The sequence below is a fragment of the Rhodoferax saidenbachensis genome, from assembly GCF_031457975.1.
In the GTDB taxonomy this organism is placed as follows: domain Bacteria; phylum Pseudomonadota; class Gammaproteobacteria; order Burkholderiales; family Burkholderiaceae_C; genus Allorhodoferax; species Allorhodoferax saidenbachensis_A.
The window spans coordinates 1-57,671 of record NZ_JAVDXO010000015.1 but is presented as its reverse complement, the minus strand read 5'-3'; the positions used below and the strand labels follow the sequence as shown (position 1 = coordinate 57,671).

49 protein-coding genes and 1 pseudogene (1 of these 50 running past the window's edge) are annotated in these 57,671 nt (G+C 61.9%); 30 read left to right on the top strand and 20 right to left on the bottom strand.

The window, feature by feature from the left end; translation table 11 throughout:
- Positions 1–1,043, bottom strand: partial view of a urocanate hydratase gene (hutU, locus tag J2X15_RS20800; RefSeq protein ID WP_310346835.1) — the 5' portion only. 661 nt of this gene lie to the left of the window's left edge; the window shows 1,043 of its 1,704 coding nt (coding positions 1–1,043); its start codon is at positions 1,041–1,043; the stop codon falls past the left edge of the window.
- Between the two features lie 58 nt (positions 1,044–1,101).
- On the opposite strand from hutU, the gene hutC reads away from it, so the two are divergent.
- Genes hutC through J2X15_RS20775 form a run of 5 tightly spaced genes read left to right on the top strand, consistent with a single transcriptional unit; the run spans position 1,102 to position 5,813 of the window.
- On the top strand, positions 1,102–1,824 hold the full coding sequence (gene hutC, locus J2X15_RS20795) for a histidine utilization repressor (protein WP_310346831.1): 723 nt from the start codon (positions 1,102–1,104) through the stop codon (positions 1,822–1,824).
- Positions 1,821–2,411: a HutD/Ves family protein gene (locus J2X15_RS20790; protein WP_310346829.1), complete on the top strand. Its 591-nt coding sequence runs from the start codon at positions 1,821–1,823 to the stop codon at positions 2,409–2,411. Before hutC ends, J2X15_RS20790 begins: the two co-directional genes overlap by 4 nt.
- Positions 2,408–3,625: an imidazolonepropionase gene (gene hutI, locus J2X15_RS20785; protein ID WP_310346828.1), complete on the top strand. Its 1,218-nt coding sequence runs from the start codon at positions 2,408–2,410 to the stop codon at positions 3,623–3,625. The genes J2X15_RS20790 and hutI overlap by 4 nt, the downstream gene beginning before the upstream one ends.
- A complete protein-coding gene (hutG, locus tag J2X15_RS20780; protein WP_310346825.1) occupies positions 3,622–4,419 on the top strand; it encodes an N-formylglutamate deformylase in 798 nt (265 codons plus the stop codon). Before hutI ends, hutG begins: the two co-directional genes overlap by 4 nt.
- Positions 4,416–5,813, top strand: coding sequence for a formimidoylglutamate deiminase (locus J2X15_RS20775; RefSeq protein WP_310346824.1), 1,398 nt, complete (start codon positions 4,416–4,418; stop codon positions 5,811–5,813). Before hutG ends, J2X15_RS20775 begins: the two co-directional genes overlap by 4 nt.
- A 55-nt stretch (positions 5,814–5,868) precedes the next feature.
- On the opposite strand, the gene J2X15_RS20770 is transcribed toward J2X15_RS20775, so the two are convergent.
- Both J2X15_RS20770 and J2X15_RS20765 read right to left on the bottom strand, forming a co-directional pair.
- The gene (locus tag J2X15_RS20770; RefSeq protein WP_310346821.1) at positions 5,869–7,278 is read right to left on the bottom strand and encodes a heavy metal sensor histidine kinase; all 1,410 of its coding nucleotides are present in this window, start codon (positions 7,276–7,278) and stop codon (positions 5,869–5,871) included.
- Positions 7,275–7,961 (bottom strand): heavy metal response regulator transcription factor, encoded by a 687-nt coding sequence (locus J2X15_RS20765; RefSeq protein ID WP_310346866.1) that lies wholly within the window; start codon positions 7,959–7,961, stop codon positions 7,275–7,277. Before J2X15_RS20765 ends, J2X15_RS20770 begins: the two co-directional genes overlap by 4 nt.
- A gap of 142 nt (positions 7,962–8,103) precedes the next feature.
- Between J2X15_RS20765 and J2X15_RS20760 the strand changes: the two genes are divergently transcribed.
- The 6 genes from J2X15_RS20760 to J2X15_RS20735 all read left to right on the top strand — a co-directional run bounded on the left by J2X15_RS20760 (position 8,104) and on the right by J2X15_RS20735 (position 15,144).
- Complete coding sequence (locus tag J2X15_RS20760) at positions 8,104–9,216, top strand: TolC family protein (RefSeq protein WP_310346819.1); 1,113 nt, start codon at positions 8,104–8,106, stop codon at positions 9,214–9,216.
- Between the two features lie 21 nt (positions 9,217–9,237).
- Complete coding sequence (locus J2X15_RS20755; RefSeq protein ID WP_310346863.1) at positions 9,238–10,641, top strand: multicopper oxidase family protein; 1,404 nt, start codon at positions 9,238–9,240, stop codon at positions 10,639–10,641.
- Positions 10,642–10,670: 29 nt separating this feature from the next.
- Positions 10,671–11,153: a cupredoxin domain-containing protein gene (locus J2X15_RS20750; protein ID WP_310346815.1), complete on the top strand. Its 483-nt coding sequence runs from the start codon at positions 10,671–10,673 to the stop codon at positions 11,151–11,153.
- Between the two features lie 55 nt (positions 11,154–11,208).
- A complete protein-coding gene (locus tag J2X15_RS20745; protein ID WP_310346813.1) occupies positions 11,209–11,544 on the top strand; it encodes a copper-binding protein in 336 nt (111 codons plus the stop codon).
- Positions 11,545–11,789: 245 nt separating this feature from the next.
- Positions 11,790–14,138 carry a heavy metal translocating P-type ATPase gene (locus J2X15_RS20740; protein WP_310346812.1) on the top strand — a complete coding sequence of 783 codons (2,349 nt, stop codon included), beginning with the start codon at positions 11,790–11,792 and terminating at the stop codon, positions 14,136–14,138.
- Positions 14,139–14,499: 361 nt separating this feature from the next.
- Positions 14,500–15,144 (top strand): hypothetical protein, encoded by a 645-nt coding sequence (locus tag J2X15_RS20735; RefSeq protein ID WP_310346809.1) that lies wholly within the window; start codon positions 14,500–14,502, stop codon positions 15,142–15,144.
- Positions 15,145–15,185: 41 nt separating this feature from the next.
- On the opposite strand, the gene J2X15_RS20730 is transcribed toward J2X15_RS20735, so the two are convergent.
- Positions 15,186–16,130 carry a LysR family transcriptional regulator gene (locus J2X15_RS20730; RefSeq protein ID WP_310346805.1) on the bottom strand — a complete coding sequence of 315 codons (945 nt, stop codon included), beginning with the start codon at positions 16,128–16,130 and terminating at the stop codon, positions 15,186–15,188.
- Positions 16,131–16,246: 116 nt separating this feature from the next.
- On the opposite strand from J2X15_RS20730, the gene J2X15_RS20725 reads away from it, so the two are divergent.
- The 3 genes from J2X15_RS20725 to J2X15_RS20715 all read left to right on the top strand — a co-directional run bounded on the left by J2X15_RS20725 (position 16,247) and on the right by J2X15_RS20715 (position 18,338).
- On the top strand, positions 16,247–16,921 hold the full coding sequence (locus tag J2X15_RS20725; RefSeq protein WP_310346802.1) for a glutathione S-transferase family protein: 675 nt from the start codon (positions 16,247–16,249) through the stop codon (positions 16,919–16,921).
- A gap of 56 nt (positions 16,922–16,977) precedes the next feature.
- A complete protein-coding gene (locus tag J2X15_RS20720) occupies positions 16,978–17,925 on the top strand; it encodes a hypothetical protein (RefSeq protein WP_310346799.1) in 948 nt (315 codons plus the stop codon).
- A gap of 191 nt (positions 17,926–18,116) precedes the next feature.
- Positions 18,117–18,338, top strand: a complete 222-nt coding sequence (locus tag J2X15_RS20715) for a hypothetical protein (RefSeq protein ID WP_310346796.1) — start codon at positions 18,117–18,119, stop codon at positions 18,336–18,338.
- Positions 18,339–18,401: 63 nt separating this feature from the next.
- Here the strand turns inward: J2X15_RS20715 and J2X15_RS20710 are convergent, their stop codons facing one another.
- The 4 genes from J2X15_RS20710 to J2X15_RS20695 are packed head-to-tail and all read right to left on the bottom strand — an operon-like array spanning position 18,402 to position 20,645.
- Entirely contained in the window at positions 18,402–18,638 is a 237-nt protein-coding gene (locus J2X15_RS20710) for a hypothetical protein (RefSeq protein ID WP_310346793.1), read from the bottom strand.
- Positions 18,639–18,670: 32 nt separating this feature from the next.
- Positions 18,671–19,306 (bottom strand): DsbA family protein, encoded by a 636-nt coding sequence (locus tag J2X15_RS20705; RefSeq protein WP_310346791.1) that lies wholly within the window; start codon positions 19,304–19,306, stop codon positions 18,671–18,673.
- A 24-nt stretch (positions 19,307–19,330) separates the two neighbouring features.
- Positions 19,331–19,771, bottom strand: coding sequence for a nuclear transport factor 2 family protein (locus tag J2X15_RS20700; protein WP_310346788.1), 441 nt, complete (start codon positions 19,769–19,771; stop codon positions 19,331–19,333).
- A gap of 7 nt (positions 19,772–19,778) precedes the next feature.
- On the bottom strand, positions 19,779–20,645 hold the full coding sequence (locus tag J2X15_RS20695) for an MBL fold metallo-hydrolase (protein ID WP_310346786.1): 867 nt from the start codon (positions 20,643–20,645) through the stop codon (positions 19,779–19,781).
- 128 nt (positions 20,646–20,773) lie between these two features.
- Here J2X15_RS20695 and J2X15_RS20690 point away from each other — a divergent pair, with 128 nt between their 5' ends.
- Together J2X15_RS20690 and J2X15_RS20685 are read left to right on the top strand one after the other, a co-directional pair.
- A complete protein-coding gene (locus tag J2X15_RS20690; RefSeq protein WP_310346785.1) occupies positions 20,774–21,664 on the top strand; it encodes a LysR family transcriptional regulator in 891 nt (296 codons plus the stop codon).
- 221 nt (positions 21,665–21,885) lie between these two features.
- Positions 21,886–22,137: a histone protein gene (locus J2X15_RS20685; RefSeq protein ID WP_310346784.1), complete on the top strand. Its 252-nt coding sequence runs from the start codon at positions 21,886–21,888 to the stop codon at positions 22,135–22,137.
- A gap of 123 nt (positions 22,138–22,260) precedes the next feature.
- Here J2X15_RS20685 and J2X15_RS20680 read toward each other — a convergent pair whose 3' ends face one another.
- Complete coding sequence (locus J2X15_RS20680) at positions 22,261–23,436, bottom strand: FAD-dependent monooxygenase (RefSeq protein ID WP_310346780.1); 1,176 nt, start codon at positions 23,434–23,436, stop codon at positions 22,261–22,263.
- An 88-nt stretch (positions 23,437–23,524) separates the two neighbouring features.
- Here J2X15_RS20680 and J2X15_RS20675 point away from each other — a divergent pair, with 88 nt between their 5' ends.
- Complete coding sequence (locus tag J2X15_RS20675; RefSeq protein WP_310346779.1) at positions 23,525–24,982, top strand: sensor domain-containing diguanylate cyclase; 1,458 nt, start codon at positions 23,525–23,527, stop codon at positions 24,980–24,982.
- On the opposite strand, the gene cadR is transcribed toward J2X15_RS20675, so the two are convergent.
- Positions 24,979–25,443 (bottom strand): Cd(II)/Pb(II)-responsive transcriptional regulator, encoded by a 465-nt coding sequence (gene cadR / locus J2X15_RS20670; protein WP_310346777.1) that lies wholly within the window; start codon positions 25,441–25,443, stop codon positions 24,979–24,981. The genes J2X15_RS20675 and cadR overlap by 4 nt on opposite strands.
- A gap of 90 nt (positions 25,444–25,533) precedes the next feature.
- On the opposite strand from cadR, the gene J2X15_RS20665 reads away from it, so the two are divergent.
- On the top strand, positions 25,534–26,196 hold the full coding sequence (locus tag J2X15_RS20665) for a cation efflux transmembrane domain-containing protein (protein WP_310346774.1): 663 nt from the start codon (positions 25,534–25,536) through the stop codon (positions 26,194–26,196).
- An 8-nt stretch (positions 26,197–26,204) separates the two neighbouring features.
- Here J2X15_RS20665 and J2X15_RS20660 read toward each other — a convergent pair whose 3' ends face one another.
- Positions 26,205–26,849, bottom strand: a complete 645-nt coding sequence (locus J2X15_RS20660) for an NAD(P)-dependent oxidoreductase (protein WP_310346773.1) — start codon at positions 26,847–26,849, stop codon at positions 26,205–26,207.
- A gap of 124 nt (positions 26,850–26,973) precedes the next feature.
- Between J2X15_RS20660 and J2X15_RS20655 the strand changes: the two genes are divergently transcribed.
- Positions 26,974–27,876 (top strand): LysR family transcriptional regulator, encoded by a 903-nt coding sequence (locus J2X15_RS20655; protein WP_310346770.1) that lies wholly within the window; start codon positions 26,974–26,976, stop codon positions 27,874–27,876.
- Here the strand turns inward: J2X15_RS20655 and J2X15_RS20650 are convergent.
- Together J2X15_RS20650 and J2X15_RS20645 are read right to left on the bottom strand one after the other, a co-directional pair.
- Positions 27,873–30,785 (bottom strand): aconitate hydratase, encoded by a 2,913-nt coding sequence (locus tag J2X15_RS20650; protein WP_310346768.1) that lies wholly within the window; start codon positions 30,783–30,785, stop codon positions 27,873–27,875. The two genes, J2X15_RS20655 and J2X15_RS20650, sit on opposite strands and share 4 nt — an antisense overlap.
- 95 nt (positions 30,786–30,880) lie before the next feature.
- Entirely contained in the window at positions 30,881–32,212 is a 1,332-nt protein-coding gene (locus J2X15_RS20645; protein WP_310346766.1) for an NAD(P)/FAD-dependent oxidoreductase, read from the bottom strand.
- Positions 32,213–32,319: 107 nt separating this feature from the next.
- Here J2X15_RS20645 and J2X15_RS20640 point away from each other — a divergent pair, with 107 nt between their 5' ends.
- The 4 genes from J2X15_RS20640 to J2X15_RS20625 all read left to right on the top strand — a co-directional run bounded on the left by J2X15_RS20640 (position 32,320) and on the right by J2X15_RS20625 (position 36,288).
- Positions 32,320–34,548, top strand: a complete 2,229-nt coding sequence (locus J2X15_RS20640; RefSeq protein ID WP_310346764.1) for a molybdopterin-dependent oxidoreductase — start codon at positions 32,320–32,322, stop codon at positions 34,546–34,548.
- 95 nt (positions 34,549–34,643) lie between these two features.
- On the top strand, positions 34,644–34,982 hold the full coding sequence (locus J2X15_RS20635) for an energy transducer TonB (protein WP_310346761.1): 339 nt from the start codon (positions 34,644–34,646) through the stop codon (positions 34,980–34,982).
- 106 nt (positions 34,983–35,088) lie between these two features.
- Complete coding sequence (locus J2X15_RS20630; RefSeq protein ID WP_310346758.1) at positions 35,089–35,535, top strand: DUF6196 family protein; 447 nt, start codon at positions 35,089–35,091, stop codon at positions 35,533–35,535.
- 48 nt (positions 35,536–35,583) lie between these two features.
- A complete protein-coding gene (locus J2X15_RS20625; RefSeq protein WP_310346755.1) occupies positions 35,584–36,288 on the top strand; it encodes an AsmA family protein in 705 nt (234 codons plus the stop codon).
- On the opposite strand, the gene J2X15_RS20620 is transcribed toward J2X15_RS20625, so the two are convergent.
- Positions 36,281–36,670, bottom strand: coding sequence for a hypothetical protein (locus tag J2X15_RS20620; RefSeq protein ID WP_310346753.1), 390 nt, complete (start codon positions 36,668–36,670; stop codon positions 36,281–36,283). The genes J2X15_RS20625 and J2X15_RS20620 overlap by 8 nt on opposite strands.
- A gap of 121 nt (positions 36,671–36,791) precedes the next feature.
- On the opposite strand from J2X15_RS20620, the gene J2X15_RS20615 reads away from it, so the two are divergent.
- Complete coding sequence (locus J2X15_RS20615; protein ID WP_310346751.1) at positions 36,792–37,598, top strand: helix-turn-helix domain-containing protein; 807 nt, start codon at positions 36,792–36,794, stop codon at positions 37,596–37,598.
- Here the strand turns inward: J2X15_RS20615 and J2X15_RS20610 are convergent.
- The 6 genes and pseudogenes from J2X15_RS20610 to J2X15_RS20585 form a co-directional block, all read right to left on the bottom strand.
- Positions 37,583–40,777, bottom strand: coding sequence for a tectonin domain-containing protein (locus J2X15_RS20610; RefSeq protein WP_310346747.1), 3,195 nt, complete (start codon positions 40,775–40,777; stop codon positions 37,583–37,585). The genes J2X15_RS20615 and J2X15_RS20610 overlap by 16 nt on opposite strands.
- Positions 40,778–40,789: 12 nt before the next feature.
- Positions 40,790–42,790: a hypothetical protein gene (locus J2X15_RS20605; RefSeq protein WP_310346744.1), complete on the bottom strand. Its 2,001-nt coding sequence runs from the start codon at positions 42,788–42,790 to the stop codon at positions 40,790–40,792.
- Positions 42,791–42,963: 173 nt separating this feature from the next.
- A pseudogene (locus J2X15_RS20600) lies at positions 42,964–43,632 on the bottom strand (sensor histidine kinase); the annotation flags it as partial.
- A 649-nt stretch (positions 43,633–44,281) separates the two neighbouring features.
- On the bottom strand, positions 44,282–44,977 hold the full coding sequence (locus J2X15_RS20595) for a response regulator transcription factor (protein WP_310346860.1): 696 nt from the start codon (positions 44,975–44,977) through the stop codon (positions 44,282–44,284).
- An 89-nt stretch (positions 44,978–45,066) separates the two neighbouring features.
- Positions 45,067–47,268, bottom strand: coding sequence for a hypothetical protein (locus J2X15_RS20590; RefSeq protein ID WP_310346741.1), 2,202 nt, complete (start codon positions 47,266–47,268; stop codon positions 45,067–45,069).
- A 380-nt stretch (positions 47,269–47,648) separates the two neighbouring features.
- A complete protein-coding gene (locus tag J2X15_RS20585) occupies positions 47,649–48,290 on the bottom strand; it encodes a TetR family transcriptional regulator (protein ID WP_310346738.1) in 642 nt (213 codons plus the stop codon).
- A gap of 188 nt (positions 48,291–48,478) precedes the next feature.
- On the opposite strand from J2X15_RS20585, the gene J2X15_RS20580 reads away from it, so the two are divergent.
- The 6 genes from J2X15_RS20580 to J2X15_RS20555 all read left to right on the top strand — a co-directional run.
- Positions 48,479–49,741: an efflux RND transporter periplasmic adaptor subunit gene (locus tag J2X15_RS20580; RefSeq protein WP_310346736.1), complete on the top strand. Its 1,263-nt coding sequence runs from the start codon at positions 48,479–48,481 to the stop codon at positions 49,739–49,741.
- A gap of 18 nt (positions 49,742–49,759) precedes the next feature.
- On the top strand, positions 49,760–52,915 hold the full coding sequence (locus tag J2X15_RS20575; RefSeq protein WP_310346734.1) for an efflux RND transporter permease subunit: 3,156 nt from the start codon (positions 49,760–49,762) through the stop codon (positions 52,913–52,915).
- Complete coding sequence (locus J2X15_RS20570; RefSeq protein WP_310346732.1) at positions 52,908–54,329, top strand: efflux transporter outer membrane subunit; 1,422 nt, start codon at positions 52,908–52,910, stop codon at positions 54,327–54,329. Before J2X15_RS20575 ends, J2X15_RS20570 begins: the two co-directional genes overlap by 8 nt.
- Before the next feature lie 160 nt (positions 54,330–54,489).
- Positions 54,490–55,527, top strand: a complete 1,038-nt coding sequence (locus J2X15_RS20565; protein WP_310346728.1) for a choice-of-anchor A family protein — start codon at positions 54,490–54,492, stop codon at positions 55,525–55,527.
- A 461-nt stretch (positions 55,528–55,988) separates the two neighbouring features.
- The gene (locus tag J2X15_RS20560) at positions 55,989–56,630 is read left to right on the top strand and encodes a hypothetical protein (protein ID WP_310346726.1); all 642 of its coding nucleotides are present in this window, start codon (positions 55,989–55,991) and stop codon (positions 56,628–56,630) included.
- Between the two features lie 70 nt (positions 56,631–56,700).
- Positions 56,701–57,671: PTS transporter subunit EIIC (locus J2X15_RS20555; protein ID WP_310346725.1), on the top strand; the 971-nt coding region annotated here is incomplete at its 3' end.

The window sequence follows — 57,671 nt, the reverse complement described above, 5'->3', positions numbered from 1 at the left end:
TTCTTCACGCCCTGGTCCAGCGCCACCTGGCGGATGTTGTTGCCATAGTCCACGGTGGGGATGCCCATGGCCTGGAAGTCCAGCATGGCCTGCACATGCACCGCGCAGCCCTCGGCGGCGGCGGCCCGCAATGTAGCGTGCTGCGTGTCGTCCGCCTGCGCGGCGCGCCATTGCTCCACGGTCCAGCCGCTGGGCAGGTAGCCGTTCACCAGGTCGTGGGCGGAGGTCTGGTCGGTCACGATGTCGGGGCGCACACCGCCGGTAGCGCCAGCCTTCACCCGCTTCACCAGCTCGGGCAGGATGTCAGCCGCGTTGCCCAAAAGCGCAATCGACACGGCTTTCTTCTCGGCCGTGTACTTGGCCAGGCGCGCCAGTGCGTCATCCAGGTCCTTGGCCTGCTCATCCACGTAGCGGGTTTTCAGTCGGAAGTCGATGCGGCTTTGCTGGCATTCAATGTTGAGGGACGATGCGCCTGCAAAGCTGGCGGCCAGCGGCTGCGCGCCGCCCATGCCACCCAGGCCTGCGGTCAAGATCCAGCGGCCCGCCAGGCTGCCGCCGTAGTGCTGCTTGCCAGCCTCCACAAAGGTCTCGTAGGTGCCTTGCACAATGCCTTGGCTGCCAATGTAGATCCAGCTGCCGGCCGTCATCTGGCCGTACATCATCAGACCCTTTTTATCCAGTTCGTGAAAGTGCTCCCAGGTGGCCCACTTGGGCACCAGGTTGGAGTTTGCAATCAGCACACGCGGTGCATCCGCATGGCTGCGGAACACGCCCACGGGCTTGCCGCTTTGCACCAGCAGGGTTTCGTCCTCGTTCAAGTTGCGCAGGCTTTCCAGAATCGCCTCGTAGCAGTCCCAGTTGCGCGCGGCCTTGCCAATGCCGCCGTACACCACCAGGGCATCGGGGTTTTCGGCCACTTCGGGGTCCAGGTTGTTTTGCAGCATGCGGTAGGCGGCTTCGATCAGCCAATTCTTGCAATGCAGCGCGGTGCCGCGGGGTGCGCGCACGGGGTGGGCTTGGGAGGGTGTGGTAGTGGATGCCATGGGGTTTCTCTCGCAAACAACAAAGAATGTGGCGAAGTCTACTTGTCTAGACATGTCTATGCAACTAGAATTTATCCTCATGGCACAAGCACCCTATACCCGCGTAAAAGAGTTCCTCAAACAAGGTCTGGCCGATGGACGCTGGACGCCGGGGGCGCAGATGCCCTCTGAATCCGAACTGGTGGCCCAGTTCCAGGTCAGCCGCATGACGGTGGGCCGCGCCATCCGCGAGCTGCAGGCCGAAGGCTTTGTCACCCGCGTGCAGGGTGTGGGCACCTTTGCAGCCCACCTGCAGCGCGTGTCGTCCACTCTCACCATCCAAGATTTGCACGAAGAGATCTTGGCGCGCGGCCACCAGCACCATGCGCGCGTAGTGCTGTCGCGCGAGGAAGCCACGGCCGATGGCCTGACGCAGCAACTGGGCCTGCCACTGGGGGCGCCGGTATTCCACACGCTCATCGTGCATTACGAAAACGGCGTCCCCCTGCAGTGCGAAGACCGCTATGTCAACCCGGCCTGCGCACCCGACTACCTGAATGTGGACTTCACCCAGACCACACCCACCCATTACCTGCTGGAAGTGGCACCGCTGTGGGAGGCGCAATACTCCATAGAAGCCGGTCGCCCCAACGCGCAGGAGGCCGAGCTGCTGGGCATCACCCCGGCCGACCCCTGCCTCATCGTGGTACGCCGCACCATGAACCGCGACGTGCCCATCACCCTGGCGCGGCTGGTGCACCCCGGCGCACGCTACCAGCTGCAAGGGCAGTTCAAGCCATGACACCGCAAGTCATCCACGCGCAAGACCGCACGCCACAACCCTGGCGCAACGGTGGCGGGCAAACGCGCGAACTACTGACCTGGCCCCCCGGGGAGCACTGGCAGCTGCGCATCAGCCGTGCAGACATTGATGCCGACGGCCCCTTCTCGGCCTTCCCCGATGTGCAGCGCTGGTTTGCCGTGCTGCAGGGTGCTGGTGTGGCACTGCAGCTGGGCAGCGAGCACCGGCTGCATGTAGGCGATGCCCCCCTGTGCTTTGACGGAGCCGCAGCGCCCGAGTGCCGCCTGCTGGACGGCCCCACGCAAGACCTGAACCTCATGGTGCGCAAGGGCAAGGGCTTGATGCAGGCCGTGCGGTCGGGTCAAACGTGGTTTGCCACGTTGAGCGCCTGTGGCCTCTACACCTGTCAGGCCGGAGAGTGGAGCGATGGCACGCAGACCGTACACCTGGCCGCCCACACGCTGCTGTGGCACAGCACGCCGCGCAACGCCACGTGGCAGTTTGTGGCAGGCGACAGCACCCCAGCCCTGTGCGCCTACTGGCTGGGCTTTTCCCCCTTCAGCGCCACCATTGGAGGCCACGCATGACCGCCCTCACCCTCTGGCGCAACGCCAAGCTCGCCACCCTGCAGGGCAGCACCCCGTGGGGGTGGATAGAAGATGGCACGCTGCTTACGCAGGGCGATCGCATCGTCTGGGTGGGTGAAGCATCGGCCCTGCCCGCCGCGCAGGCCAAGCAGGTGGAAGATGAATACGACCTGGGCGGCGCCCTGCTCACACCCGGGCTGGTGGACTGCCACACGCACCTGGTGTATGGCGGCCAGCGCGCCGCAGAGTTTGAGCAACGCCTGCAAGGCGCCAGCTACGAAGCCATCGCACGGGCGGGCGGCGGCATACGCTCTACCGTGGCGGCCACACGGGCCGCCAGCGACGAAGAGTTGCTGGCCAGCGCCACGCGCCGCGCACACAGCCTGATGGCCGATGGCGTGACCACGGTGGAAATCAAATCGGGCTATGGCCTGAGCGAGTGGGACGAGGCGCGCTGCTTGCGCGTGGCCCGTACGCTAGGCCAAACCTTGCCACTGAGCGTGCGCACCACCTACCTGGGTGCGCACGCCCTGCCCCCCGAATTTGCAGGCCGCACCGATGACTATGTAGATGCCGTCTGCACCTGGATGCCTGCGCTGCACGCGCAAGGACTGGTGGACGCGGTGGATGCGTTTTGCGAGAACATTGGCTTCACGCCCGCGCAGACGCGGCGCGTCTTCGAGGCCGCGCGCGCGTTAGGCCTCCCGGTCAAGCTGCATGCCGAACAACTGAGCGACCAAGGTGGTGCGGCACTGGCGGCAGAGTTTGGCGCGCTGTCGTGTGACCACCTGGAGCACCTGAGCGAATCCGGCATCCGCGCCATGCACACCGCTGGCACCGTGGCCGTGCTGCTGCCCGGTGCCTATTACTTTCTACGCGACACGACGTTGCCGCCGATAGACGCCCTGCGCGCCCACGGCGTACCCATGGCCATTGCCACGGACCACAACCCCGGCACCTCGCCCGGCCTCTCCTTGCTGCTCATGCTCAACATGGCCTGCACCCTGTTCCGCCTGACGCCCGAAGAAGCGCTGCGCGGCGCGACCGTGCACGGCGCGCGCGCGCTGGGCCTGCACGACCGCGGCACGCTAGCGGCCGGCCAACGCGCGGACTTCTGCGTGTGGGACCTGGAACACCCCAACGAACTGGCCTACTGGTTTGGCCACAACCCTTGCCGCCGCACCATTGCGGGCGGACTGGAGCGCACGTTATGACGAATGCTGTATTCACCTTGACGCCCGGCAGCACGCCGCTGCTGGTGAGCTTTCCCCACGTGGGCACCGAGATACCACCGGACCTGCAGGCCCGCATGGTGCCGCGCGCACTGGCCACCGAAGACACCGACTGGCACCTGGAGCCGCTCTACGCTTTTGTGCGTGACATGGGCGCAGGCACTATCGTGCCGCACTATGCCCGCTATGTGGTGGACCTGAACCGACCGCCCGAGAACGCGCCCATGTACCCCGGCGTGAACAACACCGAGCTGTGCCCCACGCGCTTTTTCAGTGGCGAGCCGCTGTACCGTGATGGCATGGCACCTAGCGAAACCGAAATTTCCGCCCGGGTTGAAACCTACTGGCGCCCCTACCACGACGCATTGCAAGCGGAGCTGCTGCGCCTGCGCAACCTGCATGGCCACGCCGTGCTGTTTGACGCGCACAGCATCCGCTCCGTGTTGCCCTGGCTGTTTGACGGCCAGTTGCCGGACCTGAATCTGGGCACCGTGAATGGCAGCAGCGCCGCACCAGCATTGCGCGAGGCGCTATCAAAAGTATTGCAAAGCCAAAGCCACTTCAGCCAGGTGGTGGACGGCCGCTTCAAGGGCGGTCACATCACGCGCCACTACGGCCAGCCGGCCGAGAACGTGCACGCCATCCAGTTGGAGATGTGCTGGCGCTGCTACATGGCCGAGGAACCGCCCTACGCCATTGACCCGGCACGCGCCGCCGCCGTGCTGCCTGTGCTACGGGCGCTGGTACAGACCCTGGTGAACTGGAGGCCCGCATGAGCGAACAACTCTTGTGGGCAACGCAGGCCTGGATCAACGGCCGCTGGGAAACCAATGTGTGCCTAGCCGTGGACGCGCAAGGCCACTGGGCCGACATCACCCCCAACATCCCCACCCCGCCCACCCACGCCACCGTGCTACCCGGACCGGTGCTGCCGGGCCTGGTCAATGCACACAGCCATGCGTTTCAGCGCGCGTTTGCAGGCCTGGCCGAGCGGCGCGAATCGGCAGCGGACGATTTCTGGTCCTGGCGCGACCGCATGTATGGCGTGGCGCTGCGCATCACGCCCGCGCAGCTGCGCGCTGTGGCGGCGCAGTTGTATGTGGAATTGCTGCAGGGCGGCTACACGCAGATCTGCGAATTTCACTACCTGCACCACCAGCCCGACGGCCAACCCTATGCGGACGCAGCCACCATGGCCTGGGCCGTAGCCGATGCGGCGGCCGACGCGGGCCTGGGCCTCACTGTGCTGCCTGTGCTGTACGAACGCGCGGGCTTTGCCCAGCCAGCGCTGCGGCCCGACCAGCGCCGCTTTGCGGGCACACCAGATTTCATCGCCCGGCTGCAGGCCGCGGTGCAAACCAATGGTCGCCCGCTGGTGAATGCAGGCGTGGCCATCCATTCGTTGCGCGCAGCATCGGCTGAATCCATAGACGCGCTGCTCGCGCAGGTGGGCGAAGCCGACATGCCCATCCACATCCACGTGGCCGAGCAGATGCAGGAGGTGCGCGACTGTCTGGCCGCCACCGGCCAGCGCCCCATTGCCTGGCTGGGCCAGCGCTGGCACATGGACGCACGCTGGCAGTTGGTGCACGCCACGCACACCGAACAAACCGAGATTGACTCCGTGGCGCGCAGCGGCGCAGGCATCGTCATCTGCCCCAGCACCGAGGGCAACCTGGGTGATGGCTTTGCCGACCTGCCCGCGTGGCTGGCCGCAGGTGTGCCCATGGCCGTGGGGTCCGACAGCCATGTGAGTCGCCAGTGGGCGGAAGAACTGCGCTGGCTGGAATACGGCCAGCGCCTGCGCCTGCAGCAGCGCAACGTGGCCGCCGCACCCACACAACAGCCGGCCACTGCCGCACGCCTGTTCGACGCAGCATTGCAAGCGGGTGGTCCCGCTGCAGGCCAGAGGTTGTGGGGGCTGACACGTGGCGCGCGTGCCGACGCGCTAGTGCTGGATGTGCAAACGCCGGGCTTGCTGGGCGTGCCCGCGAGCCACCAACTGGACGCGCTGGTATTTGCGACCAACACCTCGGCGCTGAGCCAAGTCTGGGTGGCAGGCCGCAAGCTGGTGCATGCGGGCCGCCATGTGGAGCAAGACCGCATTGCCCGGGCGTTCGAGGCCACGATGCAGGCCCTCTGGGGTCATCATCAAGATTGCTGTCACTGAATGCCCTGGGGCTTTCAAGTGAATCATCACTATATTGGCGTCAACATTTGATCCGTTAGGCGACTTGATTGCTAGGATTCCCGCCTAACCCGAACGGAAACTCCAATGAAAAGCGCGTTACCCCAGCCTCAGAAGTGACCGATAGATGGCCACCATGGGCTTCCATGATGGCCCGTGTGATGGCCAGACCCAAGCCGGCACCGTCGCTCTCAGGGTGAGCCCTGGATTTGTCGACGCGGAAGAAGCGGTCGAACAACCGTGGCAGCATTTCCGGTCTGATGTCGGCACCATGGTTCGTCACGTGAACGCTGGTGCTGCTGGCGTGGGTCTGGATGTGAATGGAAACGGCTGAACTCGGGGTTGCATAGCGCAGCGCATTGGACAGCAGGTTGCTTAGTGCGCGACGCAGCATCAATCGATCGCCATCGATGCTGCCGCCGCCCACTAATTCCAGTCGCAGTCCTTTTTCCGAAGCGAGGGCCTCGTAAAAGTCAAACAGCGCTTGCACCTCCTTCTCCACCGAGATGCGCTCCCGACTGGGCAGCGCCAAACCGTGTTCTGTTTTGGCCAAAAACAGCATGTCAGACACCATCCGGGCCAGGCGCTGCAACTCTTCCGAATTCGAGGCCAGCACATCCTGGTAATCCGTATTGGTTCTGGCCATGGACAGCGTGACTTGGGTCTCTGTCAGCAGGTTGCTGATGGGGGTGCGAAGTTCATGCGCCAAGTCGGACGAAAACTCCGACAGGCGACGAAAGTCTTCCTGCAGTCGGTCCAGCATGTCGTTCAAGGTGATGGCGAGGTCTGCCATCTCAACCGGCACGGCTTCCACGGGCATGCGTTCCCCCATTTTGTTGGAGGTCACTGACTGGGCGCGGCTCTTCATGATGCGCAGCGGGGCCAGCCCGCGATGGGCAGCAATCCACCCCAACATGCCACTGAACAGGGTCGCAAGAATTACGTACACCACCAAGGTGGAATGAAATTGCCGCTGAAAATGGGCATGGTGCTGCGTATCCAGCGCGACCCACACAGTCGTGGGAACGGACTCTGCCGAAGTGCTGGGCAGCAGCGCACCCAATGCCCGATATTCGTGCCCATCGTTTTGCCAACGAAGTACAGACTGGGTCTGCGGGCCTGCACCCATGGTCGTTGCCGTTTCGGTGGGAATTTTCAGATCAGAGGTGGCATAAATGCGCTTGCCACCGCGATAGATACTGACAAACAGCCCTTCGTGGCTGTGCAGGATGTCGTCAAGATTCTCCTGCAGATCGGGTCTGGAAATGGCTTTGCCGCCCACTTCCTGAATCAAATGGATCTTGTCCTCCAGCGTCGCACGATCCAGATCCTCAAAATGCTGGTTCATGGCCACCGAGGTCACCCACCCCAGGCCCAGCAGCACCGTGGCAGATGCCAGGGTATAAAAAAGCGTCAGCCGTGTTGTCAGTGAGAAGCGCTGTGTCATGGGGTCGCAGGCGGTATTTCCAAAACGTAGCCCATCCCTCGCACCGTCTGGAGCAACTTGGGTTCAAACGGATCGTCGATCTTGCTGCGCAGCCGGCGTACGGCGACCTCAATCACGTTGGTATCGCTGTCGAAATTCATATCCCAGACTTGGGAAGCAATCAGCGACCGGGGCAACACTTCTCCCTGTCGGCGCATCAGGAGTTCCAGCAAACCGAATTCCTTGGAAGTGAGGTCAATCCGTTTGCCACTGCGGCTCACGCGCCTGCGCAGTAAGTCAAGCTCCAGATCCGCCACTTTGAGGGAGGTCACCTCCACACCGGACTTGCCACGCCGCAGAATGGTTCTGACCCGCGCCAGCAACTCCGCAAAAGAGAACGGTTTCACCAGGTAGTCATCTGCGCCCAGCTCCAGTCCCTTGATCCGGTCTTCCACTTGGTCCTTGGCCGTGAGAAACAGCACGGGCACCATGTTCCCTTGGTGGCGCAAGTTACGCATGACCTCCCAGCCATTCATGCCCGGCAGCATCACATCCAGGATGACGAGGTCGTGTGTGCCCTCCAATGCTGCGTGAAGCCCGTCATTGCCATTGGGAACCAAGTCCACGACAAAACTGGCCTCCTTGAGGCCTTGCCGCAGGTATTCGCCCGTTTTGGGCTCGTCTTCAACGATCAATATCTTCACAGTCAGCATCCTTTGCGCAAGTGTGCCTCGATTGCGCAGGCAGGCATCAAAGATGACAAATTTGTAATCCAAAAGACAGCTTGATGTTGGGGGCCGCTCGATAGAGTGCAGGCAGATTTCAACAACCCCAAAGGGAAGCCCCATGCTCCGTGTTCCGATTGTGCGCAAAAGCCCACTGTGGTTGGCCGCGCTCGCACTTTGTGCCCTGGCAGGTCCAGTGTCGGCCCAACAGGTAAACCCAGCACCCGTAGAGCAAGGCTCCATTGATTGGCGCAAGGCCAATGACGAAGTCTCCCAATTCAAACGCGGACACGCGGACGTGTTGAAGTGGGAGTCCGCCAACGACACCGAACCAAGCAACCAACCGTATACGCCTCCCGATACCTGGATCAAGTCCGCCGATGCGGCGGTCCGCCAAGCTTGGCGCGCACGTCCCGAACTTGCCGGCTCGCTATCTCAGTTGGGAGTGGAGAACCAAGAACGCATCGCCCAGGGACGTTGGCTGGACGTTGCACCAGCTGCACGCCGCCGGGTTGAAGATTTCGACACGGCTCTGGATGTGGCTGCGGACGCGCGCAAAGCCTGGTTCACCGCGGTCGCTGCCAGCCTGTCGTTGAAACTGCAGCGTGACATGCAGGAAGCCACGGCCGCCGCCGCTGAACTCGCCCGCCGCATGACCCGGGTCGGCAACTGGAGTCGGATGGAGCAGGCCCAATGGGAGGTCAAGCTGGGCAAAATGAAACTTCAAACGCTCAGGGCGGAAATCGAAGCCAGGCAAACCCAATCCGCGCTACTCAAAACCACCAAACTGTGGGGGATATCCTCCACAGTGGGCCTGGCAGACGCCATGCCTGAGGTGCCCAAGCAAGAGCTATCTCCTGCGGCCTTCCTGGAGAGGGTGACGGCGCTGCGCAGTGTTCTGCCTCGCGCTGATGGTCAAAAAGCCGCCACCAATGCCCAGTTGGCTTTCGATATCTACCGCGCAAGCTACCAGGCAACGCAGGTTTCCAAGGATGAGCTGACCTTGCAGCAGTTCATCAACGATGAAACCGTTCTTCGCTACAACGGCATGCTGCTGAGTGTCTGGGACCTGCTGGCGCAGACCAACGAGCTATTGCAAGCCCAGATCAGCGCCATCATTTCCCAGCGGGATTTCCTGATTGCCGACACGGATCTGCAGCTCGTCCTGCTTGGAGGCGCTCCCACGAGTTTTGTCAGCCTGGGTGCCGGTGGCGAAAGCGCCACGGCGAAATAACAAGGAAACACCATGGAACCTATCAATTCACGCCGCCGATTCTTTGCTGGCGCTGCCACGACAGTCGCAGGCTTGGCTGTGGCGCGCTCTGCCATGGCCACATTGCCTGAGCCGGTCATTCAAACCTCGGTCAATACAGCACCGCCTTTGGTACCGACCACGGGGCGCCCCTATAACCCTGTCGTCACCCTCAATGGCTGGACCTTGCCCTGGCGCATGAACAACGGGGTCAAGGAATTCCACCTGGTGGCGGAACCTGTCGAACGGGAAGTCTCTCCTGGCTTCAAGGTCAACATGTGGGGCTACAACGGCCAAAGCCCGGGCCCCACGATCGAGGTGGTCGAAGGCGACCGTGTGCGTGTCTTTGTGACCAACAAGCTGCCTGAGCACACCACGGTGCATTGGCATGGTCAGCGACTGCCCAATGGCATGGATGGTGTTGGCGGCCTCAACCAGAAGGCTATTCCGGTTGGCAAGACTTACGTCTACGAGTTTGTGGCGCGTCGACCAGGGACCTTTATGTACCACCCGCATGCCGATGAGATGGTGCAAATGGCCATGGGCATGATGGGCTTTTGGGTCACCCACCCCAAGGAAAAGCATCCCCACATCAGCGATGTGGATCGGGATTTTTGCTTCCTGCTCAATGCCTTTGATGTTGAGCCAGGAACCAAGACGCCCAAGATCAACACCATGACCGACTTCAACATCTGGTCATGGAACAGCCGGGTGTTCCCTGGCATCGACACCCTCAACGTGCGCCAAAACGACCGGGTGCGCATCCGTGTGGGCAACTTGACGATGACCAACCACCCCATCCACCTGCACGGCCACGAGTTCATGGTCACGGGCACAGATGGGGGGCCAACGCCACCGTCCTCCCGCTGGTACGAGGTCACCACGGACGTGGCGGTGGGACAAATGCGCCAGGTCGAGTTCATAGCCGACGAAGAAGGCGACTGGGCCTTCCATTGTCACAAGAGCCACCACACCATGAATGCCATGGGACACACCGTCCCCACAATGGTGGGCGTGGACCAACGGGGCCTGGTCAAGAAGATCCAGAAAGTGGCACCGGACTACATGCTGATGGGTGAGCGTGGCATGGCCGACATGGGCGAGATGGAAATGCCCATTCCCGACAACACCGCGCCCATGATGACTGGACAAGCCCAGTACGGCCCCGTTGAAATGGGTGGCATGTTCAGCGTGCTCAAGGTGCGCAAGGACCAGAAACCCGGCGACTACAGCGACCCAGGGCCCTACAAATATCCGGCAGGCACGGTGGCCCAGGAGTACACCGGTCCTTTGTCCGAACCCGCGCGCTTTCGCTCCGAAATCAGTGCGGGGACGCCAGCCAACGGCAAGGCCACGCCTTCCACGGTACTCAATGCCCGTAAACCGACCGGTCACGCCGGTCACTAGTCCATACTTTTTTAACCCAGGAACCCACCATGACATTCGCTAAATCCATCGCGTCCATCCTGACGACCATCGCCATCACTGCCGTATCCACCGGAGCCCTTGCAAGCGGTAACCACGCAGGTGGTCACGATGACTCTGCCATCGGCAAGGCAGGTGTAGCTTCCAAAGTCACTCGTACGATCACTGTGGATATGGCAGACACCATGCGTTACACCCCGTCCGACATTCAGGTAAAAAAGGGAGAGACCATCCGTTTTGTGGTGAAGAATTCCGGCAAGGTAAAGCACGAGTTGAGCTTGGGCACCCAAAAGGAACTGCTGGAGCATCTGGAACAGATGAAGAAGTTTCCTGACATGGAACACGACGAACCCAGCAAAGTGACAGTGGCTCCGGGTGCCCAGGGCGAAATCATCTGGCAATTCACCAAAGCAGGTTCAGTGAACTTTGCATGCCTGATGCCTGGTCACTATGAGGCTGGCATGAAGGGTCAGGTCAAAGTAGCAAGTCAGTAAGACTTTTATACGTTTCGCGAAACATTTCACTTCAACTGATTCAGGAGAACACCGCATGAGCCGATTCACTCAAACCCTTGCATCCATCACCGTGGCCATGGCCATGGTCACATTGGCAGCGGTCTCCACTGTTGCGCACGCACAAGTGGACAACAAAATGGACATGAGCCAGATGACCGACGGTGAGGTCCGTAAAGTAGATAAGGACGCTGGCAAGGTCACCATCAAGCACGGCGAGATCAAGAATCTAGAGATGCCAGGCATGACCATGGTGTTTACCGCCAAGGAAAAATCTCTACTGGACAAGGTTCAGCCGGGCGACAAAGTCAAGTTCACAGTCATCAATGACGGCGGAAAAATGGTGGTCACCGATATACAGACGGTCAAATAAGACTATCTGCTTGGCAAGTGAGGCTTGCACGTAATTTCCGGAAATGCTGCTTCGCATCCGTTTTGGTTCTGGCTTTGCCATGCGCACATGCCGCCAGCCACGGCCCCTCCATCGAAGTCTGGAAAGATCCCCATAACGTCTTGCTGGTTTCCAAAGATGGTAGTTCGCGCGTGTTTCAAGGCTACCGATAACTAGGCATTCGGTAGGTTTGGTGTGTTTTGGCAGATTTTGAGGGGGCTAGAAAGATGGACCATTCAACGCATCGTGGACAACAGAACCCCGATCATCAGCAGGCTGGGGCACCCAACGACACAAATGCGCTCAAAGACCCTGTTTGTGGGATGACGGTAACTGCCCAGTCACCTCACCATTCCGAGCACATGGGGCACAGCTTTTTCTTTTGCGGCCCCAAGTGCAAAGCGAAGTTCGACGCCAATCCCATGCAGTACCTGGAAGAGCCTCGTGAGAGGCAGCCCAAGCCGCGGGTAGTCGCCGGAACTGTTTACACATGCCCGATGCATCCTGAGATACGGCAGGATCACCCAGGAAACTGCCCCAAATGCGGGATGACACTGGAACCCGTGGTGCCTTCCTTGGAGGAGGAAGAGAATCCGGAACTGCTGGATTTCCAGCATCGCTTTTGGTGGACGCTACCGCTCACCGGTATTGTTTTCGTGCTGGCCATGTTTGGTCATCGATGGCAGTGGATGGACATGGCGGTGCAGAGCTGGGTGGAGTTCGCGCTGGCCACTCCCATCGTGGTCTGGGCAGGGTGGCCGTTTTTCACTCGGGGTGCCCAATCCATCGTCAATCGCAGTCCCAACATGTGGACCTTGATAGGCCTTGGCACTGGTGCCGCGTATGTCTACAGCGTGGTGGCGACCATTACTCCGGGGGTATTTCCAGAGTCTTTTGTGTCCATGGGCCGTGTCGCGGTGTACTTTGAAGCGGCAGCCGTCATCATTTCCTTGACCCTGTTGGGGCAAATGCTGGAGCTCAAGGCCCGTTCCCAGACCTCGGCTGCCATCAAATCCCTGCTCGGCCTGGCACCCAAAACGGCGCGGCGTATCAAGCCAGACGGTACTGAAGAAGACATTGAGCTGACCCATGTCCACCTGGGTGATCTGCTGAGGGTGCGCCCCGGCGAGAAGGTTCCCGTCGATGGCGTGGTCACAGAGGGCAGCAGTTCGGTGGATGAATCCATGCTGACCGGTGAGCCACTGCCAGTGACCAAGCGGGTGGGAGACAAGGTCATCGGTGCGACCATCAATACCAGCGGCGCCCTGGTCATGAAATCAGAAAAAGTCGGATCAGATACCGTGCTGTCCCACATCGTGCAGATGGTGGCACAGGCCCAGCGGTCCAGAGCGCCTATGCAACGCATGGCGGATGTGGTGGCGGGCTACTTTGTGGTCGCGGTGGTCAGCATTGCCATACTGACCCTTCTTGGTTGGGGCCTGTTTGGCCCTGTGCCAAGCTGGGTATATGGCCTGATCAATGCGGTGGCGGTATTGATCATTGCCTGCCCATGCGCACTCGGGCTGGCTACTCCCATGTCCATTATGGTGGCCACCGGCAAGGGGGCGACACGGGGGGTTCTGTTTCGTGATGCGGCCGCCATCGAGAACTTGCGCAAGGTAGACACCCTCATCATCGACAAGACAGGCACTTTGACCGAAGGGCGTCCCACATTTGAGAAGGCGATTCCAGGCGATGGTTTTGACGCTGACGAGATTCTGCGTTTGGCGGCCAGCTTGGACCAAGGTAGTGAGCATCCCTTGGCCGCGGCCATTGTGGCTGCGGCACGTGAGCGCAAGCTGGTGCTGGACAAGCCAGAGAACTTTGAATCGGGATCTGGCATTGGCGTTCAAGGCCAGGTGGGGGGACGCCGCCTGGTACTGGGCAATACGGCGCTCATGCAACAGATCAGCGTCTCCGTGGACGCCCTGAAATCCCAAGCCGAAGCCTTGCGTGCAGAAGGCGCCAGCGTCATGCACCTGGCCATTGACGGCAAATTGGCCGGTCTGCTGGCCGTTTCTGATCCGATCAAGGCCAGCACGATGGAAGCTTTGACCGCCCTCAAAGCGTCTGGCCTGCGCATCGTGATGGCGACGGGTGACGGCATCACCACGGCCAAGGCCGTTGGCGCCAAGCTCGGAATCGAGGAAGTGCATGGCGAAGTCAAACCCCAGGACAAACTGACCTTGGTGGAGCAATTGCAAAAGGAAGGCCGAATCGTCGCCATGGCTGGTGACGGGATCAACGATGCGCCCGCATTGGCAAAAGCTAACGTAGGCATTGCCATGGGAACAGGCACTGATGTGGCGATGAACAGTGCCCAGGTCACCCTGGTGAAGGGGGACTTGCGTGGCATTTCCATCGCACTGGCGCTGTCCAACGCCACCGTGGGCAATATGAAACAGAACTTGATGTTTGCTTTCCTTTACAACGCGCTGGGAATTCCTGTGGCAGCTGGTTTGCTCTATCCGTTCACCGGTTGGCTGTTGTCGCCCATGATTGCCGCATTGGCCATGAGCTTCAGTTCAGCGTCCGTCATTGGTAATGCGTTGCGTTTGCGCGGCAAAGCGTTATAGCTAGATTGCGTCTGAAAGCAGCTCCTCTGGAAATACCAGTGCTTTGACAACTCGCACTAAGCAAGGGCTGCCCATACCGGTCATTCGTCAACGTCAGGATCTGGCCCACTACGACGCAGAACGCGATCACCCAGGCAAACCATGCAACGCCCACGCCCATGCAGCCGAAGCTCTCGCACTGCAGGCGCCAGGTAGCGACCGCAGTCGCGAGCAATCCCAGCACTGCGATCACGTAGAGACTGACAAGTGCTTTAGCCATGGCAACAGCCTAACGCAAAAGTGCGTGGCTGCCATCAAACTGCACCGGAAACACACATCAGTTCAAACGCTAAGACGCAGGCGCGTTTTCACATAATTCCTCATGATCACGCCCGCCCACGCATCCGCCATCTCTGCCACCAACCAGCACGCCTTTGCCGCGCCACCGGCAGAGAACGCGGGCAATGCCTCAGCCTTCTATGAAGACCTGCGACTCGCAACCGATGCGGCGAACCAGCCTGACGACACACGAGAGCAGTTTCGTATCACCGGTCCGGTCCACCAAGGCAAGCTGGTGGCGGAGTACCAGATGCCGGATGCGCTGGTCCAAGAAATGGCCACGCGAGAGCAGGAAGAAAAGCGGCGCGAAGACATCAATTTTCGCTACGCCTATGAGCACCAGTACAAGCCTGTAGGGCAGGTGCTGGTCAATGGAAAGTTGTTCGCCGAGGTGGACGAGAGCGGCGGCTACGGGCTTGCCCACAGCCTGCAGGGCCTGAACCAAAATGACATGAACCCCAAGGCACGTGTGGAAGAAATAGCGCGGGCACTGAAAGGCAAGGGCCAGGTGGAAATCAAATACGCTAACTTTGTGCCGGGCTTTGGCGGCTGGAGCGGCCCGTCCGCCCCGGAATCCGCGCTACCCGCCTTCACGGCGCGCAGCCGTCAGGACATCATGCAAGAGGCCATGGACACGATGGCACGCCTGAAGTCGGCATCGGCAGCGCCGGTACCCCACACCACTTAGCCGTGGGACTTTCAAGCAAAATCGGCCTCTAGCCCCCGTATCTATTGCGCGAACAGCTTCTCTTTTGATAGCATTTCGCGGTCCCAGTACGGCGGGCTGCCGATAGCGGATTTGAGGTGGTCGATGAACAGCTGGGCCTTGGCCGCATGGGAGCGGCCCTTGAGCCGCACCGCGTGAATGGCGCTCACGGCTTTGGCGCCGCTGGCATCGTCTGGCGGGAACAGCTGCACCAGCGCGCCGCTGGCCAGCTGGTCGTACACCAGCCAGCTGGCCAGGTGCACCACGCCCAGCCCGGCCACACCGGCCTGCAACAACGAGGCGGTGTCGTCTGACTTGAAGCGCCCTTTCACCGCCAGCGCGTGGCCCTGGTTCACCCCGGGAAACGACCACCAGCCCGTGGGCACGCGGGCCGATGACACGGTGAGGCAGCTGTGCTGCAACAAATCTTCCGGCACCACGGGGTGGCCATGGCGGCGCAGGTAGTCCGGGCTGGCGCAGGCCAGGCGGCGGATCGGCGCCAGCTTTGTCGCCACCAAATCACTATCCGGCAGCGCGCCAATGCGGATGGCCACATCGGCGCGCTGGGTGCTCAGGTCAATCCACTGGTCGCTCAGGTGCAGGTCCAGGTCAATCGCGGGGTACTTCGCCAGAAAACTGGTGATAACGGGCGTGACGTGCTGGCGCCCAAAGGCCGCGGGCACGCTCACCGTGAGCAGGCCCTTGGGTTCGGCCTGCGCGTCCAACAGGGCGGCGCGCGCGTCTTCCAGCTCGGCCGCAATGTCGGTGGCACGGGGCAAAAACAGCTCGCCCGCATCGGTCAGCAGCAGCCGGCGTGAGCTGCGCTGGAACAGCCGCACGCCCAGCGATGCCTCCAGCGTGTCGATCTGCCGCGAGACGGACGACACCGCCACGCCGCGCGCCTTGGCGGTGGCAGAAAAGGTGCCGTACCGGGCCACGTCAATAAAAGCTTGCAGGTTTTCGATCATGGTGGGTTGAATGGTTATTTTGCGTTTTTTGCAATCTTCAATTGCACATCGCATGATTGTTGCGAATAAAGCTCAAAAACACAATCGCTCTCGTCATCCACCCTACGAGAGCCAACATGTTCAAGTTCTATTACCACCCCTCCCCCAACCCGGCCAAGGTCGCCCTACTGCTGGAAGAGCTGGGCCTACCCTACGAGATGGTGCCCATCGACGTGCGCAAGGGCGAGCAGCACTTGCCCGCCTACCTGGCCATCAACCCCAATGGCAAGACGCCGGCGCTGGTCGATGGCGATGCCACGGTGTTCGACAGCAACGCCATCCTGCTGTACCTGGCGGTGAAGACCGGCAAGTTTCTGCCGGTGAACCAGCCCGCGGTGCGCGCACAGATGTATTCGTGGCTGATGTTCATTGCCACGGGCATTGGCCCTTTCTCGGGCCAGGCCGTGCACTTTGAACACTTTGCACCCGAGCCCAAAGCCTATGCGCAGCAGCGCTACAGCTTTGAAGCCTGGCGCCACTGGAAGCTCATCAACACCCACCTGGCCGAGCGCAGCACCATGGTGGGCGATGACTACACCATCGTGGACATGGCGCTGTGGGGTTGGGCCCGCGCCGTGCCCATGGTGCTGGGCGCCGATGCCTGGGACCAACTGCCGAACGTGAAGCGTTTTCTGGACCACATGAACCAGCGCCCCGCCGCCCAGCGCGCCGAGGCGCTGGCCGAACGCCACGCCTTCAAAACCACCATGGACCAAACCGCCATGGACGCCATGTACCCCCACGCCCGGTGATGCGCAGCAGCACCGGTTCATCCAGCCCCACGTTATCAACCTACTTTCTTACTCCCATGAAAACACTGCCCTCTTCCCTGCGCCGCCTTCTGCTGTCCACGCTGTTGGCCAGCACCACCGCCTTTGCCGGTGGCAACATCACCTTCAGCACCGAGCAGGCCTACCCAGAAGGCATCGCCTGGTCGGCCACGCAAAAAGTCTTTTTCGTCAGCTCTGTGCACCAGGGCGTGGTCGGTAAGGTCACGCTCGATGGCCGCTACACGCCCTTCATCCGTGACGAGAAACTCATCTCCAGCGCTGGCCTGCACCTGGACACGGCGCGCAACCTGCTGTGGGTGGCCATTGGTGACCTGGGCGCCTCGGTGCGCAGCAAGCCTGAGAACCAGGGCAAGCTGGCGGCCATCGCCGCCTACGACACCACCACCGGCGAACGCCGCGCATACCACGACCTGGGCGCACTCATCGAGGGCGGACACTTTGCCAACGACATCACCACCGACCCGCAAGGCAATGTGTATGTGACCGACAGCTTTGCGCCCGTGGTCTACCGCATCGACCCCAAGGGTACGGCCAGCGTGTTTGCCAAGAGCGATTGGTTCAAGGGCGAAGGCTTCAACCTCAACGGCCTGGTCTACCACCCCGATGGCTACCTGCTGGTGGGCAAGTACAACAGCGGCGAGCTGTTCCGCATCAGCACCAAGGACCCGTCCAACATCCACCGCGTGAAGCTAAACGACACGCTGGTGGGCGCCGATGGCCTGCTGCTGCGTGGGCGTGACCGCATCACCGTGGTGCAAAACGCGGGCAAGGACCGCGTGCTGGATGTCGTGTCGCACGACGGCTGGGAGACCGCTACGCTGCAACCAGCCAAGGCCACCGCGCAGTCCTTCCCCACCGCCGCGGCCGTGGTGGGCAAAGACCTGTATGTGCTGAACGCACGGCTGGACACGCTGTTCTCGGCCGAAGCGCCCAAGGTGAATGAGTTCGTGTTGCAGAAGTTCTGACGGAAGAAAGCGGCCTGCATCGAGGTCGCAGCGCCAGCCTGGGTTCAATCCGGGTTGGCGCCAGTACTCGCTGGAGAAACAGCCAGCACTGGGAAAAACCTCACGATTGCTGCATCGCAACAAAGCAAGTAGTCTGCCTCTGTGTCGTCAGGTCATCACCATCTCTTTGCATGAACTTAGGAGTCCACACCATGGGTAAAAAGACGGAAAAGCTGCAGCGCGTTGTCAAAAAACTGGCCAACCGGTACGGCGCTGGTGACGAGGATGTTGTGCGCCTCGCATCGGAGTTGCGGGTACTGGAATCCCTGGAGTCACGCCGTCCCGAGCGGCGCTCCTACAAACCTTCGGACTTCAAATTCCAGACACCGGCCAAGCAGCTATTTTTTGGCTCCAGCGAACCGTTAAACCACTAGACCACCGTATTCGCGAGCCTCATCAAAAAAGGTGGGGACACGCAGGTATTGGTTTGTGGCCCTTTATTTCCGCAACTGGGCCTCAAAGCGCTCCAGCTCTTCGTCCAGTGTGCCCCGGCTGCGGAAATGCCGGTTGGCCTTGCCGTACCAGTACTCGGCATCTTCCAGGTCACCTTCCTGAATGTGCAAGATGCCGTGCAGCCAGGCGGCCGACTCCGAGTTGTCCTCCTGCACCAGGTCGTGCGCCTCGCGCCAGCGACCTGCGCGCAGGTGCGTCAAAACTTCGTGAAGCAGAGGCATGGAAGACTCCTTAAAGCGGCTGCAGCGGCTTTTCAGGCCGCCGCAATGTGGCTGAGCAAACTGTCAACGCTGCCGTATAGCGCATTACCGCGCAGCAACCGGCTGCCATTGTTATCCGTCACGACCAGCGTGGGCACACCCTGCGCGCCAAAGCGCTGCATCAGGCCTTGCGCTTTGTGAACGCGCGCCGCATTGGCGGTCAACAATTCTGCGTCGCCTGCTATCAGACGATCGGCGGCGGCACCCAGCCCCATGTCGCGCAACAGCTTCTCCACCGTGGGCACGGCGCAGGTGTCCAACCCCTGCACGTAGCGGGCTTCCTGCAAGACCTTCAAGGCTTCCAGTTCACGCGCAGGCTCCGTAAGCGCCACAGCGGTCAACGCCAGCGTGCTAGTGGTTGAGTCAAAGCGACTGCCTACATTGCCCAACACTTGCGTGCGGTAGTCCTCCGTAAAGCGCTGGCCGGTGAGCTTGGCAATACGCACGTCGTTGGACCATGCGTATTCGGCAAACGCCACATCCATGGTGCGCCCACCACCAGAAAACAGGCCCGTGGGGGCGAGTTCTAATTGGATGGTGGCGTGCTGGCCCAGCTGCTGAATCGCGGTCGAAGCACCGTAGCACCAGCCACACAGCGGGTCGAATAAATAGGTCACGGTCGTTGTCATGGTGCGCGGTCCTTCACTGTGCAATCACTTTTGCGGGTTGGAAAACATGGGGTTGCCGCTGACGGTCTTGACGGTTTCTTCCTGCAAGATGTCCCAGTGTTCCACAATTTTTCCGTTGGCCAGGCGGAAGATATCCACGCCAATCATGGCCTTGGGACCCATGCCCGTGTAGCGACCGTGCATCATGACCAAGTCCCCCTCTGCCACCACCATGCCGGGCTCGTACTTGAAGTCAGGTGGCAAACTGCCAACCCACCCCTTGAGCACTTCGGAGCCATTTGGCACGGCCGGGTTGTGCTGGACATACGTGGGCGACCAGTACTTGTCAATGACAGAAGCGTCGTGCGTGATGAACAGCCCCTTCATGCCAGCCACAACGATTTCTTTGTTGGTCTGGGCAAAGGCGCTGGCCGAGAAGGCCCCAACAAGGGATGTTGCGATGAGGAACGTTTTAAAGGATTTCATGATGGCCTTACCACTTCATCTCGCCCGTGTTGACCTTGGCGCCAATGTCCAGCGACAAGGCTCCATCGGTCAATGCGGGGTAGGCCTGTTTCATCGCGGGTATCAGCGTTGCGCTGGTCTTGTTGGCGGCCAGGTTCTTCTCAAACGTCTGCAGGTAATCCTTAGTGAACGTGATCGTGCTGGCGTCTACTTTGGTGCCGGCCTTCATGTGGCCAGGAACCACCAGCTCGGGTTTCAGGGCCATCATTTCATCCAGCTGAGCCGCCCACGCCGCGCGCTCGGCTGCGGTTTGGGTATCGGCCGTCCACACATGCATATTGCCAAACACACCAATGTTGCCGACGATGGCTTTGATGGATGGAATCCACGCGTAGGGGCGATGTGCCAACAGGCCTTGCGTGCCGCGGATCTCAATCGTCTGGCCTTCCAGTGTCAAGGTGTTGCCTTCCAGTGCGCGGGGTACTACGGGCTTGCGGGGTGCATTGGCGCCCATCTTGGGGCCCCAGAAGGCGACCTTGCCGGCCAGCTTGGGGGCGAGCTTGCCCAGCACGGCGGGGGTGGTCACCACGTCAGCGTTGGGGAAAAATTCTTTCAGCGCTTCCACACCAAAGTAGTAGTCCGGGTCGGCCTGGCTCACGTAGATGGTGGTGAGTTGCTTGCCGCTGTCGAGCACATTGGCCGCAATGCGCAGTGCGTCCGCACGGGTAAAGCCGGCGTCAATCACCATGACCTCTTTTTCGCCCACCACCAAGGTGGAGTTGACGTTGAAGCTGTTGCCGTCGGCGTTGTAGACCTTGACGGTCAGCGGCTGGGTGGCCTGGGCGCTGGTGAAAGCGATGGCAAGGGATGCGGCGAGTAGTGTCGTGCGGATCATTTGGAACTCCAGTCGAGAGGTGGTTAGAAGGGGAAACGCTCTGCAGCGCTGGAGTGAACTTTAGTTTCAATATCCACACAGATAAACCCGATAATTCGGCCATTACTGTTTCATATATTGAGCAAATCATGGACCGATTGACCGCCATGCAGGTGTTTGTGGAAGTGGCCCACAGCGGCAGCTTCAGCGCCACGGCCGACAAGCTGGACATGTCGCGCGCCATGGTGACGCGCTATGTAGGCGAGCTGGAACAGTGGCTGGGCGCGCGCCTTTTGCAGCGCACCACGCGCAGCGTCACGCTCACCGACGCCGGCGAAAACTGCCTGCGCCGCAGCCAGCAGATGCTGGCGCTGATGGAGAACGTGGAAGAAGAAGCCCAGAGCCACGATGGCACCTTGCGCGGGCAATTGCGCATCACCTGCAGCATGTCGTTGGCCTATGCGCAGATGGCCGCGGCGGTGACAGACTTTTTGAAGCTGTACCCGCAACTCAAGGTCGACCTCAATGCCAGCGAGGGCGCGCTGAACCTGGTGGAGGCGCGCATTGACCTGGCCATCCGCATCAGCGCCGAGCCCGACCCCATGCTGATCGGTCGTGTGCTGGCGCCGTGCACATCGATACTGGTGGCATCACCAGACTACTTGCACGCGCAGGGCACACCCAAGCTACCAAGCGACCTGGCCGCACACCGCTGCCTGAGCTATGCCAACTTTGGCAAAAGCGTGTGGAAGCTGCAGCGAGGGGACGAGCAGGCGGAGGTGCGTGTGGGCAGCCATTTCAGTGCGAATGAGGCCACTGCTTTGCTGCGGGCCGCGTTGGCCGGTGGCGGCGTGGCCCTGCAGCCCACCTACCTGGCCAATCCGCATCTGCACGATGGCAGCCTGCAAGCGGTGTTGCCAGACTGGAAATTGCCCGACATGGCCATCTATGCGCTCTACCCATCGCGCAAGCATTTGTCACCCGCGGTGCGTGCGCTGCTGGATTTTTTGGTGGAGCGATTTGCCACGGTGCCGTGGTAGACGACCTCCTGAAAACCGCTATCGGCAGAACTACAAATTTGGTCTGTACCTGTGTTTTTTGAACCTGCGCAAATATTGAGGACAATAGAGGCCTGTTCAAGTTCTTGAACAGATAACAAAACAGGAAAAGAAATCAAATGGCAACTGCAAAAAAAGCGGCCCCTAAAGCTGCAGCAACAAAGAACAAAACTACAGCTCCTGCGCAAGCAAAGAAGACTGTGGTGAAGGCTCCCGCCAAGAAAGCCCCCGTCTCCAAAACTGCCAAGGCCATTGAAAAGCTGACCGCTAACATTGCCAAGCTGACCGAACGCAAGAACAAGCTGGGCGCTGAAATCAACGCCCTGCGTGACCAACGCACTGCATTGAAAGCAACTCCCGTTGCTGCTGCGCCAGCCGCCCCCAAGGCAAAGGCCAAGCCTGCCGCCAAAGCTGCAGCACCTGCGAAGAAAGCAAAGCCTGCTGCGAAAAAGTAAGGTACTTAGGCGACCACGTCGCCAAGTCAAAAAGGCCCCGTCGGGGCCTTTTTTTATGTCCAAGTGGCTTCCAGCCTCCGTAGATATTGCGCGAGCAGCTACGCTTTTTATAGCATCTGCAAACTAGGCTTGGTAGCCATACAACCAGGGCACATCCAGCACATGCTGCCCCAGCAGCTTGAGCGAGATGTCGCGCCCCAGGCGCAGCGGGCCACGCAAGTGGAAGATCTCACCATTGCGAATGGCCCGTGCCTGCACCCGCGCGTTGCGGCGCCAGCGAGTCTGGGCGTAATGGGCCAGCGCAGCAGATACATCGGAAGGCTGCGTCTGCAAAGACATCACAAGCTGCTGTGCATCCTCTATCGCCATGCCCGCACCCTGGGCCATGTAGGGGCGCATGGGGTGGGCGGCATCGCCCAGCAGCGCAATGCGGCCCTGAGCCTGCTGCGCGGCGCTGGTCATGGGCGGGCGGTCGTACAGAGGCCACAGGCGCCAGTCATCTATCGCGTGGATCAGGTCCAGCAACGGTGCCTGCGCATTGGCCAGGCGGGCACGCAGCTCGGCGGCATTGGCGCTGTGGTCCCACGATGTGGGGTCTCCCTCCGTCTGGCCCTGCACAATGGCAACCACGTTGAGCCACGCGCCACCGCACACCGGGTACTGCACTGCATGGAACTTGGGGCCCAGCCAGGCCGTGACGGCGCGACTGCGCAGTGCGGCGGGCAAAGCGTCCTGCCGCACCATGGCCCGAAACGCCAGATGTCCTGTAGACCGGGGTTGCGACTGCGGCAGCAAGTGCTGGCGCACCCGGCTCCACAAACCATCGGCCCCTACCAACAGCGGTGTGGTCAGCAAGTGCCCCTGCGCCGTGTGCAACTGCACACCCTGCGCATCCTCTTCCACGTGGGTGAGCACCGTGTCCAGCTGCTGCGGCACGCCGTAGGCCTGCACACCCTGCAGCAGCAGGCCATGCAGGTCGGCCCGCGCCACTGTGGCATAGGCCGCACCGTACCGTGCCAGGGCCTGCGCGCCCAGGGGCAATACACCCAGGGTTTTGGCGGTGAGGGCGTTGCGCACCTCCAGCCGCTCGGGAAACGCGGCCACGCTACGCAGCGCGTCGCCCAGGCCCCAGCTCTCCAGCACCTTCACCACATTGGGCCCTAGCTGAATGCCGGCCCCAACCTCGCCAAAGGCGTGGGCCTGCTCCACCAGCCGTACGCTCATGCCGGCGCGCGCCGCGGCCAGGGCGGCTGCCATGCCGCCTATGCCTCCGCCCACAATCACCATTGCTTGTTCCATACCCACCATTCTCCCCCGCCCGGGCACCCCATAGTTTGACCTTGCGCAGCTACACTGGCAGCGCCTGCCCAACCACTGCACTCCCACCATGACCGCCAGCACCGACTTTGAACTGTTGTTTGAATCCGCCCCCATCTCCCTCTGGCTGGAGGACTACAGCGCCCTCAAAGCCCTGTTCACCCAATGGCGCACCCAGGGCATCGTTGATCTGGGCTCGTATCTGCGCAAAGACCCCATCAGCGTTGCCCAGTGCTCGCAGTGCTACAAAGTGCTGCAGGTCAACCGGCAAACCCTGCGCCTGTATGGCGCTGCCAGCCAGCAAGAGCTGGTAGCGCGCCTGCCGGAAGTGTTCCGCGGCGACATGTTTGAGCACATGGTGACCGAGCTGGTGCACCTGTGGAATGGTGAGCTGGAGTTTTCCAGCCAGGGCGTGAACTACACGCTGGACGGTCGCCGCATGGACGTGCAGATTCATGTGCGCGTGCTCGAAGGGCACGAAGACACCTGGGACCGCGTGATGGTGTCCCTGCAAGAGGTGACAGCGCACACCCTGGCCCGGTTGAAGCTGGAGCAAAGCGAGCAACACGCACGCAACCTGTTTGACCTGTCGCCCGTGTCCCTGTGGGTGGAAGACTTCAGCGGCGTGAAGCGTCTGATGGACGAGGTGCGGCATTCGGGCATCCAGGACTTCCGCGTGTTCCTGAGCGTGCACGCCGAATTTGTGACCCGCTGTATGGAACAGATCCGCGTGCTGGACGTGAACCAGCACACGCTGGACATGTTTGCCGCCACCGACCGTGCCGACCTCCTGGGCAAGCTGGACCTGGTGTTTAAGGGGGAGATGAGCGATTCGTTTGCCGAACAGCTGCTGGACCTGTGGAACGGTAAGACCATGCAGACGCGCGAGGTGATCAACTATTCACTGACCGGGGAGCTCATCAACATCCACATGCAGTTTACGGTGATGCCGGGGCATGAGGCCGATTGGGATCTGGTGCTGGTGTCGCTGGTGGATATCACCGCGCGCAAAAAGGCCGAGGCCTACCTGGAATACCTGGGCAAGCACGACGCGCTGACGCGCCTGCGCAACCGCGCGTTCTATGTCGAAGAACTCAACCGCATCTCGCGCAAAGGCCCGTGGCCGCTCAGCATCGTGGCCATGGACCTGAACGGCCTGAAGGCCGTGAACGACAACCAGGGCCACGCCGCAGGCGACGCCATGCTGCGCCGCGCGGGCGAGGTGCTGGCCAAGGCCGCGGGCGACCAGCAGCCACTGTGCATGGCACGCATCGGTGGTGACGAGTTTGTGGCACTGATGCCCGGCAGCGATGAGCGCGCGGCCAACGGGCTGAAGGAACGCATCGAGTCCATGTTGGAACTCAACAACCAGTTCTATCCCGGCCAGAAGCTCAGCCTGGCCTTGGGCATTGCCACGTGCAATACGGCGGCCGAAGTCGAGGCCACCATCCACGCCGCGGACCAGTCCATGTTCAAGGCGAAGCAACGTTTTTACGAAACCACTTCGCTGGAACGCCGCCGCGTTTAGTGCACGCCGCGGTGCGCCTTGCCATGGCTGCCATGCACATGGCCCGCGGGCGGGGCTGCAGGTGTTGCCGCGCCCTCTGACAGCCCCTGCAGAATGCCGCAATGTGCCGCGTCTTGCACGCCCTGGCACTGCGCACGCAGGGCCTTGAGTTGTTTTTCCAGCTGGCGCAACTCGCGCACGCGCTGGGCCACATGGCCGATGTGCGCGTCCAGCAGCGCGTTCACCTGCACACAGTTGTCTTCGGGGGCATCCTGAAACGCCAGCAGCGCACGTATCTCTTGCAGCGTCATGTCCAGGCTGCGGCAGTGGCGCACAAACTGCAGGCGCTGCGCGTGGTGCGCTTCGTACACCCGGTAGTTGGCATCGGTGCGCACCGGCACGGGCAGCAGGCCCTCGCGCTCGTAGTAGCGTATGGTTTCCACCGGGGTGCCGGTGGTGCTGGCCAGTTCACCGATTTTCATAGGATGCGTCCTTCTTAACCCTGTTGCAGTATAGGGCTTGACTCTGAAGTGGCTTCAGGGTTTCCAATGCAAGCATTGACAAGGAAAACCATGAGCCGACACTGCTGCGAACACGACACCCCTGCGATTGAAACCCTGCAAAACCCCACGCGTTACCGGCGCATCCTGTGGATCGCCCTGCTGATCAACGCCGCCATGTTTGGCGTGGAGATGGCGGCCGGCTGGCGCGCGGGCTCGCTGTCCCTGCTGGCCGACGCGATTGACTTTGCGGGTGATGCACTGAACTACGGTGTGTCGCTGGCCGTGCTGTCGGCCGCGCTGGCCTGGCGCGCACGCGCTGCCGTGGTCAAGGCTGTGTGCATGATGGGTTTTGGCCTGCTGGTGCTGGGCAAGGCGATCTGGAGCGTGTGGCAAGGCGGTGTGCCCGATGCCGCCACCATGGGCGCGGTGGGTTTTCTGGCACTGGCTGCCAACGTGGCCGTGGCCTGGATGCTCTATGCCTTCCGCGAGGGCGATGCCAACATGCGCAGCGTGTGGCTGTGCTCGCGCAACGACGCCATTGGCAACATCGCCGTGATGCTGGCCGCCGTCGGTGTGGTAAGCACCGGCAGCCGCTGGCCCGACCTGTTGGTGGCCGCCGGCATGGCCGCGCTGGCCCTGCAAGGCGGATGGCAGGTTATGCGGCAGGCGCGGGCGGAGCTGGCACAGCCCGGCCATGGTGGAGACAATGACCACCATGGGCATGCGCACTAGGCCGGGTTTTAGTTCGCCACCGTAAATCGCTTCTGGATGTGCTTCGGTGTCTCGATCTCATCAACGATAGCCACAGCCATGTCTTGCACCGAGATGCTGCCGGGCGCGCCGCCTTCAGCCCACAGGGGGGCGTCGGCACCCAGACGGTATTTACCGGTGCGCACGCCGGGGTTCAGCAGCATGGCAGGGGACAGGAAGGTCCAGTCCAGCGAGGTTTCTTTCTGGATCAGGTTCAGCGCATCGCGGGCTGCACCGGCTGCGACCTTGTATTCAGCGGGGAACTCGGGCGTGTCCACCAACTGCACGCCGGGCGCCACAAACAGGCTGCCTGCGCCGCCCACCATCAAAAAGCGTTTCACGCCGGACTGCTTGACGCCCGCAAAGATGGCGTGTGTGGCCTGCAGAAAGATCTCGCCAATCCGGGGTTCGGTCCAGCCGGGGTTGTAGGCGCTGATGACGGCGTCGTGGCCAGCAGCGGCCTTGGCCACCTGGGCAGCGTCCAGCGCGTCCGCCTGCACCACGGTCAGGCCTGGCTGGGCAGTCAGCTTGCCGGGGTTGCGGGCCAGCACGGTGACCTGGTGGCCACGGCTCAACAGTTCTGCCAATACGGGGGTGCCCACAAAGCCAGTAGCACCAATCAGAGCGATCTTCATAACAAAACTCCTGAGAAAACAGGTTGAAACACGGAAGCCGCTAGTTTGTTTACTTCACAGCCATCTGAATAGACGGTAAATTTCGCTTTCACTGTGAAGTAAAACTAACAAATACCTCTCCTCCATGGACCAACTCAAACGCATGGCCGTATTCGCCGAGGTGGTGGCCGCCGGTTCACTCAGCGCTGCCGCGCGCCAGCTGGGCATGACCCCCTCCGCCGTGAGCCAGCACCTGCGCCAGCTGGAAGAAGCATTGGGTCTGGCACTGCTGCACCGATCCACCCGCAAGCTCACCCTCACCGAAGCGGGCGCGCGCTATGTGGAAGGCTGCACCGCCATGGTGGCCGCGGCACGCTCGGCAGACCAGGCGCTGGAGCACCACCGCGACGAACCCGAGGGCGAGTTGCGCATTGCTGCGCCTATTGGCTTTGGCGGCCTGCTGGCCACGGCCTTGGCACCGCTGCGCGGTTTTCCCAAGCTCAGCCTGCGGCTGTTGATGGACGATGCGTTGGTGGACGTGATTGCAGAGCGGGTGGACATTGCCGTGCGCGTAGGCGGCCTGCCGGATTCCAGCCTGGTGGCCCGCAAACTGGGCACACTGCGGGCGCAGCTGTGTGCGTCGCCCGCCTACCTGGCCGCTCGTGGTTGGCCCCAACATCCAGCGGACCTGGCCCGCCATGACTGGCTGGGCGGTCGGCCGCAGGCCGCGGCACAAGAACTGCTGCAGCTCCACAGCAACGACGGGCAGGTGGCCCGCGTGCAGGTAACGTCCAGGGCGTCCGCCACCCAGGTCACCGCGCTGCATTCCTTGTGTGTGGCGGGTTGGGGCATCAGCATCGTGCTCAGTGACGACGACCGCCGTGCCCTGGCCGATGGGCGCCTGGTGCCCGTGCTGCCAGACTGGCGTCCGCCCGACTACGAGGCCTTTGCCATCACCGCGCGGCGCGACGCACAGCCGGCCAAGGTGCGCCACGCGCTGGGCCTGCTGACCCAGCACTTCGCGATGCTGGAGCCCAAGACCCCCTAGCCCGCCAGCAGTTGGCGCAGCACAAACGGCAGAATGCCGCCCGCGCGGTAGTAGTCCACCTCGATAGGGGTGTCTACGCGCAGCGTGAGCGTGATCTCATGGGTGCTGCCATCGGCGCGTGTGACGCGCAGCGTGGCATCGCTCTGCGGGGTCAGGTCGGCATCGGGGATCACATCGATCGTCTCGTCGCCCTTGAGCCCCAGCGACTGCCAGGAGTCCGTGCCCTTGAACTGCAGCGGCAGCACGCCCATGCCCACCAGGTTGCTGCGGTGGATGCGCTCGAAGCTCTTGGCCACCACCGCCTTGATGCCCAGCAGTTGCGTGCCTTTGGCGGCCCAGTCGCGGCTGGAGCCGGTGCCGTATTCCTCGCCCGCAAAAATCACCGTGGGCACGCCGTCGGCCATGTACTGCATGGCGGCGTCGAAGATAAACATCTTCTGTCCCTGGTCCGGACCATCGTGCTGGTACAGCGTCACGCCCCCCTCCTCGCGCGAGCCCGTGGCGTCGGGCGGGATCATCAGGTTCTTGATGCGCACGTTGGCAAAGGTGCCACGCATCATCACATCGTGGTTGCCGCGGCGCGCACCGTAGCTGTTGAAATCGAGCTTCTGAACCCCGTGGGCCAGCAGCCACTGGCCTGCAGGTGAACTCTCCTTGATGGAGCCGGCCGGCGAGATGTGGTCGGTGGTGATGGAGTCGCCAAACAGCGCCATGATGCGGGCACCCCGCACCGAGGATTCAGTATCAATTTGACCTGTAGCCCCCGTGGAACCTGCGCGAGCAGCTACTGAATCCATAGCAAAGTCAGCAAAAAACGGTGGCTCTGCAATGTAGGTGCTGGTGGGCCAGGTGTAGGCCTGACCGGCCACGCCCTTGATCTTGTCCCACAGCACGCCCGGCTCGGTCTTCACCTTGGCGTAGTTCTCGCGGAAGGCCTTGCCCTTCATCGCGTACTTCAGCAGCTTGTGGATCTCGTCGCTGGTGGGCCAGATGTCACCCAGGTACACATCCCGTCCGCCCTTGCCCTTACCGACGGGCTCGGTCATCAGGTCGCGGTTGACGGTGCCGGCAATCGCGTAGGCCACCACCAGCGGCGGGCTGGCCAAAAAGTTGGCCTTCAGGTTGGGGTGAATACGCGCTTCAAAGTTGCGGTTGCCCGAGAGCACAGCGGCGCAAATCAGGTCGTTGGTGGTGATGACCTCGTTGAGTTCCGGTGTCAGGTCGCCCGCATTGCCAATGCAGGTGGTGCAGCCATAGCCCGCCAGTGCAAAGCCCAGTTTCTCTAGGTAAGGCAGCAGGCCGGTCTCGGTCAAATATTCGGTGACGATGCGCGAGCCGGGTGCCAGGCTGGTCTTGATGTGCGGCTTGACCTTGAGTCCGGCCTCCACCGCCTTCTTGGCCAGCAGGCCGGCGGCCAGCAGCACGCTGGGGTTGGAGGTGTTGGTGCAGCTGGTGATGGCGGCAATCAGCACGTCGCCGTTGCCGATGGTCACGTCCGAACCACTGCCCGCCCCCACCACCACGGTGGCGGTGTTGGGCGCATGGTGGGCAGCCAGCGTGGGCTTGCTGCTTTCCATCTCCACCACCTGGCGCGGCGCACCCAGCGGTGTGGGCGGCGCCTTGGGCACCTTGACGGTCAACGGTTCATCCCAGGTGCGGGCCAGGTGGCGGGTGTGGAACACGGCCGCGTTCTGGTTAAAACCGTTCTCGGCATTGGGTTTGGAGAACAGCGACTCAAATTGGCTGGCCACCTTGCCCAGCTCAATGCGGTCTTGCGGACGCTTGGGGCCGGCCAAGCTGGGCGTCACATTGCCCAGGTCCAGCTTCACCACCTGCGAGTAATCAATGTCGCCTGCCAACGGCACGCCAAACAGCCCCTGCGCCTTGAAGTAGGCCTCAAAGGCTTCCATTTCGGGCTTGGTGCGGCCGGTGCCCGCAAAGTAATCCATGGTTTTTTCATCTACGGGGAAGAAGCCCATGGTGGCGCCATACTCGGGCGCCATGTTGGCAATGGTGGCGCGGTCTGGCAGCGCCAGCGTGCGTGTGCCTTCGCCATAAAACTCGACAAACTTGCCCACCACCTTGTGGCGACGCAGGATCTCGGTCACCGTCAGCACCAGGTCGGTAGCGGTGACCCCTTCACGCAGCTGGCCCGTCAGCTCAAAGCCGACCACGTCGGGCGTCAAAAAGTACACAGGCTGGCCCAGCATGGCCGCCTCGGCCTCGATGCCGCCGCAACCCCAGGCCACCACGCCAATGCCGTTGATCATCGTCGTGTGGCTGTCGGTGCCCACCAGGGTGTCGGGGTAGTACACGCCGTCCGCCGTCTTGTGCACGCCGCGCGCCAGGTACTCCAGATTCACTTGGTGCACGATGCCAAAACCAGGCGGCACCACGCGGAAGGTGTCAAACGCCTGCATGCCCCACTTCATGAACTCGTAGCGCTCGCGGTTGCGCTGGAACTCCAGCTTCATATTCAGGTCCAGCGAGTTCTTCTTGCCATAGTGGTCCACCATCACCGAGTGGTCCACCACCAGGTCCACCGGCACCAGCGGTTCAATGCGCTTGGGGTTCTTGCCCAGCTTCACGGCTACGCTGCGCATGGCGGCCAGGTCGGCCAAAAGCGGCACACCAGTAAAGTCCTGTAGCACCACGCGCGAGACGACAAACGGAATCTCGTCAGTGCGGTGGCCCGTGGGGCTCCAGTTGGCCACCTCGGCCACATGCTCAGCCGTCACCTTCTTGCCATCGCAGTTGCGCAGCACGCTCTCCAGCACGATGCGCATGGACACCGGCAGCCGGTTGATATTGGGAAATTGCTTGGCCAGCGCTGGCAGGGAATAGAACTTGCCGACCTTGCCAGAGGCAGTCTTGAAGTTCTTGAGGGTGGACGCAAAGGCGTGGGGCATGGGTTCTCCTCCGGGTGAGTTCAAGGGGTTGTTAGGTCCATTGTGGCGCTATTGCAAGGCAACTGCATGGCGCGACGACCAGGCCCCACGGTCCGCTAGGGTTCGGGGCTGCGCTCCACCACGATGCGGGCGTGGCGCTCGAACGTCCAGTAAGACCACGCCCAGTCGATCATCACCACCAGCCGGTTGCGGAATCCGATCAAGAAGAACACGTGGATGAACAACCAGAACAGCCAGGCCGGGAAGCCCGTGAAGCGCAGTTGCCCCAACAGCGGCACCCCCACATCGGCCACAGCCGCCTTGCGGCCAATGGTGGCCAGATCGCCGTAGTTGACATAGCGAAACGGCACAGCGGGCTGGCCCTGCAGGCGGCGCACAATGTTTGCCGCCGCCACACGGCCCATCTGCTTGGCGCCGGGCGATACGCCGGGCACGGGGGTGGGCTCCTTGCCCGGCGCATGGCTCTTGGCGGAAGCCAGATCGCCCACCACACTGATTTCGGGGTGACCTGGCAGGCTCAGGTCGGGCAGCACCTGCACACGGCCCGCGCGGTCCAGCATGGCACCCGTGGTGGCCGCCACCAGCTTGCCCAGCGGCGATGCCGCCACCCCGGCGGCCCACACTACCGTGGCCGCGTTGATGCGCTGTGCCTGCCCGCCCTCTTCCACCGTGATGCCCTGGGCATCGATGTGGGTAACACGGGCGCCCAGGCGCACCTCGACCCCAATTTTTTCGAGCTGGCGCTTGGCGCTGTCACTCAGCACTTGGGGATAGTTGCCCAGCACGCGCGGCCCGCCCTCGATCAGCAGCACACGCGCCTGTTGCGGCTGGAAGCGACGGAACTCGCCCTTGAGCGTGTGGCGCGCAATCTCCACCATGGTGCCTGCCATTTCCACACCGGTAGGACCGGCACCGATGACCACGGAAGTGAGCAAGGCCTCGCGCTGGTCCGCCGCTGCGTTCACGGGCAGGCTTTCGGCCTCTTCATAGGCCATGAGCATCTGGCGGCGGATGACAAAGGCGTCTTCCAGCGTCTTGAGGCCAGGCGCGTGGGCGGCCCAGTCGTCATGGCCAAAGTAGCTGTGGGTAGCGCCTGCGGCCACGATCAGGTGGTCGTAGTGCAGCGTCTGCCCATCGCCAAGTTGCACGGTGCGGGCATGTGCATCTAGCCCCGTCACCTCGGCCATCAGCACGGTCACATTGGGCTGGCGGCGGAAAATGCGGCGTATGGGTTCGGCAATGGCGGGGGCCGTGAGCCCCGCGGTGGCCACCTGGTAGAGCAGGGGCTGAAAGAGGTGGTGGTTTTGCCGGTCCACCACGGTGATATCGACATCGGCGTGGCGCAAGGCCTTGGTCGCCTCCAGTCCTCCAAAACCACAACCAATGATGACGATGCGCGCACGCGCCGCAGAAGCATGTGAAGTCATGCTGCCATCGTAGCAGCGCCCCAAGGCACATGTCGCCTGTGTTATCGACAACCCTGCGCCGCCATGCGTAAATGCCTCCCCAATGCGACCCCAACCATGAGGCCCCCATGAGCGAGACCACCCACTACCGTATTTGCCCCCTGTGTGAGGCCTGCTGCGGCCTGGAAATCAAGGTGCGCGACCAGCAGGTCGTCAGCATCCGCGGGCACGAGGCCGATGTGCTGAGTGCAGGCTATATCTGCCCCAAGGGCGTGGCCCTGAAAGATTTGCACGAGGACCCGGACCGCCTACGCACCCCGCGCATCAAGCGAGGCGGTGTGCATGTGGAAGCCACCTGGGAAGAGGCGTTTGCCGAGATCGAGAAACGCCTGCCCCCCCTCATTGCCACCCATGGCCGCAACGCCACCGGGGTGGTGGTGGGCAACCCCTCGGCCCACAAGATCGGGCTGCTGACCTACTTTGCCAAACTGACGCGCGCGCTGGGCACCAAGAACGTGTTTTCCGCCTCCACGCTGGACCAGATGCCCAAGCAACTGGCCAACGGCCTCATGTATGGCCACTGGCTGTCCACCGCCCTGCCCGACATCAGCCGTACCGACCTGATGCTGGTGATTGGCGCCAACCCGCTGGCCAGCAACGGCAGCATGTGGACTGTGCCCGACTTCAAGGGCAAGGCCCGGGCACTGCAGGCGCGTGGCGGCCAGCTCATCGTGATCGACCCGCGCCGCACCGAGACCGCGGCCCTGGCCGATGCCCACCACTTCATCCGCCCGGGCTCTGACGTGTTCCTGCTGGCGGCGCTGGTGCACACGCTGTTTGCTGAAAATCTCGTCACCCTGGGCCGCGTGGCCGACTGGGTGGTGGGCGTGGAGGAGGTGCAAGCCGCTGTGGCACCGTTCTCGGCGGATGTTGTGGCCCCGCGTTGCGGCATGCCAGGCGACACCATCCGCGCACTGGCACGCCAGCTGGCCACCACACCGCGCGCCGCGGTGTATGGCCGCATTGGCACCTGCACGCAGGAGTACGGCACGCTAGCCAGCTGGCTGGTGGACGTGCTCAACACGCTGACCGGCCACCTGGACGCCGAGGGTGGCATGCTGTTTGCCAAGTCTGCCGCGTTTGCCACCAACACAGCGGGCAACCCTGCGAACAAACCGGGTGTAGGCAAGGGCGTGACCACAGGCCGCCACCATGCCCGCGTGAGCGGTGCACCCGAGGTGTATGGCGAACTGCCACTCACCTGCATTGCCGAAGAAATTGAAACCCCGGGCGAAGGCCAACTACGTGCCCTCATCACCGTGGCCACCAACCCGGTGCTCTCCAGCCCCAACGGACCGCGCCTGTCCAAGGCGCTGGAGTCGCTGGACTTCATGGTCAGCCTGGACATCTACCTGAACGAGACCACGCGCCATGCCGACGTCATCTTGCCCGGCCTCTCGCCACTGGAAGATCTGCACTACGACGTGGCCTTCCCCCAGCTGTCGTGGCGCAACCATGCGCGCTACAGCCCACCGGTGCTGCCGCGCCCCGAAGGCCAGCCCGATGAGTGGCAAACCCTGCTGAAGATCGCCGCCATCGCCAAAGGTTTGGGGGCACACGCCGACGCCAATGCGCTGGACGACGCGCAGTTTGCCGAAGACGCCCAGCGCCAGTTTGGCCCCCACGCGGCGGCCGTCATTGCCGCGACCCAAGGTTTGCGTGGCCCGCTACGTACGCTGGAAGTGGCGCTGCGCATCGGGCCCTATGGCGACGGCTTTGGCACCAAACCCGATGGACTCACACTACAGAAAGTGATGGACGCCAACCCCACCGGCGGCATCGACCTGGGCGAACTACAACCCCGTATTCCCGAAATGCTGCGCACGCCCAGCGGCAAGGTGGAACTGGCGCCGCCCATGTTGCTACAAGATTTGCAGCGCGCCGCGCAGGATCTACGCCGGCCAGCGCCCGATTTGGTCATCATCGGCCGACGCGATGTGCGCACCAACAACAGCTGGATGCACAACCTGCCCCTGCTCGCCAAGGGCCCCTTCCGCTGCACCGCGCTGGTTCACCCCGACGATGCGGCGCGCCACGGCCTGACCGACGGCGCCATGGCCACGCTGCGCAACGGAGAGCGCAGCGTGCAGGCCCAAGTGCATGTCAGCGACCAGATGATGCCCGGCGTGGTCAGCCTGCCCCACGGCTGGGGCCACAACCTGGCCGGTGCCCAACTGTCGGTGGCAGCCGAACGTCCCGGCGCCAATATCAATGCCCTGTTGGACGACCAGCTGCGCGACCCGCTGTCGGGCAATGCGGTGCTGGGGGGCGTGGCGATTACGATGGAAGCGGCTTAAGGATAGAAATCCCCCGTTCGAGGACATGCTCGGCTTCAGATTTGGTTGAGGCAAAATTCAGTCCGATGCGCTACTTCAATACATTCCTACGCGCCGTGACAACCGCAGTACTCATCGTCGGTACTTGCGCAATTCACGCTGAACAAGCCCCTGATGCCGCACAGGAGATCGCTCTGAAGGAAGCCGCCCTGCCCAATACCTGCAGGAATGGATACCCTCTGCTCTCCAAACGTCTTGGAGAAAAAGGACAAGTCATGCTGACATGGCGGGTTGACGCCGATGGCGTCCCAGGCGAGGCTAAGGTGGTGGTTTCGAGCGGATTCCAACGGCTGGACGACGCTGCTATCCAGATAGTCACTAGCTGTCGCTATCCGGCAAGAAGTGATGGTGCAATCCGGGTCGGTAAAGGGCCGATTAACTTCATGCTCCCGTGAGTAGTGTCAAGACATAGCCAAGTGCTTACTCGTACGGCGGTGATGCTGTACGTCGACATGAACGAATGGCGATTACGATGGCAACGAATTCCTCCGGCCCCATCCCATGTACATCAGCCACGAAACTCCCTCACAAACCCATGCACGCCTGGTTGGGGTCTTGGCCGATGCGGAGTTCGTGGTGTACGAGCAGCCCTATGCGTTTGTGGAAACCGAGGTGCACAACTTTCCGGCCCATTTACTTGCGGATGCTTTGGCGTTCGTGAGAGACGAAGACGTATGGAGCGCACTGGTGCCCAGCTCTGACCCTGTGCACGAAAGGTTTGTGGTGTTCAGCTTCCATTTCACTGCGGACCAGGACAACTCGGGATTCGTGGGTTGGCTGGCATCGCACCTCAAGGCCACCGTGGGCACCGGTGTTTTGGTGGTCTGTGGACAGAACTCCCAGCGCGGCGGCATCTTTGACTACTGGGGGGCTCCGTTATCGGTCGCCAGCCAAGTCATCGCCGAGGTGCGCCGCCTGCGCGGGGGCCGCGCAACCGCCATCAACTGAGCAGGCGTATTTGTCCTACTGGTGCGCCGCCCCTTACCATCTCCGTCCATGAAAAAAGTCCTCCTCTCCCTGTTCGCCCTGCTGCTCATAGTGGCCGCCGGTGGTGCCTACTGGCTGCACGGCAATCTGGACCACTTGGTCAAAAGCGCCATTGGCAACTACGGCAGCGCCATGACGGGCGCCAAGGTGAAGGTCGAGAAGGTAGACATCCGCCCCACCGACGGCCGGGGCGTGCTCAACGGGCTGCAGATTGGCAACCCGGCGGGCTTCAAATCCCCCTATGCGCTGAAGGTCGGTACGGTGGAGCTGGAGGTGGAGCTGTCCTCGGTAACGCAGGACGTGGTGGTGATCCGGAAGATCGCCGTGCTGTCGCCCGACGTGATCTACGAGAAGAATGACTCGATGACCAACTTCGACGCCATCCAGAAAAACATCGAGAAGTATCTGGGCCCGTCGTCCAAAGACTCCAAGGGCAAGAAACTGATCGTGACCGAATTCATCATCCGCGGCGCCAAGGCCCATGCCACGGCACCGTTTGTGGGCAACAAGACCGTAGACGCCGAACTGCCCGACCTGCACCTGCGCGACCTGGGCAAGGCCAAGGGCGGCCTCACACCCGGTGAGCTGGGCCAGGAGGTCACCAACGCGCTGGAGCAGCGGCTGATGGCCTCGCTGAGTTTTGACCGCCTGATGAAGTCCATTGGCAGTGCGCTGGAGAAAACCGGCAATGCCATCAAGGGGCTGTTCAAGTAGAGGCGGCGGCCTGCAGATAGGCCAGCATGCCAACAAAGGCGGCCTGGGCCAGCACATAGCCTACGCCCAGCGGGCTCAGGGCTACACCGGCGCCTAACGCCAGCCACAGGCTGGCCACCACCCAGGCCCCGTTGCCCAGCGCCAACAGGCGCACGCCCGCCCGCGGCAACTCCCGCTGCGCCAACAGAAAGCCGATGTACACAACAAACACCAGCACCACCCAGGCCGAGGCCTGCACCAGCGCCGCGGGCATGCCCAGCAGGCTGGACACGGTGGCCTGCGCCTCCAGTTGCAATAGCGCGGTCCCGACGCCGGTGACGGCGTCCAGCCACAGTACGCGGCGGGTCCAGACGGGGGTGGTGAGTACAGACAAGGAAGACATGGTGAACTCCTGAAGGGTTGAACAAGGCCTCGATGGTGCGGCGTGCTGCGACGCGGCGCCATTACCTGGGAGGTCATGCGCGCACGGCCACAAACCCACCTGCCGCCGCTACCATGCGGCCATGAATACCAGTACCGCCCCCAACAGTTTTGGCCAACGCCTGCGCCACTGGCGCCAGCACCGGCGCCTGAGCCAACAAGAGCTGTCGCACCAGGCCGAGATCTCGGCGCGGCATGTGAGTTTTCTGGAGACCGACCGCTCGGTGCCCAGCCGCGAGATGGTGCTGCGCCTGGCCGAGCGACTGGAGGTGCCACTGCGCGAGCGCAACCAGCTGCTCACCAGCGCGGGCTATGCCGCCATGTACCGGGAGCGCCCGCTGGACCACCCCGACATGGCCGAAGCGCGCGCCGCGGTGGAGCTGATCCTGCGCTGCCACGAGCCCTACCCCGCGTTGGCGATGGACCGGCACTGGAACATCGTCAGCGCCAACCGCCTGGTGCCGGTGTTTCTGAACAACATTTCGCCCGCGCTGCTGCAGCCGCCGGTGAACGTGCTGCGCCTGAGCCTGCACCCCGAAGGCCTGGCGCCGCGCATTGCCAACCTGGGGCAGTGGAAACACCACCTGTTTGAGCGCCTACGGCAAATGATCCACAGCACGGGCGACGCCACGCTGCAGGCGCTGATGGAAGAGTTGCAAGGCTATGACGCCAGCCATGGCCCAGACCGCGCCCACCTGCAGGGCGAGACGCGCGGTGTGGTGATGCCGTTTCAGCTGGACACGGCGCACGGCCAGCTCAACTTCATCAGCACGGTGACGATTTTTGGCTCACCCATGGACATCACGCTGCAGGAGCTGGCGCTGGAAACCTTTTTACCAGCCGATGCGGCAACGGCTACCGTGCTACAGCAGTTTCAGCGCGCCTTGTAGACCTTGTAAGTCGTACCGCCATCGGTGCTGGCGACGATCCAGGGGCGGCCATCGGGCGCTACGGCCAGGTAGCGCAAGCTGGTGAAGCTGGGTGAAGGAACCACCACATCCCACTGCACGCTCCCGGCGTTCCAGCGCAGCAGCCGTGGCGCACTGCCCTGCAGGCCAATGGCAAACACCGATCCGTTGGCGCCGGACGCAATGCAACCTGGCTGCGCGCGGCTGGTGGCCGGAAAGGTGGGGCACACCGACAAACCGGCTGGCGGTGGGCGCTCAAAAAATGCGTTGTTGAGGTACTGAAAAGCCCTGCGAGTGTTGGGCGCATTGGCATCTGAGCGCACCAGCCAGACCGCCCCCGCAGGCTCCACGGCCAGAGCATCTTCATTACCCGGCAATTGGAAACTGGTGACCACAAAGGTGTTGGAAGCGGTGTTGAAACGGTACAACGTGCTGTCCTGCGCGCCGACGGCTCCCGTATCGGGTCCCATGGCATACACCGAACCATCGGCCGGCGTGGACACGTCGATGGGGCGCACAGTGAATGCCGGCAAGGGCACATCCCCCATGTTCATGGCAGCTATACCACCCATGACTTGCCAACTACCATTCTTGTACTGCCATACCCGCCCGTTGACCGCGCCATTGGTTGGGGGCACCCAGGCCCACAGGGTGTCAGCCAGACCAATGGCCAACCCATCAGCCTCGCCCCCTGGGGGGATGGACAAGCCGCTGGGCACAAAGCCCTGCTTGGCGGCATCGTAGGTCACCAGCGAATCCGAACCCGAGCGGCGCACCACCATCACTTTGCCGCTGGCGCCAATAGCCAGGTAATGCGGCCACTGAGGCGATCCGGGCAAACCAATGTAGGGCACCTCGTCAAACACCTGCGTGGCAGAGAACGTGAACGGTGACACTGCGGTGGTGGTATTCACTGGCGTGCTCTGGGTGGCTGCCGCGGTCGCATCGTCCGTGTCCTCCTTGCGGTTGAACAGGGCACTGGCCCACACCTCGGTGCCACTGCGCACCACCCAGGGCTTGCCACCGGGGCCTATGGCTACGGCCACCACACCTTGCAGGCCGGTGCGGTCCCAGCGGTTGTCACGGGCGTTGAAGGACTGCAGATTACCGTCCAGGTCCACGGCCAGCAGCGTACCCTCGGGGCCGATGGCAATCTCTTTGGCACGCAGAGCCTGGCGCTCACAGGGCTGCACATCGCAGCGGTACACCCAGTCGTCGCGGATAGTCCAGGGCCGGCCGGCCGGATCCAGCGCCAATTTCCTGCCTTTGGGCGAGGGATCATCTAGGCGTGCGGGCACCACTTTCTCAAAACCATCCGTGCCGGCGTTGTACTGGTAGAGCGACTCATCACTGGCGGCAGCCATTACCGTGCCGTTGCACGCAACAGCTACATCGCGTGCGCTGAAGATGCTGCGCACCAACAGCCACTTGCTGCCGTCGTGCCGCCAGACCTCCCCCTTGGCTGTCACGCCCCAGGGCTTTCCGTCAGGCGCCACAGCAATGCGCACCATCTGCCCCGGAAAACTCTTGAAACGCTGGCTGCTGTTGCGCCACTGGCCCAGGTTGCTGTCCGTGTCGATAGCCATCACATTGCCGTCCTTGCCAATGGCAAGGATGCGGGCGGCGCCCAGCACCTGGCGAAAATCGGCCTGGCGAAAATCGGGCAACTTGCCGCCCACCGCAGCACTGCAATCGCCGCCACCTTGCACCGGCTCGTCAAACAACGAGGAGGCATAAATCTCACCCCGCGCATTCACCACCCAGGGCTTGTCGCCCGGCCCCACGGCCAGAGTGACGGCTTCGGTATTGATGGGCTCCCAGCGCTGCAAAAAGTCATCAAAGCGCGCGGGCGTGCGGTCCTTGGTCACCAGAAACACGCCGCCATCGGGGCCTATGGCCAGGTCAGTGGCCACCACACCGTCATGGGCTTGCCAGCCCTGGGGCGCGTAGCTCAGCACCTGGCCCTCTCGGCTCAGCACCCAGGGCACATTGGACGAGCCTACGGCCAGTCGCACCGCGTTGCTCGGTGCATTGAGCGACACCCAGCCGGCCGCGAGGTCCCAGTAGGCGGGGCTGCCGTCGGGCAACAGAATCCAGATGGCCCCCTGCGGCGTGATGGCGATGTCCAGCGCCTGCCCTGGCAGCTCCACCCACTGCGAGCCGCGGTAACTGAAGATGCGGCCTTGTGCGGTGACCGCCATGGGCAATCCCGAAGGCGCCAGCGCAATGCGCTCAAAGCTACCGGGCAGGCGCTGCCACTGGTCTTTGCCCTTCCACTGCCAGACTTCGCCTTCCGGCCCCAACGCCACGGCCTGGCCCTTGGCGGAAATGCTGAGTACTTTGGCCTTGCCCTGCACACGGCGCCAGGGCAGGTTTTTGGTGAACACACTGAGCTCGGTGTTGGCACGCGCCGTCTTCTGCGGCGTGCCGGTGTCATTGGTAAAAATCGTCCCCTCGGGCGTGACGATCCAGGGCTTGTTGTCCGGGCCTGCGGCCACCAGCTCGGCCACCGCCAACAGCGCCCCCCACGTGCCCAGCGCGGCATTCCAGCGAAACGGCTGGTGCTCCGGGCTGACCATGAATGCGCTGTTGCGCACACCCGCAGAAATGTCCTGGGCCCGGCCCGGCAGCTTGGCCCAGGCGCGGCCATCAAATATCTGTATGGACGCGTCGGCCAGCACCACCCAGGGCAGGTCGCGCTCATCCACATCCACGCGCGCAATGCCCTTGGGGGCACCGGTCACGGCAATGAACCCGGCACGCGCATCGAAACGGGCCAGACCACCTTCTGCCGTCACCACATAGGCCATGCCCGCAGCGCCCACACCCACATCTACCGATTTGGGGGCAGGCACCTGCTGCCAGAAGGTGCCGTTGTAGCGCCACACAGCGCCCTCGGCATCCAGCGCCCAGGCATTGCGCTCGGACGCCGCGTCTATGCGGCGAAACACACCCGGCAGGCTGAGCCAGCCTGTGCCTGGGCCGGGGCGGCGCATCCACACCATGCCACTTGGGTCCAGGGAAAACGCGGTGCCGTCCGCCCCCACCGACAAGTCGATGGCGGTGCCGCGCAGTGCCGTCCAGGCCAGGCGCTCTGCTGCGTTTTGTGCATGGACCCAGAGGCTTGCCCCACACAACAAGGCCACGAGAAGGCGTTTCACGCCGATTCCGGGTTAGTAGTACAAAAAGCGGACCGCGGTGCGCAAGCGCTCTTCGGTGCTCTCGATGCGGTTCCACGAGGCAGCAATGTCCCCGGTGCGGAATTCCCGGTACAGCGTGCCACCCTCCAGCGCCTGGGTGATCTCGCCCACATTGGGCGTGGGCTTGAACCAAGGCTTGTACTTGTCCTCGAATTCGGCCATGGCCACCTCGCCGGGGGTCATGGTGGCGCGTTCGGCGGCAATGTCGGCCTCGGCCCGGTTGGTGTACTGGGTGCGGCGCGGAGTGAGCAAAATCAGCACCGACTTGTAGTAGTCGCGCGTCACGTTGCGCGAGAACAGGTACTGCACGATGGGGACGTCCTGCAACAGGGGTACCCCATCACGGTCTTTGGTCTGGTCGCGCTCGGACAGACCCGAGAGGATCAGCGTCTCACCGAACTTCATAACCACATTGGCATTCACCATGGTCTTGTTGGTGTCCAGGCGGAAGTCGAACTTCACGCTGGTGCTGGGGATGGCCAGGAAGGTGCGCTCGGCCACCACATTGAGCTTGATCAGGTTGTCGGGCAAAAACTCCGGTGTGACCGAGAGCTTCACACCCACTTCTTTCTGGATCTGCACCGAGCTGCCCTGCCCGCCCGAGACCGCAGCACCCACGATGTCCTGGCCCGAAAAGAAGTTGGACGGCAGGTTGCCCAGCGCCACCAGCGTAGGCCGGGCCAACACCTCGTTGCGCTTGGCGTTGGCGTTGGCGATGTTCAGGCTGTAGGTCAGCGCCGGCACCTGGATCAGGCGCGTGATGACGCTGCTGTTGGTGTTAGTGGAGTTGGCCGCGTTCAGGTTGTCGGTAACAACGCTGCCGGACTGCGTGGTGGAGAAGGCCGGCGTCTGCGTGAGCGGATTGCCAAACTGGATCTTCAGCCCGTCCAGCAGGTTCACACCCATGGCCTGCGTGTTGTCTTCTTCGGTGCTGATGATGCTGACATCCACCACCGCCATCTGCTTTTCCACAAAACCATTGCCAGCGGTGCCAAAGCCCCCCAACGCGCCGGGCATGCCGGGTACAGCGCCCGGCATGCCAGGGTAGGCGCCAGGCACCGCACCCTGCATGGCCGGGTAGCCGCCAGTGTTGCCCGTGGCGGGGTAGCCACCCGTGTTCGCGTTCAACCCACTGTTGACGGCGGGGTAGCCACCGCGCGCCTGGGTTTTGACCATGCCGGCACGCTGGTAGCTGTGCAGCCACGAGTCCACCCGGTTTTCCACCTCCTTGTACTCGGTCGCGCCCACCGCCGCCGCACGCAGTCGGGTCAGGTAGTTGCCCGCCTGCTCCTTGTCGTTGAGCGACGCAGCCACGATGGCCGAGGCGCGCAGCACGCGTGGGTCGTCCGGCTTCTCGGCCAGTACGGTACGCAGGCCTTCCAGCGCGGCAGCGGCGGTCTTGGGGTCGCGGTCGTAGTAGGCGGCCACTGCCAGGTCATACAACAGTTCAGGCTCGTTGCCCGCATACAGCGCCGCATCCGCCAGCCGGGTCTTTGCCTTGGCGAAGTCGCGCTGGTACATGGCCAGCAGGCCGCTGTAGTAGCGTGCCAGCCAGTTGGAGTTGTCAAACTGGGCCGCCATCTCGAAGCCCTGTTCGGCCAGTGGGAACAGACTGCTCTCCCCCTGGATACCGCGCATCTGGTAGGCCACGCCATTCAAAAAGTGCAGGTAAGAGCTGGTCATGTCGGCCTTCACCGCCATGTTGAACAGGTCCGATGCCTTCTTGTAATCGCGTGCGTCCAGCGCCTTGATACCCTCGGCCGCCAACAGGCGCGGTGCCGATGTAAGTTTGCCCTGAGGAATCGTGGCATACAGGTTCGTCTTGGGCTGACTGGAGATCAGGGGATTGCCGGCGTCGCTCCGTGCCAGTTCGCCCGTGCCCGCGCATCCGGCCAAGCCCATCACGGCAAAGGCAGGCAACAGGGCCGCAACCATGCGACGCGGTGCAGGCAGACATGGCAAGGGATACTTCACTGGATTCCTTTCGTGGTCCGGTTGGGGACGGGGGCTGAGCGGATGCGGGTCGGGGCTTTGCCAGACCAGTGCGAACGAGTGTAAAAAAACGTAAGTTGATTGTCTGTAGAGCGAACGTGCTACAAACCGGGCCTGATGTACTGGTAAACCAGCCCGGCCGTTAGACCCGTTGTCTAAAAAGACCGAGGACTGCGCTCCAGCGGTAGCCACAGCCTGAATTGCGTGCCGTTTGGTCCCGACTTCCAGCCGACCGTGCCTTCAATGGCCAGCGCGCGGCGCTGCTGGTTGTGCAAGCCGCGCCCTGCGGTAGCACCCAGGGCCTTGTCGACATCGAAACCCTGGCCGTTGTCCTCGATGGTCACTTGCACACCACCCGTCACCACGGCAGTAGCCACCCGTATCTCGGTCGCGCGGGTATGACGCAGGATGTTGGCAACGCTCTCTTGCACGATGCGCAGGATGTGCAATGCACTGGAAGGGTCCAGCCATGTCAAGGTGGGCAACTCCTGTACCTTCCACAACAAAGCGATGCCCGTTCCCTCTAGGCGAGGCTCCAACCGAAAGCGCAGTGTGGCTAGCAACAACAACAGGTCTGCCTCAACCGGCTCCATCGAGTCGATGGTCAACTTCAGATCGTCCAGACAATCCTTGAGGATCTGGGACACCTTCACATCACTCACGCCGCCGTGCTCTACCGAGCGGATCGCACTGATCAGCGATGAACCCAGGCCATCGTGCATGTCTTGCATCAGGCGCTGGCGCTCATCGCTGATGGTTTGCCGCATTTCTGCCTCACGCAGCCGCTGGTGGCTGAGCGCAAATTCGTCACGCACCCGTTCAGCGGCCATCAGCACCTCACCGATGGATACCAGCAGCGCAAACAGTGCATAGCCGACGATATATATGACATGAATGGGCGAAGCATCGAAGACGCCCTTGGCATCGCCATCAAGCAACACAGCGACCATGCGCAACAGCAGCAAGCCGGTTTGCAACAACAGGACACCACCCGTCAGCCGCGCGAAGAGATGGTGGGCCCCATGCTTGAACAACAGCCTGGCACTCCTGACGAGAAACCATGCCATCAGGCCGGTGAATACCACCATGCGGCCCACATAGCTCGGGTGCACCAGCGTAAACCAGTAGAACAGCGGGGCCGATGCCAGGAGCAGCCCACCCACCAACCGCAGGGACGGCGGCTGGCCGTAGAAACGCTGGCTGCCAATGACCATGAGCGCTGGACTACTGAGCAAAAGCAGGTTGCCAATCACCCCCGAGACGAAGTCGGGAAGAAAGCCACTGGCTCCGAACAGCAAAGTGGAGACAAAGCTCAAAAACGGGCCTGTTGCCCATTCACGTAGCCCCCGGATAGTGGGTGGATAGTTGCGATGCAGCACGAACAGCACCAGCGACATCAGCAACGCCATCACGGCGGCCAACAGCACGATGGAACGTGGATCAATGCCCAGCATGTTCAGGCTGTGTCACGGCTTAGTCGGGCAAAAAACCCAGCGTCCTGGCTTCATAAATAGCTTCCGCCTTGGACGTGACCTTGAGCTTGCTGTAGATGCGCCGCACGAAGCTGCGTATGGTGAAGTGCGACAACTGCATCAACTGGGCGATTTCAGGCATGCTGAATCCCTTGGTGATGAAATTCAACACCTCTTTCTCGCGCGCCGACAGCAAAGAGGACGGGTCCTCGGCCGATGCCGGGGTAACCGTTTTGCGGGAAGTCGTTCGCCGAAAGTGGGCCAACACCTGCCTGGCAATGATGGGGCTGATCGGGCTCCCGCCACTGGCCAGGCTACGGATTTCGTCAATCATCTTGGCCTGCGAACTGTCCTTCAGCAGATACCCCGCTGCGCCGGCTTCGATCGAGCGCATGACATGGGTTTCGTCCCCAAAATTGGTGCTCACCATGATGCTGCAATGAGGCCACTGCAACGCGGCGGCCCGAATGACGTCGATGCCCGAACCGTCCGGCAAACCCAGATCGACCAGCAGCACGTCCGCTGGAAGGCCTTGCAAAAGAGCAAGACCTTCCGCCTGCGTACTGGCCATTGCCACCAGTTGCATATCCGGTGCGGCTTGCACTATCCGGCTCAGGGCATCGCGAAAGTCGGGGTCGTCCTCGACGATCACAACACGGATGGGAGCTGGCTCCGGGGCGGGGTCTACGGTCTGCATCAGGGCACTATTGTGCAGCACGCCCTCCACGCCCGTCGGCCCCAACCCATCCGCCACCCTGCTCACCCGCCAGGCCGGGTGCCAGTGGATCAGTCTCTGCACTCAGGCATGCTGCTCAATTCGTTGGTCAGCTGATCGTAGGTGGCCGCACCGGAGGCGATCTTGTAAATGGTGCGCAGTTCGTCAGCCACCACGGCAACCGTGCGGCCCTTGCCGGCTTTCGTAGCGGCTTTGGCTTCGGCGCTGATGCCGTCCGTCACGATTTTTTCTGCCACCATGAAGGACAGTTCGCCCAGGCCTGTACAGGCTTCCTTGGACGGGAAACCGTGTGAGGCCTGATTGGGCTGCAAGAACTTCTGCATGACACCCTTGGCCTCAGCGGCCGAGAAGCAGGCATAGGCCTTCTGTGCGTCGGTGACCACCACTTTGCCCAGCGCGCACGTTTGCAGCCCGACGGCACCGAAGGTGACAGTCGCAGCACCAGCAATCAGGCATTCCTCACTCTTGGCTTCATTAAACACGCGGGTGCCCAAGTTCACCAGGTTGCCCGGAATCTGGCCTGACTGGCTGACGAGCTTGGCAATCTCCTTCGGAAACGAGCAGTAGAAGCCATCTTGCGCATCCTCAAAACATTGGTTGGCCTGGTTGGCGGCGTTCTTCATCTCGCTGGTGCCGTAGGTGTTGATGGCGCCGGTGATGCGCTGCGCTCCCTTGAAGTAGCCGTCAATCGGGAACACCTTGCGTCCGATCGTGCCGCAACTGTTGTTGAAGTAGGCCCAGGCGTCAGTGGCGAGCTTGGCCACCGCATAACCCACGATTTCGCCGTTCTTGACGACCTCCTGGCCCACAATCTTTCCACCCATCACCACGGTGTTGCCTACATTGACAGCAACCGCCTGCGTGGTGTTGGCGACCTTGTTGCTCACATCCACCGTGCCGTTGGCCACCTGGTTCACCACACCCACGGTACCGTTCGCCACCACGTTGGCAGCGTTCACCGTCCCATTTGCAACAGCGTTCGCCGTCGTGGTGGCTTCGCGCGCCAAGTCATTGGCCGCACTGACCGAGGTTGCCGCCACGGAGTTGGCACCGGAAACAAGAACCCCTGTCGCGGTACCAACCGCGTTGGTCACAAACTTACCCACCGACTCTGCGGCCCCTCTGAAATCAAATCCCGAAGAGGGTTTGGTCGTAATACGGTCCCAAATCCAGCCCCGGTTGTCTGCCGGACCATTGCCCTTGTAGACGACCAGATTGCCATCGTCCTGCAAGGCGACGAAATAAGCCCCCATCGGTCCACCGGCACCCCCCGGAAAGCACCCCAGAGCACCGCGGTTGTTGGCCAGGCGCCCCCGGTAAGTACAGGCATGCCCGTCCGACTGGATCGCCATGAAGTACTGCGTGTCCTTCGGTATGTTTCCATGGCTTTGATACCAGCGCCGATTGCTATCACTGGGATTGCCCTCATAAATCACCAACTGTCCGTCAGGTTGCAAGTCGAGGCGGTAGCGCCCGTTGTCCGACCGCATGGTCTGACCCTCAGTCAGTAAATCACCGATGCGCATGACGCTCCGGCCATGGGCAGACCGCGGGGGCTGCGCCATCAGCTCATCGGTTTCCCGGTTGGGCATACGCCCTTCCTTTCGCCCAAAGTTCATCCAGTGCTCGTATAGCTTGCCCGCGTCATACCCAAAGGCCTGTTTAAGGTCTGAATACTTGTTGGCATAGAACATGGTGTCCAGATTGACACTCTGCGCCTTGGTGCGGCCTTCGTCACTGAACCCTGTTCTGGGCGAACGGTCTTCGTAGCGCCCCCAATCAATCCAGTGGCCCATCAAGGCGCGGGCGTCACTGCCAAAGGTTTTTTTGAGGTCGGGGTAGCGGTCTGCGTAGTAGACAGGGTCGAGCAGCGAAGTCCATACCAGCGCCGCCGCAGCCGTATTGCCGGGCTTGCCGCGGTAGGCCTCCAAAACGCCCGAATCCCGGAGGATCAGGAAATAGTCGCCAGCAGCACCATGGCTATTGCTGCACCACACCGCGGCGGTGGAAGCCATGACGCAAAGATTGCCATTGTCTTGCATGGCAAGATTCCCGCTGACCGCACGCGTGTCATTGGTGCCTGCGCACCATACGAGCCCCTTGGGCCCCATCACGCACACCTGGTTGCCGTTCGGCTGCATCATGGCGAAGTAAGCTTTGTTGGTCGACTCCAGGGCCAGAAAACCGCTAAGTGTCTGGTTGGTTGTCAACACATTGCCGATAGGCTGGCGTTTGGCATAGTAGACACTCACCTTCGCGGCGGCAGCGACAGTCTCTGGTATTCCCTGTTGGGTCCTTCCCTGCAATATTTGCAGTGACCCTGACTGGGCAGCAACGTTTGCCCCTAAACACAGCGCCAAGGCACCCGGAAGCAAGGCGCGAAGCCACGACAGGCGCCTCAAAAATGGCTGTACAGCGGGAAATTGCATGGGGGCGTTCCTTTATGAGAAGGTGCCATCGTAGGTACGCCAAGCCATGCTGTATGTAGATTGAATGCGCTACAAACCACCGCACTTGTTTCACAGATAATCGCGCCGAGACGCAGACTTGCTGTGGCCGATTCAGAAAGAAATGGACCGCTAGCCCCCGTGGAACCTACGCTAGTAGCTCCTAAAACAGGAGCAACCCAGTTTCAACATTGGGTCTTGGGGGACGTGGGAGCCGGCGCCAGCCCCAGCAGGTAGGCATCCAACGTGGCTTGGCCCACGGCCTCCAGGTCGAAGGCATCGGGCGACAGCAGCCAGTTGAACTTGAGCCCGCCAATCAGCGCGAACAGGCCCAGCGTGGCGCTGCGCAGGTCCATGTCGCTGCGCACCTGTCCCTTGTCGCGCGCCAGTTGCATCAGGCGGTGCATGTCGTCCATGCACTCGTTGCGCCCGGCAATGTGGCGCTCGCGCATGCTTTGCAGCTCGTCCACGTACTCCACCTTCTGGGTGGCAATCTCGAACACGCGGCGCACCTGCGCGTCATGCGCAATCTGGTGAAAGGCCGAGGCCGTGTTGCGGCGGATCTTGTCCAACGGCTGCTCTTCATCAGCCGGCCCCATTTCGGTCATGCGGGCCATCATGGGCAGGGTCACGCGCTCCATCATGGCGTGGAACAACTCGCCCTTGTTTTCAAAGTGCCAGTAAATGGCGCCCCGGGTCAGCCCCGCGTCTTTGGCGATTTCTTGCAAGGTGGTGCGTGAGACCCCGCGCTGGTGAAACACACGTTCAGCAGCGTCCAGAATCAATTCGCGGGTGGCAAGAGCGTCTTCTTTGGTTTTGCGGGCCATGCTTTGACCTCATAGGAATTTGTAGGAATTGTAGTTTTTCTCAAACATACATTCGTGCATGTATGTATACTAAACCCCATTGCCGCAGTATGGTTCAGTTTTTATTGAGGGTTTGCCCTAGATCAAACTGCCGGCAAGCCCCTCCCCCGATTGCCTCCCCAACTACCTTTGTCACAAGGGAAATCTGTATGTTGCTGTTCCGCCAGACCCTGGGCCATACGCCCTCCATCCTCGCCGGCCGCGTGGCCTTGCTCGCCATTCCATTGGCCGTTGCCCTGGTTGCCTGTGGCGCCAAAGACGGCGCCGCCGGTGCCGGTGGCCCTGGCGGCGGCATGCCCCCGGCCGAAGTCGGCGTGGTCACCGTGGCCTCGCAATCCGTGGCTCTGCAGTCCGAGCTGCCCGGCCGCGTCAGCGCCCTGCGCGTGGCGCAAGTGCGCGCCCGTGTCAGCGGTGTGGTGCTGCAACGCCAATTCCGCGAAGGCAGTGAAGTCAAGGCCGGCCAGGTGCTGTACCAACTGGACTCTGCCCCCTACCGCGCCGCCATGGAAAGCGCCCAAGCCACCGTGGTGAAGGCCCAGGCCACCCTGGCCCAGGCTACCGCCCAGGTGGAGCGCAACAAGCCGCTGGCAGAAGCCAATGCCATCAGCAAGCAGGAATTCACCACCCTGGTGACCACCCAGCGCCAGGCCGAGGCTGACGTCGGCACCGCCAAGGCGGCCGCCGAAACCGCCCGTATCAACCTGGCTTACGCCACCATCACGGCCCCCATTTCCGGACGCATCGGCCAGTCCTCCGTGACCGAAGGTGCACTGGTAGGCGCAGCCGATACCACCGCGCTGGCCACCATCCAGCAAACCGCATCGGTGTACGTGAACTTCACCCAGAGCAGCACCGACGTGCTGCGTTTGCGCAAAGCCATTGCCTCCAAACAGCTGCGCGCGGCCGGCGATGGCTCGGTTCCTGTGCGCATCGTGCTGGAAGACGGCAGCGAGCTGGCCAAGCCCGGCAAACTGCTGTTCTCTGACCTGACGGTGGACGCCACCAGCGGCCAGATCACGTTGCGCGCCGAAGTACCTAACGCCGATGGCCTGCTGTTGCCCGGACAGTTTGTGCGCGTGCGTCTGTCGCAAGCCGAGTTGCCATCGGGCATCTTGCTGCCCCAACAAGCCGTAACCCGCACCAACCAGGGCGACACCGTGCTGGTGGTGGGCGAAGGCGGCAAGCCCGGCCCACGCCCCGTGAAGCTGGGCGGCAATGCGGTGAACAACCAGTGGGTGATTCTGGACGGCCTCAAAGAAGGCGACCAGGTCATCGTGGATGGCTTCCAGAAAATGATGGTGCCCGGTGCCCCCGTGAAACCGGTGCCCTGGAGCCCCAATGCAGCCCCCGCCGGTGCTCCCGCAGCGGCAGCTTCCGCACCCGCCGCCGCAGCGTCTGCGGCCGCCAAGTAATCGCTAGAGGCATTTCCCATGGCCCAGTTTTTTATTGACCGACCCATCTTTGCGTGGGTGATATCGCTGTTCATCCTGGTGATGGGCGGCGTTGCCATCACGCAACTCCCCATTTCGCAGTACCCGCCGGTGGCCCCTCCGTCCATCGTGGTGAACACGGCGTACCCTGGTGCTTCCGCGCAGACGCTGGAGGACAGCGTACTGTCCGTCATCGAACGCGAGATGAACGGCTCCCCCGGCCTCATCTATATGGAATCCGTGGCGCAAGCCGACGGTTCCGGCAGCATCACGCTGACCTTCGAGACCGGCACCAACGCCGATCTGGCGCAGGTGGACGTGCAAAACCGCCTCTCGCGCGCCACCCCACGCCTGCCGGCTGCGGTGACGCAGCAGGGCGTGCGCGTGGACAAATCGCGCTCCAACTTCCTGATGTTCACCATGCTGTCTTCCGACAACCCGGAAACCAGCACCATTGAACTGGGGGACTACGCCTCGCGCAACATCGTGCCCGAATTGCAACGCCTGCCCGGCATCGGCCAGGCCCAGCTGTTTGGCACCGAGCGTGCCATGCGCATCTGGCTGGACCCGGCCAAACTGGCGTCCTTCAACCTGTCCACCGCCGAGGTGAACAGCGCCATCAGCGCGCAAAACGCGCAGGTCTCTGCCGGCGCCATCGGCGACCTGCCCAACATCACCGGCCAGAGCATTGCGGCGACGGTGGTGGTCAAAGGCCAACTCGCCAGCGTGGCGCAGTTCGGCAATATCGCCCTGCGCAGCAATGCAGACGGCTCTGCGGTGCGCCTGAAAGACGTGGCCCGCATTGAACTCGGTGCCCAAGCCTATGCAACGTCGGCCCGCCTGAACGGCAAGCCCGCCATCGGTATCGGCATTCAGCTGGCCCCCAGCGGCAATGCCATGGCGGCAGCCAAAGCCGTGCGCACCCGCATGACAGAGCTGCAAGGCTACTTTCCCAAGGGCATGACCTGGAGCATTCCCTACGACAGCTCGCGCTTTGTGAACATCTCGATCAAGCAAGTGGCCGAAACCCTGGTAGAAGCCGTGGTGCTGGTGTTCCTGGTGATGTTCCTGTTCCTGCAAAACTGGCGCTACACCATCATCCCGACCATCGTGGTGCCGGTGGCGCTGCTGGGTACCTTTGCCACGCTGCTGGCGCTGGGCATGTCCATCAACGTGCTGACCATGTTCGGCATGGTGCTGGTGATCGGTATCGTGGTGGACGACGCCATTGTGGTGGTGGAAAACGTCGAACGCATCATGAGCGAGGAAGGCCTGCCACCACTGCAGGCCACCAAGAAAGCCATGGGCCAGATCTCGGGCGCCATCGTCGGCGTGACCGTGGTGCTGATTGCCGTGTTCGTGCCACTGGCCTTCTTTGCTGGTTCGGTGGGCAATATTTATCGCCAGTTCTCGGCGGTGATGGTGAGTTCCATCGCGTTCTCGGCGTTCCTGGCGTTGTCGCTCACCCCCGCGCTGTGCGCCACCTTGCTCAAGCCCGTGGAGGCCGGCCATGCGCATGCCAAGACCGGTTTCTTCGGCTGGTTCAACCGCCGCTTCGACTCCACCGCCAAGGGCTACGAAAGCGTGGTGGCACGCCTGCTCAAAAAGGCGGGCCGTTACCTGATCATCTACGCCGCCATCATTGGTGCGGTGGCCGTGGTGTACCTGCGTTTGCCCACCTCGTTCTTGCCCGGTGAAGACCAGGGCAACATCATCGTGAACGTGCAGTTGCCCCCAGGTGCCACCCAGCAGCGCACCCTGAAGGTGATGGAACAGGTGGAAGGCTTCATCCTGAAGCAACCCGAAGTCGAGGGCATGGTGGCCGTGTTGGGCTTCAGCTTCTCGGGCCAGGGACAAAACGCGGCACTGGCGTTTGTGACACTGAAAGACTGGTCTGAACGTGTGGGCGCCGAGCACTCGGCGCAGGCCCTGGCCGGCCGCGCATTCGGTGCCCTCATGGGCATTCGCGATGCGTTCATCTTCCCCTTGGCGCCGCCCCCCATCCCTGAACTGGGCAACGCCACGGGCTTCACCTTCCGCCTGCAAGACCGCGGTGGCAAGGGCCACACGGCGCTCATCGGTGCGCGCAACCAGCTGCTGGGCATGGCCTCCAAGAGCAAGGTGCTCACCCAGGTGCGCCCCGACGGCCTGGAAGATGCGCCCCAGCTGCAAATCGACATTGACCGCGACAAAGCCAGCGCCCTGGGCGTGAGCTTCGCCTCCATCAACAGCACCATCTCCACGGCGCTGGGTTCGAGCTATGTGAACGACTTCCCGAACGCGGGCCGTTTGCAACGCGTGGTGGTGCAAGCCGACAACACGGCGCGCATGCAGCCCGATGACATCCTGAAGTTCAACGCCATCAACAGCAACGGCAAGGCCGTGCCCCTGTCTGCATTTGCCAGCACCCAATGGGTGACCGGCGCCATGCAAACCGTGCGCTACAACGGCTACTCGGCCGTGCGTATCAGCGGTGCAGCGGCCCCAGGCTTTAGCACCGGCGAGGCCATGGCCGAGATGGAGCAACTGGCTGCCAAGCTGCCCGAAGGCTTTGGCTTTGAGTGGACCGGTCAATCCCGCGAGGAAAAGAAAGCCGGCTCGCAAGCCACCGTGCTGTATGGCTTCGCTATCCTGGCCGTCTTCCTGTGCCTGGCCGCGCTGTACGAGAGCTGGTCTATCCCGCTGTCTGTCATCTTGGTGGTGCCCTTGGGCGTGCTGGGCGTGGTGCTGGCCACCTTGTTCCGCGGCTATGCCAACGACGTGTACTTCCAGGTCGGCCTGATCACCATCATCGGTTTGTCGGCCAAGAACGCGATTCTGATCATCGAGTTTGCCAAGGACCTGCAGGCCCAAGGCAAGGGCGTGGTCGAGTCGGCGCTGGCTGCGGCCCACCTGCGCTTCCGCCCCATCGTGATGACCTCCATGGCCTTCATGCTGGGCGTGCTGCCCCTGGCCATTGCCAGCGGTGCGGGCTCGGCCAGCCAGCGCGCCATCGGCACCGGCGTGATCGGTGGCATGGTGGCGGGCACCTTCCTCGCGGTGTTCTTCGTGCCGATCTTCTTTGTCGTGGTGCGCAGCCTCTTCAAGGGCAGCGAGCGCCAACACCAGTTTGACATCCAACATGGACACCACATCGGAGCTGAATCCCATGAGTAAGCATTTCTCCCCCAGCCGCCCTGCCCTGCGCCTGGCCACACTGTCGGCCGCCCTGTGGCTGGCTGGCTGCAGCTTCATACCCACCTTCACCCGCCCCGCGGCACCGGTGGCGGCCAGCTTCCCGCAGGCCGCACAACCGGCCGCGGCGGATGCCCGTACCGCCGCCGACATTGAATGGCAAAGCTTCTTCAAAGATGCGCGTCTCAAGCGACTGATTGAACTGTCGCTGGAGAACAACCGCGACCTGCGCGTGGCCGCCCTCAACATCGACGCCACCCGCGCCAAACTGCAAGTGGCCCGTGCCGACCAGTTGCCCACGGTCAACGCCGGACTCACCGGCAGCCGTGGCCCGGCCACCAATGGCGCCATCGTCAGCAGCTACACCGCAGGGTTGAGCGTGACGTCGTACGAGCTGGACTTCTTTGGCCGCGTACGCGCCCTGAGCCAGGCAGCCCAGGCCCAGCTGCTGGCCACTGAAGAAGCGCGCAAGACGGTGCAGATCAGCCTTGTGGCCTCGGTGGCCAACACCTACCTCACGCTGCTGGCAGATGACGAGCTGCTGCGCGTGACCCGCGAAACGCTGAAGACGCGCCAAGACTCCCTGCGCCTGATGCAACTGAAGTACGACAACGAAGCCGCCTCCAAGCTGGACCTGAGCACCGCCCAGAGCCTGCTGGAAGCCGCCAAGGTATCGCTGGCCCAGCAAACCCGCCAGCGCGCCCAGGACGAAAGCTCCCTGGTCCTGCTGCTGGGCCAGCCCATGCCAGCAGACCTGCCCACCGGACTGAGCCTGTCGGAACAGGGCTTCCTGAGCGACCTGCCGGCCGGTGTGCCCTCCGAGCTGCTGGTGCGCCGCCCCGATGTGCGCCAGGCCGAACAGAACCTGCTGGCGCTCAACGCCAACATTGGCGCAGCACGTGCGGCCTTCTTCCCCAAGATCACGCTCACAGCCAGCGCCGGTGTGGCCAGCAACGACCTGGACACCTTGTTCAGCAACGGCACCAGCGCCTGGACCTTTGTGCCCCAGCTGCTGATGCCCATCTTCGATGCCGGCCGCAACAAGGCCAACCTCGAAGCGGCCAAGGTCAACAAGGACATTGCCATCGCCCAGTACGAAAAAGCCATCCAAAGTGGCTTCAAGGAAGTGGCCGATGCATTGGCCGGCCGAGCCACTCTGGCCGACCAGTTGCAGGCCCAGGCCGCCCAATTGGAAGCGGAGCAGACCCGCATGAGCCTGACCGACCTGCGCTTCAAGAACGGCGCCGCCAACTCGTTTGACGTGCTGGACGCGCAGCGCTCACTGTTCACCGCGCAGCAGGCGGTGGTGCAGGTGCAGGCGCTGCAATTGCAAAACCTGGTGACCTTGTACAAGGTGCTGGGCGGTGGTTGGACGGAGTCGCCAGCGCAACAGTAACCTACCAAACCGGCGTTGGCGCCGGTTTTTTTATAGGGGCGGATTATTGCCAACTAGCGCACGTTTCCGAAGCCCACTAGCCACTTCGGACTATTACCGAAGAGAGCATTGCCCGATACACTCAACCGTAACATTTAGCTACAGTTTTAAGGTCTTGCATATGCGTCGTCCGTGGATTTTCAGCGTTGCCCTGGCGGCCTCCATATTGGGTGCGTCACTCAGCTCCCACGCCGCACTGACGGCAGATCAAGCCTTGCAGCAGTTCAACCTGGTGGTACTTGGCAACGCGCAGTCTTATTCGCACGTCGATGGGCGAACCTTCATAGGCGGCAACCTGAGTGGTGGCGACTACGCGCAACACGCCAGCCAAGTCCCCGCCTCCAGTTTTGCCGGACTCACAGTCCTGGGTAACGTCACAGGCGTCAATGTCAATGGGTTGGGCGCCTATGTAGGCGGCAATCTGTCCTCCGCCAATATCAATAGCGGCACGGCGCGCGTGGCAGGCAACGCCAGCAACACCAACTTCAATGGCGGCAATCCAACAGCCGTAGGTGGCAGCACATCGGGCGTCAACTTCAACAGTGGCCGCCTGACAGGCGCCAACGCCACCAGAGCACTCGCTGACGCTGCAGCCAACGCAAACTCCGTCAATTTCGGCACGCTGTTCAACCAGACGTCCAGTTCGCTGCGCACCTTGGTCAACACCAGCAGCGTGGTGTTCTCCGGCAATAAGGCCACGTTCAACGCGGTGGCCAACAACGGCGTAGCCGTGTTCGACCTCACCGCCATTGACGACGCAGTGTTCAGCAAAGGTGAGTATGCGTTCAACCTGAATGGCGCTACCACAGTCATCTTTAACAGCGACAACACCTCCATCCATATTTCCGCCAACTTCCTGGGCGGCTCCGCCCAGACCTATGGCCAGAACTTTGTCTGGAACTTCTACAACGCCACCGACATCACCCTGAGCAGCCAGTTTGGCGGCAGCATTCTGGCCACCAACGCCAAGCTAACCAACTACAACAACGTCGAAGGCTCGGTGGTGGTCAATAGTCTGGATCAGCGTGGCGAGATTCACCTGCAACCCTTTGCTGGCCACATCCCGGTGACGCCCGTGCCGGAGCCTGAAACCTATGCGATGTTGCTTGCTGGGCTTGGACTATTGGCTGCCAAACGCCTTACAGGCCGCCGCCGATAAGGTGTGCCGTCAGGATTCAGGAAAAGTATTGAAGAAATGGGGCGCCAGCCCCCGTGGATATTGCGCGAACAGCTCCTAATTTAGGAGCTGTTTTTGTTTGGGTAACGGGACGTTCCCCAAACACCGCCCGGGATAACCCTGTGCAACCCCCTCGCCGGTTGCAGTGCATCACTGCGCCTTGGCTAAGTACTTACCCCAAGCCTGCTGACCCAACCGCACGTCCGCTGATGCACCTACCCCGCATTTCATGCACTGCAGCAAACCATCCCTCCAGGCATCAGGATTTTTGATGGAGTCCATAAAAAAGACTGCGTTGATCTGATAGAGATTTCTTCCTACAGTGACCACCACAGTCCACCATCGCGCTGGGCACTGCCAATCTGTAGCGAAAACGCCATGACAAAAACAAAACCCGACCTCATGCAAGCGGCCCTTTGCAATGAATCCGGGTACTGACAGATATGCCTCCCTTTGTGGTTGATTTTTCACGCCCTCAGGCGGTGCTTCTCTGCTCTGTACTGATTGTCACCTTGCAATTCATTGCGGTTTCTATAGCAATCTTCTCCATGCAAAAGAGATACCGGGGACTGGAGTCGCAGAAGAAAAAATATTCACACTTCCACAAACTATTCATTCGCCTGGAAGCCTCTCTTTCGCAATTGCAAGTGCTGGAAAGAATCCACTTGATCAATGTTCATCAGAAGCTGGAGCAAGAAATCGAAGACCAACTCAATACGCTCTGGATGGAGATCGAAAAAGCGCTGGGACTCGTTGCATCTGTGGAGTACGTGGGGAAAGTCAAATTCTCTGTACTGTCTGTGCGCGCAGGATTTGATCTCTATAAGCAAATGCAAAAGGACTTTGTCAACCAGTCCAAACAAGGGGAAAAAGCATTTGCCCAGTATTTGCTCAACTCACAAGGCAAGGAGCTGCGCATCAGCGTGGAGGCTGTCCTCAAATCCGGACGAGAAACCAGCTTTAAACACCAGTTTGCGGGATACAAAATTAATGGCGCACTGGATTTCGCTTGGATGGTGTATCCCCTGACATGGATACTGATATTCCTGTCCTACTTCGTAATGCGAATGTATGCATCGCCTTAACTGGCTGCAGAAGGTGTTGGGGCGGGGAAACTTGTAGTTGACGGTGGTCCGGGATGCCTTCATTGTGCTCATGCCCCTGACCTTTTTGGGCTTGGTGGCGCTGCTTCTGCAGCATTTTCCGTGGAGTGTCTACCGTGACACGATGACGTTTCTGTGGGGTGATGGTTGGCCGCAGCACTTGGAGCGGGTGATCAAAGCTTCACACGGTATCTTTGGCATGGTGTTGGCATCGGTGGTTGCCAATCTCCTGGCAAAGCGGTTGATGCGGCCGTCGTTTGAGGCGCCTGAAATTCCGTCAATGATCGTCGCCATCTCTGCATTGATCAATTTCATACTGATGGCGTCTGCGCGCCCGCTTTTTGTAGATGGCTTGGGGCACGGAGGCATGCTGCACGGCATTGTGGTGGGAGTCACCACAGCCGAACTGCTACGACTGGTCACGCGGTGGCGTTGGCTGCGAGTGAGTGATGATCCCTACGTTGCGGATTCCATCTATCACCATGCGGTGCGGTTCACGCCAGTCGTGATCGTGGCGGGGATTGTCTTTTTCCTAATTGTGGAGTTGCTCGGGACCCTCCCAGAGGTCTCTCCCTATGTGCTGTCCCCGGTGGTGATTTGGGCCCAGTTGCAGCAGACAGATGCGACCTGGGTATTGAGCAGCGTGGCCGCTCTGCTGAATCAGGCAGCCTGGTTTTTTGGAGTCCATGGGGCCAAAGTTCTCGACACGTATGGGGCAACCATCTTTGCCCCTGTGGGTTCGCCCTACACCAATGCGCTGGCTTGGCGCCCTCTGTTCAACCACTTTGTTTTGATGGGTGGAGCAGGATCCACCATGTGTTTGGTGATTGCCATTTTGTGGAAAGTCAGGAAAGGGCCTCAACACCAGATTGCCAAATGGTCGGTGTTGCCAGCTCTCTTCAACATCAATGAGGCGGTGCTGTATGGACTGCCGATTGTGTTGAATGGGATCTATGTCGTGCCGTTTCTCTGCATTCCTCTGTTGTTCACTCTGATGACGGTGGCCGCGACCGAGCTGGGGTT

What these genes read in the sequence shown, in the direction of transcription:
- J2X15_RS20655 (WP_310346770.1), top strand. Translation starts at nt 26,974, where the DNA reads ATGGACCAACTCAAACGCATGGCCGTATTCGCCGAGGTGGTGGCCGCC.
- J2X15_RS20575 (WP_310346734.1), top strand. Translation starts at nt 49,760, where the DNA reads ATGGCCCAGTTTTTTATTGACCGACCCATCTTTGCGTGGGTGATATCG.
- J2X15_RS20560 (WP_310346726.1), top strand. Translation starts at nt 55,989, where the DNA reads ATGCCTCCCTTTGTGGTTGATTTTTCACGCCCTCAGGCGGTGCTTCTC.
- J2X15_RS20650 (WP_310346768.1), bottom strand. Translation starts at nt 30,785, where the DNA reads ATGCCCCACGCCTTTGCGTCCACCCTCAAGAACTTCAAGACTGCCTCT.
- J2X15_RS20710 (WP_310346793.1), bottom strand. Translation starts at nt 18,638, where the DNA reads ATGCCTCTGCTTCACGAAGTTTTGACGCACCTGCGCGCAGGTCGCTGG.
- J2X15_RS20680 (WP_310346780.1), bottom strand. Translation starts at nt 23,436, where the DNA reads ATGGAACAAGCAATGGTGATTGTGGGCGGAGGCATAGGCGGCATGGCA.
- J2X15_RS20760 (WP_310346819.1), top strand. Translation starts at nt 8,104, where the DNA reads ATGCTCCGTGTTCCGATTGTGCGCAAAAGCCCACTGTGGTTGGCCGCG.
- J2X15_RS20620 (WP_310346753.1), bottom strand. Translation starts at nt 36,670, where the DNA reads ATGTCTTCCTTGTCTGTACTCACCACCCCCGTCTGGACCCGCCGCGTA.
- J2X15_RS20725 (WP_310346802.1), top strand. Translation starts at nt 16,247, where the DNA reads ATGTTCAAGTTCTATTACCACCCCTCCCCCAACCCGGCCAAGGTCGCC.
- J2X15_RS20745 (WP_310346813.1), top strand. Translation starts at nt 11,209, where the DNA reads ATGAGCCGATTCACTCAAACCCTTGCATCCATCACCGTGGCCATGGCC.
- J2X15_RS20625 (WP_310346755.1), top strand. Translation starts at nt 35,584, where the DNA reads ATGAAAAAAGTCCTCCTCTCCCTGTTCGCCCTGCTGCTCATAGTGGCC.
- J2X15_RS20570 (WP_310346732.1), top strand. Translation starts at nt 52,908, where the DNA reads ATGAGTAAGCATTTCTCCCCCAGCCGCCCTGCCCTGCGCCTGGCCACA.
- cadR (WP_310346777.1), bottom strand. Translation starts at nt 25,443, where the DNA reads ATGAAAATCGGTGAACTGGCCAGCACCACCGGCACCCCGGTGGAAACC.
- J2X15_RS20565 (WP_310346728.1), top strand. Translation starts at nt 54,490, where the DNA reads ATGCGTCGTCCGTGGATTTTCAGCGTTGCCCTGGCGGCCTCCATATTG.
- J2X15_RS20595 (WP_310346860.1), bottom strand. Translation starts at nt 44,977, where the DNA reads ATGCAGACCGTAGACCCCGCCCCGGAGCCAGCTCCCATCCGTGTTGTG.
- J2X15_RS20715 (WP_310346796.1), top strand. Translation starts at nt 18,117, where the DNA reads ATGGGTAAAAAGACGGAAAAGCTGCAGCGCGTTGTCAAAAAACTGGCC.
- J2X15_RS20675 (WP_310346779.1), top strand. Translation starts at nt 23,525, where the DNA reads ATGACCGCCAGCACCGACTTTGAACTGTTGTTTGAATCCGCCCCCATC.
- J2X15_RS20775 (WP_310346824.1), top strand. Translation starts at nt 4,416, where the DNA reads ATGAGCGAACAACTCTTGTGGGCAACGCAGGCCTGGATCAACGGCCGC.
- J2X15_RS20790 (WP_310346829.1), top strand. Translation starts at nt 1,821, where the DNA reads ATGACACCGCAAGTCATCCACGCGCAAGACCGCACGCCACAACCCTGG.
- J2X15_RS20700 (WP_310346788.1), bottom strand. Translation starts at nt 19,771, where the DNA reads ATGAAATCCTTTAAAACGTTCCTCATCGCAACATCCCTTGTTGGGGCC.
- hutG (WP_310346825.1), top strand. Translation starts at nt 3,622, where the DNA reads ATGACGAATGCTGTATTCACCTTGACGCCCGGCAGCACGCCGCTGCTG.
- J2X15_RS20585 (WP_310346738.1), bottom strand. Translation starts at nt 48,290, where the DNA reads ATGGCCCGCAAAACCAAAGAAGACGCTCTTGCCACCCGCGAATTGATT.
- J2X15_RS20720 (WP_310346799.1), top strand. Translation starts at nt 16,978, where the DNA reads ATGAAAACACTGCCCTCTTCCCTGCGCCGCCTTCTGCTGTCCACGCTG.
- hutI (WP_310346828.1), top strand. Translation starts at nt 2,408, where the DNA reads ATGACCGCCCTCACCCTCTGGCGCAACGCCAAGCTCGCCACCCTGCAG.
- J2X15_RS20580 (WP_310346736.1), top strand. Translation starts at nt 48,479, where the DNA reads ATGTTGCTGTTCCGCCAGACCCTGGGCCATACGCCCTCCATCCTCGCC.
- J2X15_RS20645 (WP_310346766.1), bottom strand. Translation starts at nt 32,212, where the DNA reads ATGACTTCACATGCTTCTGCGGCGCGTGCGCGCATCGTCATCATTGGT.
- J2X15_RS20770 (WP_310346821.1), bottom strand. Translation starts at nt 7,278, where the DNA reads ATGACACAGCGCTTCTCACTGACAACACGGCTGACGCTTTTTTATACC.
- J2X15_RS20750 (WP_310346815.1), top strand. Translation starts at nt 10,671, where the DNA reads ATGACATTCGCTAAATCCATCGCGTCCATCCTGACGACCATCGCCATC.
- J2X15_RS20630 (WP_310346758.1), top strand. Translation starts at nt 35,089, where the DNA reads ATGTACATCAGCCACGAAACTCCCTCACAAACCCATGCACGCCTGGTT.
- J2X15_RS20740 (WP_310346812.1), top strand. Translation starts at nt 11,790, where the DNA reads ATGGACCATTCAACGCATCGTGGACAACAGAACCCCGATCATCAGCAG.
- J2X15_RS20640 (WP_310346764.1), top strand. Translation starts at nt 32,320, where the DNA reads ATGAGCGAGACCACCCACTACCGTATTTGCCCCCTGTGTGAGGCCTGC.
- J2X15_RS20705 (WP_310346791.1), bottom strand. Translation starts at nt 19,306, where the DNA reads ATGACAACGACCGTGACCTATTTATTCGACCCGCTGTGTGGCTGGTGC.
- J2X15_RS20695 (WP_310346786.1), bottom strand. Translation starts at nt 20,645, where the DNA reads ATGATCCGCACGACACTACTCGCCGCATCCCTTGCCATCGCTTTCACC.
- J2X15_RS20660 (WP_310346773.1), bottom strand. Translation starts at nt 26,849, where the DNA reads ATGAAGATCGCTCTGATTGGTGCTACTGGCTTTGTGGGCACCCCCGTA.
- J2X15_RS20690 (WP_310346785.1), top strand. Translation starts at nt 20,774, where the DNA reads ATGGACCGATTGACCGCCATGCAGGTGTTTGTGGAAGTGGCCCACAGC.
- J2X15_RS20735 (WP_310346809.1), top strand. Translation starts at nt 14,500, where the DNA reads ATGATCACGCCCGCCCACGCATCCGCCATCTCTGCCACCAACCAGCAC.
- J2X15_RS20730 (WP_310346805.1), bottom strand. Translation starts at nt 16,130, where the DNA reads ATGATCGAAAACCTGCAAGCTTTTATTGACGTGGCCCGGTACGGCACC.
- hutC (WP_310346831.1), top strand. Translation starts at nt 1,102, where the DNA reads ATGCAACTAGAATTTATCCTCATGGCACAAGCACCCTATACCCGCGTA.
- J2X15_RS20615 (WP_310346751.1), top strand. Translation starts at nt 36,792, where the DNA reads ATGAATACCAGTACCGCCCCCAACAGTTTTGGCCAACGCCTGCGCCAC.
- J2X15_RS20665 (WP_310346774.1), top strand. Translation starts at nt 25,534, where the DNA reads ATGAGCCGACACTGCTGCGAACACGACACCCCTGCGATTGAAACCCTG.